The sequence below is a fragment of the Stenotrophomonas sp. Steno-C17 genome, assembly GCF_056393165.1.
In genome coordinates, this window is the sequence record NZ_JBWJPD010000023.1 from 1 (window position 1) to 57,671 (window position 57,671).

General features: G+C 67.2%; 44 protein-coding genes (1 of these 44 running past the window's edge). 16 read left to right on the forward strand and 28 right to left on the reverse strand.

What is annotated here, in order from left to right; all coding sequences use genetic code 11:
- The 14 genes from AC06FA_RS17470 to prmB form a co-directional block, all read right to left on the reverse strand.
- Positions 1 to 585, reverse strand: a 585-nt coding sequence (locus tag AC06FA_RS17470; protein ID WP_478069393.1) for a hypothetical protein, incomplete at its 3' end; no start/stop codon positions are given.
- A gap of 43 nt (positions 586 to 628) precedes the next feature.
- Positions 629 to 1,738, reverse strand: coding sequence for a toxic anion resistance protein (locus AC06FA_RS17475; RefSeq protein ID WP_478069394.1), 1,110 nt, complete (start codon positions 1,736 to 1,738; stop codon positions 629 to 631).
- Between the two features lie 44 nt (positions 1,739 to 1,782).
- The gene (locus tag AC06FA_RS17480) at positions 1,783 to 2,484 is read right to left on the reverse strand and encodes a hypothetical protein (RefSeq protein WP_478069395.1); all 702 of its coding nucleotides are present in this window, start codon (positions 2,482 to 2,484) and stop codon (positions 1,783 to 1,785) included.
- Entirely contained in the window at positions 2,481 to 7,853 is a 5,373-nt protein-coding gene (locus AC06FA_RS17485; protein ID WP_478069396.1) for a DNA repair ATPase, read from the reverse strand. The genes AC06FA_RS17480 and AC06FA_RS17485 overlap by 4 nt, the downstream gene beginning before the upstream one ends.
- A gap of 85 nt (positions 7,854 to 7,938) precedes the next feature.
- Positions 7,939 to 9,957 (reverse strand): flotillin family protein, encoded by a 2,019-nt coding sequence (locus AC06FA_RS17490; protein ID WP_478069397.1) that lies wholly within the window; start codon positions 9,955 to 9,957, stop codon positions 7,939 to 7,941.
- Positions 9,954 to 10,628 carry a hypothetical protein gene (locus AC06FA_RS17495; RefSeq protein WP_478069398.1) on the reverse strand — a complete coding sequence of 225 codons (675 nt, stop codon included), beginning with the start codon at positions 10,626 to 10,628 and terminating at the stop codon, positions 9,954 to 9,956. The genes AC06FA_RS17490 and AC06FA_RS17495 overlap by 4 nt, the downstream gene beginning before the upstream one ends.
- A 185-nt stretch (positions 10,629 to 10,813) precedes the next feature.
- Entirely contained in the window at positions 10,814 to 11,470 is a 657-nt protein-coding gene (locus tag AC06FA_RS17500) for a phosphoribosylanthranilate isomerase (protein WP_108750241.1), read from the reverse strand.
- Positions 11,467 to 12,237, reverse strand: a complete 771-nt coding sequence (gene truA / locus AC06FA_RS17505; RefSeq protein ID WP_478069399.1) for a tRNA pseudouridine(38-40) synthase TruA — start codon at positions 12,235 to 12,237, stop codon at positions 11,467 to 11,469. The genes AC06FA_RS17500 and truA overlap by 4 nt, the downstream gene beginning before the upstream one ends.
- Before the next feature lie 32 nt (positions 12,238 to 12,269).
- Positions 12,270 to 12,629, reverse strand: coding sequence for a VOC family protein (locus AC06FA_RS17510; protein WP_478069400.1), 360 nt, complete (start codon positions 12,627 to 12,629; stop codon positions 12,270 to 12,272).
- Between the two features lie 21 nt (positions 12,630 to 12,650).
- On the reverse strand, positions 12,651 to 14,591 hold the full coding sequence (locus AC06FA_RS17515; protein WP_478069401.1) for a motility hub landmark protein FimV: 1,941 nt from the start codon (positions 14,589 to 14,591) through the stop codon (positions 12,651 to 12,653).
- 206 nt (positions 14,592 to 14,797) lie between these two features.
- A complete protein-coding gene (locus tag AC06FA_RS17520; RefSeq protein ID WP_478069402.1) occupies positions 14,798 to 15,826 on the reverse strand; it encodes an aspartate-semialdehyde dehydrogenase in 1,029 nt (342 codons plus the stop codon).
- A 91-nt stretch (positions 15,827 to 15,917) separates the two neighbouring features.
- Complete coding sequence (locus AC06FA_RS17525) at positions 15,918 to 16,955, reverse strand: 2-hydroxyacid dehydrogenase (protein WP_478069403.1); 1,038 nt, start codon at positions 16,953 to 16,955, stop codon at positions 15,918 to 15,920.
- Positions 16,948 to 18,051 carry a chorismate synthase gene (gene aroC, locus AC06FA_RS17530; RefSeq protein ID WP_478069404.1) on the reverse strand — a complete coding sequence of 368 codons (1,104 nt, stop codon included), beginning with the start codon at positions 18,049 to 18,051 and terminating at the stop codon, positions 16,948 to 16,950. The genes AC06FA_RS17525 and aroC overlap by 8 nt, the downstream gene beginning before the upstream one ends.
- Positions 18,048 to 18,977: a 50S ribosomal protein L3 N(5)-glutamine methyltransferase gene (gene prmB / locus AC06FA_RS17535; RefSeq protein WP_108754847.1), complete on the reverse strand. Its 930-nt coding sequence runs from the start codon at positions 18,975 to 18,977 to the stop codon at positions 18,048 to 18,050. The genes aroC and prmB overlap by 4 nt, the downstream gene beginning before the upstream one ends.
- Positions 18,978 to 19,099: 122 nt before the next feature.
- Between prmB and AC06FA_RS17540 the strand changes: the two genes are divergently transcribed.
- Positions 19,100 to 19,750 carry an SCO family protein gene (locus AC06FA_RS17540; RefSeq protein ID WP_478069405.1) on the forward strand — a complete coding sequence of 217 codons (651 nt, stop codon included), beginning with the start codon at positions 19,100 to 19,102 and terminating at the stop codon, positions 19,748 to 19,750.
- A complete protein-coding gene (asd, locus tag AC06FA_RS17545) occupies positions 19,747 to 20,589 on the forward strand; it encodes an archaetidylserine decarboxylase (protein ID WP_478069406.1) in 843 nt (280 codons plus the stop codon). The genes AC06FA_RS17540 and asd overlap by 4 nt, the downstream gene beginning before the upstream one ends.
- Before the next feature lie 183 nt (positions 20,590 to 20,772).
- Here asd and AC06FA_RS17550 read toward each other — a convergent pair whose 3' ends face one another.
- Both AC06FA_RS17550 and AC06FA_RS17555 read right to left on the reverse strand, forming a co-directional pair.
- Positions 20,773 to 21,120: a ribonuclease E inhibitor RraB gene (locus tag AC06FA_RS17550; protein ID WP_478069407.1), complete on the reverse strand. Its 348-nt coding sequence runs from the start codon at positions 21,118 to 21,120 to the stop codon at positions 20,773 to 20,775.
- Positions 21,121 to 21,140: 20 nt separating this feature from the next.
- Positions 21,141 to 22,751 carry a transglycosylase SLT domain-containing protein gene (locus tag AC06FA_RS17555; protein ID WP_478069408.1) on the reverse strand — a complete coding sequence of 537 codons (1,611 nt, stop codon included), beginning with the start codon at positions 22,749 to 22,751 and terminating at the stop codon, positions 21,141 to 21,143.
- A 123-nt stretch (positions 22,752 to 22,874) separates the two neighbouring features.
- On the opposite strand from AC06FA_RS17555, the gene AC06FA_RS17560 reads away from it, so the two are divergent.
- A complete protein-coding gene (locus AC06FA_RS17560; RefSeq protein WP_478069409.1) occupies positions 22,875 to 24,380 on the forward strand; it encodes a helicase HerA-like domain-containing protein in 1,506 nt (501 codons plus the stop codon).
- A gap of 121 nt (positions 24,381 to 24,501) precedes the next feature.
- Complete coding sequence (greB, locus tag AC06FA_RS17565; RefSeq protein WP_478069410.1) at positions 24,502 to 25,008, forward strand: transcription elongation factor GreB; 507 nt, start codon at positions 24,502 to 24,504, stop codon at positions 25,006 to 25,008.
- A gap of 79 nt (positions 25,009 to 25,087) precedes the next feature.
- On the opposite strand, the gene AC06FA_RS17570 is transcribed toward greB, so the two are convergent.
- Positions 25,088 to 25,903, reverse strand: a complete 816-nt coding sequence (locus AC06FA_RS17570; protein ID WP_478069411.1) for a DUF3025 domain-containing protein — start codon at positions 25,901 to 25,903, stop codon at positions 25,088 to 25,090.
- Between the two features lie 8 nt (positions 25,904 to 25,911).
- Positions 25,912 to 27,273 (reverse strand): 30S ribosomal protein S12 methylthiotransferase RimO, encoded by a 1,362-nt coding sequence (gene rimO, locus AC06FA_RS17575; RefSeq protein WP_478069412.1) that lies wholly within the window; start codon positions 27,271 to 27,273, stop codon positions 25,912 to 25,914.
- A 204-nt stretch (positions 27,274 to 27,477) separates the two neighbouring features.
- On the opposite strand from rimO, the gene AC06FA_RS17580 reads away from it, so the two are divergent.
- Genes AC06FA_RS17580 through AC06FA_RS17590 form a run of 3 tightly spaced genes read left to right on the forward strand, consistent with a single transcriptional unit; the run spans position 27,478 to position 28,751 of the window.
- A complete protein-coding gene (locus AC06FA_RS17580) occupies positions 27,478 to 28,149 on the forward strand; it encodes a dienelactone hydrolase family protein (RefSeq protein WP_478069413.1) in 672 nt (223 codons plus the stop codon).
- On the forward strand, positions 28,146 to 28,568 hold the full coding sequence (locus tag AC06FA_RS17585) for an HIT domain-containing protein (RefSeq protein WP_478069414.1): 423 nt from the start codon (positions 28,146 to 28,148) through the stop codon (positions 28,566 to 28,568). The genes AC06FA_RS17580 and AC06FA_RS17585 overlap by 4 nt, the downstream gene beginning before the upstream one ends.
- Positions 28,569 to 28,583: 15 nt before the next feature.
- Positions 28,584 to 28,751, forward strand: coding sequence for a LiaI-LiaF-like domain-containing protein (locus tag AC06FA_RS17590; protein ID WP_005410498.1), 168 nt, complete (start codon positions 28,584 to 28,586; stop codon positions 28,749 to 28,751).
- A gap of 84 nt (positions 28,752 to 28,835) precedes the next feature.
- Here the strand turns inward: AC06FA_RS17590 and dcd are convergent, their stop codons facing one another.
- Together dcd and apbC are read right to left on the reverse strand one after the other, a co-directional pair.
- Positions 28,836 to 29,408 carry a dCTP deaminase gene (dcd, locus tag AC06FA_RS17595; RefSeq protein ID WP_312709238.1) on the reverse strand — a complete coding sequence of 191 codons (573 nt, stop codon included), beginning with the start codon at positions 29,406 to 29,408 and terminating at the stop codon, positions 28,836 to 28,838.
- Between the two features lie 77 nt (positions 29,409 to 29,485).
- Positions 29,486 to 30,340: an iron-sulfur cluster carrier protein ApbC gene (apbC, locus tag AC06FA_RS17600; RefSeq protein ID WP_164275773.1), complete on the reverse strand. Its 855-nt coding sequence runs from the start codon at positions 30,338 to 30,340 to the stop codon at positions 29,486 to 29,488.
- Between the two features lie 575 nt (positions 30,341 to 30,915).
- On the opposite strand from apbC, the gene AC06FA_RS17605 reads away from it, so the two are divergent.
- From AC06FA_RS17605 to AC06FA_RS17620, 4 genes are all read left to right on the forward strand, one after another.
- Positions 30,916 to 33,720, forward strand: a complete 2,805-nt coding sequence (locus tag AC06FA_RS17605; protein ID WP_478069415.1) for a TonB-dependent receptor domain-containing protein — start codon at positions 30,916 to 30,918, stop codon at positions 33,718 to 33,720.
- 411 nt (positions 33,721 to 34,131) lie between these two features.
- The gene (locus AC06FA_RS17610) at positions 34,132 to 37,143 is read left to right on the forward strand and encodes a TonB-dependent receptor domain-containing protein (protein WP_478069438.1); all 3,012 of its coding nucleotides are present in this window, start codon (positions 34,132 to 34,134) and stop codon (positions 37,141 to 37,143) included.
- 158 nt (positions 37,144 to 37,301) lie between these two features.
- On the forward strand, positions 37,302 to 39,449 hold the full coding sequence (locus tag AC06FA_RS17615) for a M13 family metallopeptidase (protein ID WP_478069416.1): 2,148 nt from the start codon (positions 37,302 to 37,304) through the stop codon (positions 39,447 to 39,449).
- 202 nt (positions 39,450 to 39,651) lie between these two features.
- Positions 39,652 to 41,658 (forward strand): M13 family metallopeptidase, encoded by a 2,007-nt coding sequence (locus tag AC06FA_RS17620; protein ID WP_478069417.1) that lies wholly within the window; start codon positions 39,652 to 39,654, stop codon positions 41,656 to 41,658.
- A 156-nt stretch (positions 41,659 to 41,814) separates the two neighbouring features.
- On the opposite strand, the gene AC06FA_RS17625 is transcribed toward AC06FA_RS17620, so the two are convergent.
- Complete coding sequence (locus tag AC06FA_RS17625) at positions 41,815 to 44,844, reverse strand: TonB-dependent receptor (protein WP_478069418.1); 3,030 nt, start codon at positions 44,842 to 44,844, stop codon at positions 41,815 to 41,817.
- Positions 44,845 to 45,162: 318 nt separating this feature from the next.
- The gene (locus AC06FA_RS17630) at positions 45,163 to 46,818 is read right to left on the reverse strand and encodes an SDR family oxidoreductase (protein ID WP_478069419.1); all 1,656 of its coding nucleotides are present in this window, start codon (positions 46,816 to 46,818) and stop codon (positions 45,163 to 45,165) included.
- Positions 46,819 to 46,943: 125 nt separating this feature from the next.
- Here AC06FA_RS17630 and AC06FA_RS17635 point away from each other — a divergent pair, with 125 nt between their 5' ends.
- Together AC06FA_RS17635 and AC06FA_RS17640 are read left to right on the forward strand one after the other, a co-directional pair.
- Entirely contained in the window at positions 46,944 to 47,426 is a 483-nt protein-coding gene (locus tag AC06FA_RS17635; protein WP_312709252.1) for a VOC family protein, read from the forward strand.
- On the forward strand, positions 47,423 to 49,009 hold the full coding sequence (locus tag AC06FA_RS17640) for a phytoene desaturase family protein (RefSeq protein ID WP_478069420.1): 1,587 nt from the start codon (positions 47,423 to 47,425) through the stop codon (positions 49,007 to 49,009). The genes AC06FA_RS17635 and AC06FA_RS17640 overlap by 4 nt, the downstream gene beginning before the upstream one ends.
- A gap of 149 nt (positions 49,010 to 49,158) precedes the next feature.
- Here the strand turns inward: AC06FA_RS17640 and AC06FA_RS17645 are convergent, their stop codons facing one another.
- From AC06FA_RS17645 to AC06FA_RS17670, 6 genes are all read right to left on the reverse strand, one after another.
- A complete protein-coding gene (locus AC06FA_RS17645) occupies positions 49,159 to 49,833 on the reverse strand; it encodes a rhomboid family intramembrane serine protease (protein ID WP_478069421.1) in 675 nt (224 codons plus the stop codon).
- 93 nt (positions 49,834 to 49,926) lie between these two features.
- The gene (locus tag AC06FA_RS17650; RefSeq protein ID WP_478069422.1) at positions 49,927 to 50,355 is read right to left on the reverse strand and encodes an MGMT family protein; all 429 of its coding nucleotides are present in this window, start codon (positions 50,353 to 50,355) and stop codon (positions 49,927 to 49,929) included.
- Positions 50,262 to 51,182, reverse strand: coding sequence for a DMT family transporter (locus AC06FA_RS17655; protein ID WP_478069423.1), 921 nt, complete (start codon positions 51,180 to 51,182; stop codon positions 50,262 to 50,264). Before AC06FA_RS17655 ends, AC06FA_RS17650 begins: the two co-directional genes overlap by 94 nt.
- Before the next feature lie 144 nt (positions 51,183 to 51,326).
- Positions 51,327 to 52,685 carry a glutathione-disulfide reductase gene (gene gorA / locus AC06FA_RS17660; RefSeq protein ID WP_478069424.1) on the reverse strand — a complete coding sequence of 453 codons (1,359 nt, stop codon included), beginning with the start codon at positions 52,683 to 52,685 and terminating at the stop codon, positions 51,327 to 51,329.
- A 108-nt stretch (positions 52,686 to 52,793) separates the two neighbouring features.
- Positions 52,794 to 54,038 (reverse strand): DUF418 domain-containing protein, encoded by a 1,245-nt coding sequence (locus tag AC06FA_RS17665; protein ID WP_478069425.1) that lies wholly within the window; start codon positions 54,036 to 54,038, stop codon positions 52,794 to 52,796.
- Positions 54,039 to 54,139: 101 nt separating this feature from the next.
- Entirely contained in the window at positions 54,140 to 54,622 is a 483-nt protein-coding gene (locus tag AC06FA_RS17670) for an FKBP-type peptidyl-prolyl cis-trans isomerase (protein ID WP_478069426.1), read from the reverse strand.
- A 111-nt stretch (positions 54,623 to 54,733) separates the two neighbouring features.
- Here AC06FA_RS17670 and AC06FA_RS17675 point away from each other — a divergent pair, with 111 nt between their 5' ends.
- From AC06FA_RS17675 to AC06FA_RS17685, 3 genes are all read left to right on the forward strand, one after another.
- Complete coding sequence (locus tag AC06FA_RS17675) at positions 54,734 to 55,273, forward strand: C40 family peptidase (protein ID WP_478069427.1); 540 nt, start codon at positions 54,734 to 54,736, stop codon at positions 55,271 to 55,273.
- A gap of 131 nt (positions 55,274 to 55,404) precedes the next feature.
- The gene (locus tag AC06FA_RS17680) at positions 55,405 to 56,175 is read left to right on the forward strand and encodes a C40 family peptidase (RefSeq protein WP_478069428.1); all 771 of its coding nucleotides are present in this window, start codon (positions 55,405 to 55,407) and stop codon (positions 56,173 to 56,175) included.
- 228 nt (positions 56,176 to 56,403) lie between these two features.
- Positions 56,404 to 57,671 carry the 5' portion of a sigma-54 interaction domain-containing protein gene (locus AC06FA_RS17685; protein WP_478069429.1) on the forward strand. It continues 85 nt past the right edge of the window, so 1,268 of the gene's 1,353 nt are visible here — the first part of the coding sequence; the start codon lies at positions 56,404 to 56,406; the stop codon falls past the right edge of the window.

A 57,671-nucleotide genomic window follows, 5' to 3' on the forward strand; every position in this document is an offset into this window, starting at 1 on the left:
CAGGCCGTTGGAGAACACGTCCAGGGCCTTGGCGCTGACCCACCCCTGTGCGCAGGAGGGCGATGCAGGCTGGCAGCTCTGCCTACGGTCGCGCTGCAGGTGCTGGATCGGCCGGTCGCCATAGGTGCTGCACAGCGGACTGCCTGCGCTGCAGGCCGCAACGGTGCTGGCCGGCACCGATGTCACGAAGTAGTACTGCGGGTTCTGCCCTGTGCGACCAATGGCCTGCACGCAGACCAGTTGGCCCTGCGCGAACCGTGCCGTCGCCACCGCCTTGCTGCCGGTACTGGGCACGCGATCGAGCGCGTCGGCGCCCTTGGCGTCGGCGACACCGGCAAAGAAGCCCTGCGCACCGCACCCGGGCGACAGCTCGACGTCATAGAAATCGCCACTGGCGATGTCACCGGCGGTACATCCCTTGCCGGCCCTGGCATCCGTGCACTGCACGCCGGTGGCCTGCACCAGCGCGGCAACGGGGTCCACCGCCGGCGATGCAGCCGAGGCCTGCAAGGACAGCAACGCGCCGGCCAGGGCAATGCAGAAACCGGCCGAACGACGCAGCGATGGCAGAGGTGCGAGGGTCATGATCAGTCCTTTGGGTTCGATGACGGCGGTGATCGCGCCCCGATCAGGGGGCGGTGGGAGCGGCCAGGCGCTGCTGCAGATCTTCGCGCAGGCGCGACAGTTCAACCTCGGCCTGCTGGCGCTGCTGCATGCCTTCGCGATGGATGCTGCGCACTTCTTCCACGGTGGCGATCAACTGGTCGTGCACGTGGCGCAGGGTGGCCACGTCGATTACCCCGCGCTGGTTGCTGCGCGCGGTATCGACCGAGGCCTGGCGCAGCAGGTCGGCATTGCGCCGCATCATTTCGTTGGTCGCATCGTCGATCGAGTTGGCCAGTTCCGCCGCGTTCTTCTGCTCGCCCAGCGACAGCTGGATGGCGAACTGGCGCTTCCACGAGGGAATGGTGATCTCGCGCACCGTGTTGAACTTTTCGATCAACTGCAATGCGTTGGCCTGGATCAGGCGGATCATCGGCAGCGACTGATCGGCGGCATGCTGCATCAGCAGCAGGTCGGACACGCGCTTTTCGATCAGACGGATCGCGTTGTCGATCTCGCTCTGGCGGATGCGCTGCTGCGGGTCGTCGCTGCCCTGCCCAGCCAGCTGCTCGGCCTGCAGTTCGGCCAGCCGCTGCTTGCCCGCCGCGGCATACAGGCCCAGCGCATGACGCTCCTCGCGCACGATGTCGTGCATGCGATCGAACTCGCCCACGCGCTTGTTCATCAGCGCCTGCTGCATGCCGACATCGCCCAGCAGCTGCTCGATCTGCGCATTGGTGTCACTGAACTTCTGCACCAGCTCGCCCTTGGAGGATCGCAGGCGGTCGATCAGGCCGCCGATGATCGGCACCTTCGAGCGCTGGGAGAAGCCGTCCAGTTTCAGGCTGCGTGCAATGCGCACGACCTCGCCCAGTTTCTCGCCGCTGGCGTCCAGATCGCGGTTGCGCACCTGGTCCAGCAGTTGGCTGGAAAACGCCGCGGTGCGGGTGGCGGCTTCACGCCCGAACACCTGCAGGTTGCCGGGGCGCAGGTCGTCCAGTTCCTGGCGGATCTGTGCGATGCGCGGCAGGTCGTCCGCCACCAGGCCAAGGGCCTGCAGGGTGCTGTCGTCGATCGTGGCGGGGACGGCAGTGCTCGGCACGAGGCCGCTGTTGCTGTGGCTGTCCTGGGTCATGGGGCAGTCTCCTTGCAGATGGTAATGCGGCAGCGGCGGCCGGCTCAGCGCAGTCTAGCCTGAGCGGCGGCCACTTCGTGGTCGATCTGTGCCTGCAGGTCGGCGGCCTGCGCGACCTGCGTGGTACGGGCCTGCGCATGGTCGGCCAACGCCGCCTGTCGCCAGGCCGGCAGCAGGGTGTCGTGGATATGGGCAAACCGCTGCAGCAGCCCCTGGTCCTGCGCGTTCAACAGCTGCCATTGCCGCGCGTCCATGGCGCGCAGCGCCGACAGGCGCTGCAGGTGATCCACCCGCGCGGCCAGGCCGGCCTGTGCGTGGCCGGGCAACGTGGCCAGCAACGGGCGCGCGGCATCGGCCCATTGCTGCAACGCCTCGGCCGCCGCTTCGGCGTGGGTGATGGCGGCTTCTCGTTGCTGCAGCTGCACGTGCAGCTGCTGCGCCTGCTCGCGCGCCTGCAGCACCAGCACCCCCAACTGCGACTGCAGTTGCTGCGCCTGCGCCTGGCGGGTGACGTCGCGGCCCAGCAGCCGGCCCCACCAGCTCTCCTGCTGGCGCAGCCGTGCCGGGTCGGCCGCCTGAACGGCCAGCGCGATGCGTGCCAGCGCCTGCACCAGGCCGTGTCCATCGCCGACGGCGGCGGCGGGCTCATCGGCCTGCAGCGCGCGCAACAGCGGCGCGCCATAGTCGGCCAGCGCAGTGGCATCGGCGCTGGCAGGCAACTGCGGCGTGGGCAGGTGCGGGGTCACGGCAGCGGCGGTGGCCGCGGCGTATCGTCGGCGCCGGTGTCCGGCGGCAGTGATTCGCCATAGAAGTGGCGCATCAGCGCTTCGTCCAGCGCGCGCTCTTCCGGCGTGGAAGCACGGCGCACGCGCGGCCGCCGACGCAGGTCGGCCACCGGCTCGGACTGCACCTGCTGCCGCGCCCAGCCGGCAAATGCCGCCAGGGTCTGCGACAACTGCAGCTGCTGTTCCTGCGACGCTGCCAGCACCTGCAGCAAGGGCGCCAGGCCAGCCTGCAGGTCTTCGGCCAGCGGGGCTGACTGCACCACGGTCGGCGCGCTGGTTGGCACTGCCGCGGGGCGCGCCTCGGCCAGGCGCTGCAGCGCGTCCAGCAGGGCCGGCCACGGTGCCGGCTCGGCCGGCGGCGCCGGGGCCTGCACGGGCGCCGGCGGCGGCAACTGCAGTGCGCTGGCAATGTCGGCCAACTGCGCCACCACGCGCCCACCGACGTCGCCTTCATCGGCGCCCATGGCCTTGTTGCGCAGGAAATCACGCTTGATCTGCGCCCAGCGCTGCGCCTGTGCGTCATCCAGCACGCCACGCAGTTCGCCCAGCTTCAACAGGTTCTCTTCGGCACCGGTGGTCAGCAGCTGCGCCTCGCCCAGGTAATGGTCGGAAATCAGCTGCTGCAGCTCTTCCTCGTTCATCACCGGCGAGATCTTCTCGGCCAGCTTGTTCATGTTGCGATAGCTGCCCTGCAGCCGGAACGGCGGCTCGGTGCGGTAGCGATCATCCTGCGCGGCACTGGCGATGTACTGCTGGTTGACCCGGTAGACCACGTCGCGCACCCGCAGCATGCGCTGCAGGGTGGCGGTGATCTCATTGACCTCGGCGCCGCTGTAGGCGTGGCTGAGACCGTTGGTGGACACGTCCTTGCCCATCGCGCGATCGACCAGCAGGTAGAGGTCGGCCATGTCCCGGGTCGCCAGCGGTGCCAGCACCGGATTGGAGGTAAGGCTGTTCTCGATGTAGCTGAGCGTGAACGCTGCCTCCATGCCGCCCAGCACGTCGCCCAGGTTGTAGATGTCGGCGCGGTTGGCCAGCATGTCCGGAATCTTGAACACCTCGCCGGACTCGGTATACGGGTTGCCGGCCATCACCACGCAGAACTTCTTGCCGCGCATGTCATAGGTGCGGGTCCTGCCGCGCCACACGCCCTCGATGCGGCGCGTGCCATCGCACAACGAAATGAATTTCTGCAGGAACTCCGGATGGGTGTGCTGGATGTCATCGACATACAGCATGGTGTTGTTGCCCATCTCCAGCGCCAGGTTCAGCTTCTCCAGTTCCTGCCGCGAGGTGGCATCGGGCGCCTGCTGCGGATCGAGCGAGCGCACTTCATGGCCCAGCGCCGGTCCGTTGATCTTCATGAAAACCAGGCCCAGGCGATGCGCCACGTATTCCATCAGCGTGGTCTTGCCGTAACCTGGCGGCGAAATCATCATCAGCAGGCCCATCAGGTCGCTGCGCTTGTTTTCGCCCACCGTGCCCATCTGCTTGGCCAGGTTGTCACCGATCACGCCGAGATAGACGTCGTTGATCAACTTGTTGCGCACGAACGAGGACAGCGGTCGCGGTTTGAATTCGGACAGGCGCAGGGTGTCGCGTTCGCGGGTGATGATGCCCTGGCGCACGCTCTGGTAGGCATGGAAGGACGGCACGAAGCGCTGCAGGTGGTGCTGCAGGCGCGATTGGAAATCGTCCAGCGTCAGCACCAGGGTGCCGCCGTGGATGCGCGGATGCTCGCCCAGCAGCCCCTTCACTTCCGCGCGCAGGACGGCCTCGCTGGCTCGCGTGCGCAGTTGCCGCTGCACCAGCAGCAATGCCGCAGCCTCGTCCACGTAACCGGCGTGCGCGGCCTGCGCCGGCAGGCCCGCCAATGCACGCAGCCACTGCCCGGCGAGCGCCCAGCGCGTGGCCAGCGGGTCCTGGCTGCGCTGCAGTGCGCGCTCGAACGCCTCGCGCTGTCCGGCCTGTTCCAACTGCTGGGACAACGCGTCCAGCAGGGCCTGCGCGTGGCGGCTGATGCTGAACACCGGCTCGCCATTGCGCAGTTCATCGGCCAGGTAGGACGCGGCGTCGGCGGCCATGTCGGCGTCGAACGGAAGGCCGTGTGCCTGTGCGTGGTCATGCAGGGACTGCGCCATTTCCGCGCGCAGCGCCTGCCGCCCTTCGTCCGAACCGAACAGGCGGGCAATGGTGTCTGCGCCGGCCTGGCGGCTGGGCCACTGCGCCACGGCATCCTGCCGCTGCTGCGCGGCCCAGAACAACAGGGCCAGCGCGCGCACGCGCGGCGCATGCCGCAGCGGACCGGCGGCCTGCTGCAGCGGCAGCAGCGCGCGCAGGATCAGTGCGGCGTCATGGTCATGGATGCCGCGCTCGTAGCCCTCGCGGTAGCGCGGCGCGGCGAACGCACGCACGCGCTGGTCCAGCGCATCCGGTTCGGCGGCATCGTGCAGCAGCTGCGGCAGATCCAGGCCGTCGTGCCCCGCTTCGGCGGCGCGCAGCAGGCAGCCGGCCAGGTACTCACCGCGATAGATGGCTTCGGATTCCGAGTCCAAGGTGACCGGCCAGAATGGCTTCAGCGCGTCCAGTTCCGGGTCGTGCAGGGTTTCCAGGAAATCGGTGCCGGTCAGATGGATGGCCAGCGTATCGCCGCGCGGCAGCAGGGTCAGGTCAAGCGCCTGGGTGTTCACGCTGAAGCGATGGCGCGGGCCCAGCCGCACGACATTGCCGCCGGCTTCGTACAGGTCGCTGCGATCCCGCAACTGGCGCACCGCCTGGTCGCGCACGCCCTTCAGGCGGGCCTCGATGTCGTCGGCCTTCACGTTGTCGCGCAGCGCGCGCAGGCGCTCGGCCAGTTCGCGCAGCTTGAGGATCAGCGGATCGCCGGCGAAGAAGGCGTTCAGTTCGTCGGCGCTGGCGAAGCGTTCGGTGCGCTTGGCCAGGCCGTCGAGGATGCGATTGGCCGCGTCGAGCACCGAGCGCGCCTTGCGCTGGCGGTCATCCAGCAGCGCTTGCTTGTGCGTGTCGAAGGCCTCAACCAGCTCTTCGCGCTTGCTCAGGATGTCGCCGAGGAACTGCTCATGCTCGCCGAACTGGCTTTCCAGTTCTTCCAGCTGCACCAGCAGGCGCGACAGCTGGTCATCGGCCTTTTCCGGATCGCTGGCCATGGCCAACGCGCTGGTGATCGACTGCGAGAACAGCGCGAACTGCGCGGCAAACTGCGCCACTGATTCGGCGCTGCCCAGGGTCTTCCTGCGCTGTTCGGCGCGGGCGCGGGCCTGGTTCAAGCGGCCATACAGGGTGGAAATGGCTTCCACCACGCGCGTGCGCGCGGTGGCGTCGTCCACCTTCAGCCCGGCCATCAGCTGCGACAGCATGTCCAGGTCGGCGGCCATGTCGCGCAGCCCCTGCAGCTGCTCGTCCAGCTGGCGCGCACTGGCGGCCTGCTGGGCGGCGTCGTCCAGCGCCTGCAGGCGCGCAGCCAGCGGTGCCAGCGCCGCGTCGCCGGCCAGGAAGCTGCCGGTGGCCGCGCCGACCCGCTCGTGCGCCTGCACCAGCTCGGCGCCCATGGCCTCGATGCGGTCGGTGTCGATGTAGCGCAGTTCGCGCAGGGTCAACAGGCGACCACGCAGCGCGGTGATCGCGTTCAACGCCTCGACGAAGGCCTGCACTTCGTTCCAGTTTTCCGGCTGCAGCCGGCCCAGCAGTGCCTTGTACGCGGCCTCCGCTTCGGCCATGGCCTGCGCCGACTGCTGGCGGATCGACTGCACTTTCTCGTATTCGTCCAGCACCGATTCGCCGGTGGCGCTGATCTGCCGCAGCAGCGCTTCGGCGCCGTCGCAGGCCTCGTCGCCCAGCCAGTGGTGGGCGTCGAACAGCCTGCGGGTGTCGGCCACCAGGCGCTGGTAGCGCTGCACCGACACGTCCTGGCCGTCGATCTCGCGCGCCAGGTTGAACAGGTTGGAGATGCCGCGCACCAGTTCGGCATTGCCGATGCGGCCCATGAAGGTGTTGCCCGGCGGCCGGCTGGCGGCGAACTCGTCACTGCTGAACGGCGTCTGCCAGACCTGCATCGGATGGATGCGGGTGGGTTCGGTGCCTTCGGCATGGAACAGCACCATGCGCCCATCCTGCATGAACGCGTAGCCATGGCCGAACACCGGGTTCTGCAGCACGCGCTGGATGGTGTTGTACACGAACAGGGCCGAACGGCCGCCTTCGCGCTCATAGAAGATGTACAGCACGTCTTCGCCGTTGGGCGAGCGGATGCTGCGCTTGAACTGCATGCCGGCCATCGAGGCGTCGAACGCCTTGTGCTCACCGCCCTGCAGGTAATAGCCGCCAGGGAAGATCACGCCGTGGTCTTCGGGCAGCTGCACGCAGGCCTGCACGATGGCATCGTTGCGTACGATCGCACCGGTGAGCGTGTTGTAGATCAGCCCGCGCCACAGCGTTTCGCGGTACGGCAGGACTTTCAGCAGCAGCAGCGAACCGACCCGGGCAAACTCGAACTGCGCATCGTCCAGTGACTGGGTGCTGTCTTCCACCGGCTCGCTGTAGATGCCCTGCCCGGTCTCGGTATTGTTTTCCACCTTGATGGTCAGGTCGCCACCGGTGGTTTCCACGAACAGCGTGTCGAGGATGTTCAGGTGCGAGTGGCGGCCATTCACGGCCAGGTCGCGGGTGGCCTTGGTCCACTCGAAATCGAACGGCGGCGGCAGGGCGATGTCCCGCTCTCCACGCGCGTCCAGGTAGGTCAGCTCGCCCTCGCTGGACAGCGCCCAGCGGAACACGCGCACATCGCTGCTGCGTTCACCGATCTGGAACGAAGCCAGCAGCTTGTCACCCACCACGATCAGCTGCAGCAGCCGCGCGTGCTTGTAGTAGGCGTACAGCTCGTTGAAGTCATGCACGAAGCCGGGCTGGTCGAGGAAGCTGCCTTTCAGCTCCAGCGTGGCCACGTCGTAGCCATCGGGCCCCTGCACCAGGCGATACAGGCCGAACACATCCTCGATGCGGGTCTGGGTCTTCAGCCCGATGAACACGTTGTAGCCGAACAGCAGGCGATCGGGGCCGACCTGCACGATGTCACGGCCGACGCAGTTGTTCTCGCTGCGGATGCGGAAGCGACCAACCACCTCAAGGCGGCTGTCGCCGAACTCGGCCAGGCGCTGCTGGTTCAGTGTTTCGGCCAGCGTCTGCAGGCGCTGGCCCTGTTCGACCAGGCGACGGCGCAGGACTTCGTAGGCACCGCCCTGGGCGACGGCCTGGTCGACGGTGTCGGCCACCGCCGCGGTGGCGCTGTCGGCGGTTGAATTCGTTTCAGACATCAGCAGGCTTCCCGCTCACGGATGGACGGCCGCTGCGGCGGCCGTCGTGGACGTGCGGTGGCCATGACGGCCACCGCGCGGTGCATCAACGGGCGCTGTCGACCACGGTGGCCGACACGCTCGGCACCGCGTCGGCGTCCTCGGCAATCTGCCGCGGTGCCGGCTCGGCCACGGCCACGCCCAGGTAGCGCTGCATCAGTTCCTGCACGATCGGGCTCTTGCCGGCAAAGCCTTCGATCGACTTGCCCAGCGAAACGGCCTTGACCAGGTTCTCGAACATGCCGCCGTCGCCGCCGACCAGATCGATGTCGGCGTTGCGCAGCGCGCTGGCGATGACGTTGGCGTTCTCGCGCGATACTTCCTTGCCCGCCTCGATCGAGGCCAGCGACTGCTTCAGGCTGTTGTCCAGCATCATGCGGAACTCTTCGTGGCCACGCGCCTGGTCGCTGAGCGAGGCAATGGCTTCGAACTTGCGCACCAGGCCTTCGGCCTCGGCCAGCAGCTTCTTCTGCACCACGCCGGCCTCGGCATTGCCCAGCGATTCGGTGGCGGTGGCACGGGCCAGGCCCATCTTCTCCTCGCCCTGCGCCTGTGCCTGCAGCGTCTCGGCCAGCACGCGCGCCTCGTTGCTGCCCTGCTTCAGGGTGGCATCGGCCTTGGCCTCGATCACGCGGGCCTCGGCAATGCCGACCTTCTCGATGGCCAGCGCCGAGGCTTCGCGCACCTGTGCTTCGGCCAGGCCGGGTGCGGCCTGTTCGGCGCGGAATGCATCGGCCAACAGGCGCTTGGCTTCGGCCTGCTTGCCAGCGGCTTCGTGCTCGGCCTGGGCCAGGGTGGTCAGCTCCACTGCGCGGTGCTTGGAGGCGGTTTCGCGTGCCTGCGCTTCCTTCACTTCGCGCACCAGCGCTTCCTGCGCCTTGGCTTCGGCCTCCAGGATCAGCACCTGCTTCTGGCGGTCGGCTTCGGACACTTCGCGCACTTCCTTGATGCGCTCCTCTTCCTGGGCCACGGTCTTGTCGATGGAGATGCGTTCGCGGGTGATGTTGGCCACGTCCATCTTGCCCTGCTCGACCACCTTGTCACGCTCCACGCCCTGCAGCTGCACTTCGCGGTCGGTGGTGACCTGTTCCAGCTGGCGGGCGCGTTCCACGCGCTCGGCCTCGATGGCCACGGCACGCTGGCGGTTCTGTTCGGCCACTTCCACTTCGCGCAGGCGGTTCTGGTCGCGGATCTCGATCAGCTGCTGCGCTTCGATGCGTGCGTTCTCGGACAGCTGGCGCTGTTCTTCCTGCACCTTGGCGGTCTCGGCTTCCTCGCGCGCACGGATGGTTTCGATTTCGCGCTTCTGCCGGGCTTCGGCCTCGGCCTGCTGGCGTTCCAGGGCCAGCAGCGCCTCGCGGGCTTCCACGTTCTTCTTGGTAATGGCGAGCTTTTCGTTCTGTTCCAGCTCGTTGGTCACCACGTTCTGCGCAGCGGTCAGCTCGGTGATCTTGCGGATGCCCTGCGCATCGAGGATGTTGAACTGGTCCAGCAGCGCCTTCGGCGTCTGTTCCAGGTAATCGATGGCCACGTCTTCCAGCACATAGCCGTTCAGGTCGTTGCCGATCACCGCGATGATCTCGTCGCGGAATTCCTGGCGCTTCTCGAACAGTTCGGTGAAGTCGAACTTCTTGCCGACCGTCTTCAGCGCCTCGGAGAACTTGGCATTGAACAGTTCGTCCACCGCGTGTTTGTCGGAGGCACGGTCGGCACCGATGGCCTTGGCCACGCGCAGCACGTCGGCCTGGGTTTCGTTCACCCGCAGGTAGAAGGCCACGGCGATGTCGGCGCGCATGTTGTCGCGGCAGATCAGGCCCTCCTTGCCGCGGCGGTCGATCTGCAGGGTGATCAGGCTGATGCGCATCAGCTCGGCGCGGTAGAGCACCGGAATGATGAGCGCGCCGGTGAAGTGCACCTTGGGCGTGGAGCTCATGTCGTTGACGATCAGGGCCACGCCCTGGTCAACCTTGCGGTAGAACGCCTTGAACAGGCCTGCCAGGCCGAGCAGGCCCACCACGGCGGTGATCAGGATGATCAGGAACGGGGCCGCGCCACTGAAACTCATGGGTGATTCTCCTTGTTGCCCGGAAGCAGGTTGTCCTGGAAATCGAGGGCGACCGCATCGGCGCGGACTACCCGGTAGTAGTGCTGCTCGGCCACGTGCTCGACCAGCACGATGCGCTCGCCACGCTGCAGTTCGATGTCGCTGCGCACCTGCAGGACCAGCCCCGCCCCGCCGTCGTCGACGGTGGCATGGCCACTGCGCGCATCCACTTTCGGCGAGGCGACCACGCCAAGCCGGCCCAGCAGCGATGCCTGCGGCACCGGCTGCAGGCGCAGCAGGAAGCGGCGGATCGGGCGCAGCAGCAGGGCGGTGAGTGGCACGCCTGGCAGCGGCGCCAGCAGGGCCACGCCGGTGCCGATGGTCCAGCGCAGCAGGTCCGGCAACGGCAGCAGCAGATAGAGGTGGACGAAATAGGTCAGTACCCAGCCGAACAAGGCAAGCAGGGTGACCACCACCATGACCGGCACCCCGCCCAGGCCGAAGCGCTGCAGCAGGGCGGACAGGCCATGCAGATCGGTGCCGCCGTCGAGCGCGCCATCGGCGCCGAGATCGCCGAACCCGTCATCGACCAGGCCAAAGGCGGCAAGCCCCCAATACACCAGCGCCACCGACAGCACCACGCTGTACGGCAGGGTCGGGTAACCGAACACTACGGTCAGGAACTCCTGCATCGCTTGCCTTCCAGGGCTGTGGGCGCGATACGCCCGTTCGGACACCGCCGGTGGCGGCCCCGTCGATCCCCGCCACGGCCCTCATGGCCGCAGCGTTCCCTTTTATCCTATGTGAAGAGGACGTGCAGGGACAAATGTGAAGACCTCGGGCGGCGGCCGTTGCGGCCGCGCCCCGGCTGGCGGGATCAGTCCAACACCGTGCAGTCGGCGCTGCGGACTTCTTCCACGAAGGTCCGCATCTTGTAGCCGTCTTTGATGCCCGGCTCGACTTCGATGCCGCTGGATACGTCAACGCCCCATGGCAGGGTGGCCAGCACGGCCTCTTTCACGTTGTCTGGGGTCAGCCCCCCGGCCAGCAGGAAGGGCCGGTGCAGGCCGGTAGGAATGCGCGCCCAGTCGAACGCCACGCCGGTGCCGCCGCCGCCGCCCGGCGCATGGCTGTCGAACAGGAAGCCCGCCGCACTGGGGTAACGCAGTTGCAGCGTGCGTGCGTTGACCTCCTCACGGCCGCCCATGGCGATGGCCTTCAGATACGGCATGTTGAAGCTGCGGCAGAAGCTTTCGTCTTCCTCGCCATGGAACTGCAGCAGGGTCGGTCGCACCGTGCGCAGGACCTCGCGTACCTCTTCCTTGCTGTTGTTGCGGAACAGCGCCACCACATCAACCATCGGCGCGATCGCCTGGCGCATCGCCCGGGCCTCGGCGGGGGCCACGCGGCGGCTGCTTTCACGGGCGAAGATGAACCCCACCGCATCGACGCCCAGTTCACCGGCCAGGCGCACGTCGCCGGCGCGGGTCATGCCACAGAACTTGATGCGGGTGCGGTAGTACGAGCGGCTCATAGAGTGACCTCGGCGGGCAGGTGCCAGTTGTCGGGGTACAGTGGCCCCAGGAACACCAGTCCCTGCGGGGGAGCGGTGGGCCCGGCCACGGTGCGGTCGCGTCCGGCCAGCAGTTCGGCGATCCATTCCACGGGTTTTTCGCCGCTGCCGACCAGGATCAGCGAACCGACGATATTGCGAACCATGTGATGAAGGAATGCATTGCCCTGCACCGCCACCTCGATCACCTCGCCCTGGCGGCTGACCTGCAGCGACTGCAGCTCACGCCGCGCATGCAGGGCCTGACACTGCACCGAGCGGAACGCACTGAAGTCGTTCTCGCCCAGCAGGGCCTGTCCGGCCTGGTGCATCAGCCCGGCATCCAGCGCACGGCGCTCCCAACTCAGCGTCTGCCGGTCCAGGGCCGGGCGCACTTCGCGGTTCAGCAGCCGGTAGCGATAGCGCCGGGCCCGGGCCGAGAAGCGGGCGTGGAAATCGTCGGCCACCGGCACGCACCAGCGCACGGCGATCGAGCGCGGCAGGCGGGTAGTGGTGCCCAGCATCCAGGCGCGAGGGTCGCGCACGACCTCGGTATCAAAATGGACCACCTGGCACTGGCCGTGCACGCCGGCGTCGGTACGCCCGGCACAGACCACCTGCAGCGGCGCGTCGGCGACCGATGACAGGGCCTGTTCCAGGCTGGCCTGCACGCTGGGACCACCTTCGCCCAGGTTCTGCCAGCCCCTGAAATCGCTGCCGTCATATTCGACGCCAAGCGCGTAACGCATGTGCTACCTCGATCTTGCCTTGGGGGTGGCGGTCAGGCCGGGTCTCGCTCGGACCAGACCGCCAGTTCGTTGCCGCCCGGTTCGATGAACTGGAAGCGGCTGCCGCCGGGGAAGGAAAACACCTCGCGCACGATGCGGCCGCCGGCCTGCTGTACCGCGCTCTGCACCGGCAGCAGCTGGTCGGCATAGAGCACCAGCAGCGGCGCACCGGTGCTGGCCTGCTGCGGTGTTGCGCGGAAGAAGCCGCCCTGCAGGCGGCCATCGTCGAAGGCGGTGTAATCGCTGCCGTAATCGACGAACGACCAGCCGAACACCGTCTCGAAGAACGCACGGCTGGCGGCGGGATCGCTGGAAGCGAATTCAACGTAGTCGATGCGGTGTTCGCGGCTCATGGCAGGTTCCGTCACGTGGATTCAGTCCAATCGGGCCAGCAGTTCACGCGCCTGCGTCTGGCAATGCAGGTCGCCCTGCTCGGCCACTTCCTGCAGCAGGGTGCGCGCGGTCTGCGCGTCGCCCAGATCCAGATAGGCGATGGCCAGTTCCAGCCGCTCCTGGCCGGGGCGTGGCACCCAGTCGTGCGCTTCGGACGGCTGCGGTTCGGGCAGTTCACCCTCGGTCTGGTGCGCGTCTGCCGCCTGCGCATCGTCATGTGCTTCGGCCGGAAGATCGAACACGCCACGGAACTGCGGCTGCTGTTCGGCGTGCAGCGCGTAGTCGGGCACACCCACGGCCTCTGTTGCCGATGCGTCCGCAACCACCGGCGCGGGCTCGGCTTCCGGTTCCGGCGCCTCCCACTGCGGCGGCAGGTCCACGTCGGCCGGCACCTCGTCTTCGGGCGCGCCAGCAGGCGCGATGACCTCGAATGCCTGGGCGCGCGGCGGGTCGGTGTCGGCCGTGGTGGCCCACTCCGGCATCGCCGGTTCCTGACGGCCTTCGCCCGGCGCAGTGGATGCCCACGCTGACTGCTCGGCCAGGGTATCGAGCGCGGCACCGGCAGGCACGGCTGCGGCCAAGGCCGTGGCGTCACCTTCGTCACGCAGCGGCGGCAGGGGCGAGGGCTTGCGCCGGCGCATCAACCACGCGGCACCGGCCACGATCAGCAGCAACGGCAGGCCCAGCCAGTACCAGGGCGTGCCGGCACTGGCGGCCTCCGGCGGCTGCACCAGGCGCTGCTGGGCGGCGGCCAGATCGTTGTCCTTCAGCGCGATCAGCGACTGCTGCTGGTCTTTCAGCTTTTCCAGTTCGGCCACGCGCTGCTTCAGCTCGCCGATCTCTGCATCGCGGGTGGCGATGTCTTCCTTGGCCTGGCGCAGTTGTTCATTGCCGAGCATGTCACCCTCGCTGCCGGCCGCAGTGCCGGTGGTTGTGCCCGCATGCGCGGCGTCGGCCGCCAGCGCAGGAGCGATCTCAAGACGTGCGCCAGTGGCGGCTGCCGGTGCGGCCGACGCCGTGGTGGCGACCGCTGCGGGCGCACCGGCCGGCTGCGGCACGGTGCGTGCCTGCCGCCATTGCGCCGCATGTTCGCGCAGCATCGCTGCCGCTTCGGCGGCATCGACCGCAGCCAGCGTGGCCTGGTCCGGCACGCGCAGCACCGCGCCCTGCTTGAGCAGGTTGGCGTTGCCGCGGATGAAGGCCTCGGGGTTGGCGCGCAGCAACGCGATCATGGCGCGGTCGCGGCTGACCTGGTTGCCCCGCGCGACGGCGTCGGCAATCTGCGAGAGGGTCTGGCCGTGCTGCACGGTCACGCTGCCTGCGGCGACCACCGGTGCAGGGGCAGGCGCGCGTGGTGGGGTCGGGCGTGCGGCGCCGGTCGACGGCTTGGCGGGCGCGGTGGGGGCCGCCACGGCCGCGACCGGTGCGGCGGTGTCACGCGTGATCGTGTCCGGCAGCATGCCTGCCGGCGCCACGATTTCCGGCTCGGCCACGGCCAAGGCGCTGGACGGCGCATCCACCAGCGCCGAGTACTCGCGCACCAGCCGGCCCTGGCCCCAGTCGGCCTCGATCAGGAAACTCAGCGACGGGGTCTCGACCGGGGTCTGCGAGGTCACCCGCACCACCGCCCTGCCCTGCGCGTTGGTGGTCAGTTCGAACTGCAGCTCGCTGACCAGCCCGGTTGGCCGCTGCAGGCCCACCCGTTCGAAGGTGACCGGCGACGCCAGGGCCACCCGCAGGTTTTCCAGTTCGGAGGGGTCGGCCGATACCACCGGGATCTCGGCCAGCAGGGGCTGGCCCGGGCGCGACAGTACGCGGATGTCGCCCAGCCCCAGGGCCATGGCCGAACTGCTGGCCAGGGCCAGCAGCGCCGCGGAAAGATAGGTGAGCGGGCGTCGTGCGCCCTTGGCCCGTTTGTTCATGGGCGACACTATAAAGCGTGCGGACCAAGGTCCGCACCCACCGGGTGAGGCAGTCCGTGCGGACCAAGGTCCGCACCCACCACATACGGCGGGCCGCGCCTGCCGGGTGGGGCGATGCCCCGTAGAGTCGAGCTTGCTCGACTGCCTTCGAAGCAGTCGAGCAAGAAGAAGCAGTCGAGCGTGGCTCGACTCTACAGAAGCAGGAGTCAGCGCTGTTCGGCGGCGACCAGTTCGGCCAGCTGCACGGCGTTCAGGGCAGCGCCCTTGCGCACGTTGTCCGACACGATCCACAGGTTCAGACCCCGCGGGTGCGACAGGTCTTCACGGATGCGGCCGACGTACACCGCATCGGTGCCCGACGCATGGGTGACCGGGGTCGGGTACCCGCCCGCTTCATGGCGATCCACCACTTCCACGCCTGGCGACTGTTCCAGCAGCGCGCGCGCTTCGGCCACGGTGACCTTGTCGCGGGTTTCGATCGCCACCGATTCGGAGTGGCCGTAGAACACCGGCACGCGCACCGCGGTCGGGTTCACCAGGATGCTCTGGTCGCCGAGGATCTTGCGGGTCTCCCAGACCAGCTTCATTTCTTCCTTGGTGAAGCCGTTGTCCTGGAAATCGTCGATGTGCGGAATCAGGTTGAAGGCGATCTGCACCGGGAAACGCTGCGGGTCGATCTCCTGGAAGCTGAGCAGCTGGCCGGTCTGCTTGCCCAGCTCTTCCATCGCCGAACGACCACCGCCGGACACCGACTGGTAGGTGGACACGTTGATGCGCTCGATGCCGTACTTGCGGTGCAACGGCGCCAGCGCCACCAGCATCTGCATGGTCGAGCAGTTCGGGTTGGCGATGATGCCGCGCGGACGGTTGCCGACCTGATCGGGGTTGACCTCGGACACCACCAGCGGCACGTCGTCGTCGTAACGGAAGGCCGAGGAGTTATCGATCACCACCGCACCGGCGGCGGCGAACTTCGGTGCGTATTCCTTGGACACGCTGCCGCCGGCCGAGAACAGGGCGATTTCAACGCCGCTGGGATCGAAGGTGGCCAGGTCCTGGATCTTGATCTTCTGGCCTTCGTACTCGACCTCGCCACCGGCCGAGCGCTCGGAGGCGAGCAGGCTCAGGGTGCCGACGGGGAAGCCGCGCTCGGCCAGGATGGACAGCATGGTCTCGCCGACTGCACCGGTGGCGCCGACGATGGCGACGTGGAAGCTGCGTTGTGCATTGCTCATGGGGGAACTCTCACGAAAAACGGGAAGGGGAAAACTCACGCACGACAGCTGGGTTCGGGGAACCTCCTCGGACGGGGCGCGTGGAGGTTCCCTATCGTTTACCGCTTTTTTTACCCAGCACGGCACGCGCGGCCAGGGCCGCGTCGGCGTTGATCGCGCTCGGCATGGCAGTCGGGCTGCCCGACAGGCCCAGGCCCGCCAGCAGGTTGTCCACCGCCAGCTGCACCATCGCCGTGCGCGTGCCCAGCGAGGCGCTGCCGATATGCGGGGTCAGCACCACGTTGCGCAGCGCCAGCAGTTCCGGGCGCACCTTCGGCTCGCCTTCGTAGACATCCAGGCCGGCGGCGGCCAGACGGCCGTTGGCCAAGGCATCGACCAGGGCCAGTTCATCGACGATGCCGCCGCGGGCGATGTTCACCAGCGTGGCCGACGGCTTCATCCTGGCCAGCGCGGCCGCGTCGATGATGTGGTGCGAGGCCGGGGTGTACGGCAGCACGGTGACCAGGTGGTCGGACTGCGCCAGCAGCGTGTCCAGATCGACGTAGGTCGCGCCCAGTGCAGCTTCGGTGTCGGCCGGCAGGCGCGAACGGTTGTGGTACAGCACCTTCATGCCGAACCCGTGCGCGCCGCGCCGGGCAATGCCCTGGCCAATACGGCCCATGCCGAGGATGCCCAGCGTGCTGCCATGGATATCGGCGCCGAGCATGGTCTGGAACGACCACTGCCCCCACTTGCCCTCGCGCAGCCAGCGCTCGGATTCGGTGATGCGACGCGCGGTGGCCATCAGCAGGGCAAAGCCCATGTCGGCGGTGGTTTCGGTCAGCACATCGGGGGTATTGCTGGCCAGGATGCCGGCCGCGCTGAGCGCGTCCACGTCCAGGTTGTTGTAGCCCACGCCGACGTTGGCGATCACCTGCAACTGCGCGGCATCGGCCAGCTGGGCCGCGCCGATGCGCTCGTTGAGGGTGATGATGGCGCCGTCGACCGAGGCCAGTTGCTCGGCGATCTGCTGCGGCGACCAGGCGGTGACGGTTTCGGTGGCGAGCAGCCGCACGTGATCGCGCAGCGGCGCGATGGCCGCGTCGATCAGCGGCTGGCTCACCCATACCGTCGGCCGCGTATCAGCCATCGATCTGCCCGGGAATGCGCGGGGTAATGGTGCCGACGTCGCCACACTGGGCGCGGTGGCGCAGTGCCTGGTCCATCAGCACCAGGGCCATCATGGCCTCGGCGATGGGGGTGGCGCGGATACCGACGCAGGGGTCGTGGCGGCCGGTGGTGACCACTTCCACCACATTGCCGTCGGTATCCAGCGACGGACCCGGCAGGCGCAGGCTGGAGGTAGGCTTCAGCACGATGGAGGCGACCACCGGCTGGCCGGTGGAAATGCCGCCGAGGATGCCGCCGGCATGGTTGCTGGCAAAGCCCTGCGGGGTCAGCAGGTCACGGTGTTCGGTGCCCTTCTGCGCGGCGCTGGCGAAGCCGTCGCCGATCTCCACGCCCTTGACCGCGTTGATGCTCATCAGCGCGGCGGCCAGGTCGCCATCAAGCTTGCCGTAGATGGGTTCGCCCCAGCCCGGCGGCACGTTGTCGGCCACCACGTCCACGCGCGCACCGACCGAATCACCGGACTTGCGCAGCGCGTCCATGTACGCCTCCAGCTGCGGCACCTGTTCGGCGTGCGGCCAGAAGAACGGGTTGTCCTCCACCGCCGACCAGTCGAAACCGGCCGGACGGATATCGCCCAGCTGCGACAGGTAGCCGCGCACGGTTACCCCGAAGCGCTCGGCCAGCCACTTCTTGGCGACCACGCCGGCAGCCACGCGCATGGTGGTTTCCCGCGCCGAGGAGCGCCCGCCACCGCGCGGATCGCGGATGCCGTACTTGTGCCAGTAGCTGTAATCGGCATGGCCCGGCCGGAACTGCTGGCCGATGTTGGCGTAATCCTTGCTGCGCTGGTCGGTGTTGCGGATCAGCAGCGCGATGGGGGTGCCGGTGGTCAGGCCCTGGTACACGCCGGACAGGATCTCGACCTCGTCTGCCTCGCGCCGCGCCGAGGTATGCCGGCTCTTGCCGGTGGCGCGGCGCTGCAGGTCGTGGGCGAATTCGGCCGCATCCAGCGCCAACCCCGGCGGACAGCCATCGATCACGCAGCCGATGGCCGGCCCGTGCGATTCGCCGAACGTGGTGACGGTGAACAGCTTGCCGAACGAATTGGAGCTCACGGGCGCTGCGCCGCCAGTTCGGTGATGCGGGCGCTGTGGGCGATCAGTTCGCGGCATTCGACCGCGAAGATGCCCATCTGGCCGACCTTGAATTCGATCCAGGCGAAGTCGACTTCCGGCAGCAGCTTGATCAGGTGCTGTTCGGACTCGCCCACTTCGCAGATCAGCAGGCCGTCTTCGCTCAGGTGCAGCGGGGCGTCGCGCAGGATCTTCAGCACCAGGTCCAGGCCGTCATCGCCCGCGCGCAGGCCCATTTCCGGCTCGTAGGAGTATTCCTGCGGCAGGGCATCGGTCTCGTCGTTGGTGACGTAGGGCGGATTGGTGACGATCAGGTCGTAGTGGCGACCGGTCAGACCGTTGAACAGGTCCGACTTCAGCAGCGTGACGTTGTGCGCCTGCAGGCGCTCCTTGTTCTCTTCGGCCAGCGACAGCGCGTCGTCGCTCAGGTCCACGCCGTCCACTTCCCAGTTCGGGTAGTAGTGGCCCATGGCGATGGCAATGCAGCCCGAGCCGGTGCACAGGTCCAGCGCGCGGCTGACGTCGCGGCCGGCCAGCCACGGCTCGAAGCCGCACTCGATCAGCTCGGCGATGGGCGAGCGCGGCACCAGGGCGCGCTTGTCACTCTTGAAGCTGAGCCCGGCAAACCAGGCCTCGCCGGTCAGGTAGGCGGCTGGGATGCGTTCGTCGATGCGGCGCTGGAACAGTTCCAGCACGCGCAGCTTCTCTTCCTGCAGCAGGCGCGCCTGGCCGTAGGCCGGGCCCAGGTCATGCGGCAGGTGCAGGCTGTGCAGCACCAGCTGGGTGGCTTCGTCCAGGGCGTTGTCGTAGCTGTGCCCGAAGGTCAGGCCCGCGGCGTTGAAACGGCTGGTGCCGTAGCGGATCAGGTCGATGATCGTGTGGAGTTCGGCGGCCGTTTCAGCGGTCATGGCGGTACTGCGGGCAAAGTGGCCAATGATTATAGGGCTTGCAGCCTGCGCCGGCATCCGTTGCGACGGAAACGATCCGGCCACAGCCGGTATGATGGGGCCCACTTCGCGCGGGGGCCCCCATGTTCAATCGCAACGTCGGCATCATCCTGCTGATCGCCCTGGCCGCGGGCCTGGGCCTGCTGGCTGCCCAGCAGGTCTTCGCGCCGAAGCCGGCGGCCCACCAGCCGGCCACCGAGGCGATCACCCTGTACCCGCAGGCGCGCGCCCTGCCCGACTTCAACCTGGCCCAGTCCGACGGCACCCGCCTGATTCCCGGCGAGCTGAAGGGGCACTGGACGCTGGTGTTCCTGGGCTTCACCTTCTGCCCGGACGTGTGCCCGACCACCCTGGCCGAGCTGGCCGGTGCGCAGAACCAGTGGGAAAGCCTGCCGGATACGCTGCGCCCACGCGTGTTGTTCGTGTCGGTCGACCCGGACCGCGACAACGCCACCCGCCTGGGCGAATACGTGCACGGCTTCCACAAGGACACCCTGGCCGCCAGCGCCGACATTCCCTCGCTGGAGCGCTTTGCCACCTCGCTGGGCTTCGTGTTCCAGAAGGTGCCCGGCAAGCATTTCGACGAGAATCCCGAGGATTACACCGTCGAGCATTCGGCCAGCCTGGCCGTGCTTGACCCGCAGGGCCGCCTTGCCGGCCTGGTGCGGCCCCCGTTCAACGCGCCGGCCATTGCCCGCGACCTGCAGAAGCTGACCGAGAAATCCGCCCCATGAGCCTGACCACCGCCCTGACGTACGCCCTGCCCCACCGCCTGCTGTCTTCGATGGCGCGCTCGCTGGCGTACTCGGACGATCCGCGCGTATCGCGCTGGTTGATCGACACGGTCACCCGCAAGTTCGACGTCAACCTGGACGAAGCGGCCAACCCCGACCCGCGCAGCTACGCCACGTTCAACCAGTTCTTCACCCGTGCACTGAAGCCGGGCGCACGCGTGGCCGATGCCGATCCGCGCCGCCTGGTGATGCCCGCCGACGGCCGCATCAGCCAGCTGGGGAAGATCGAGGCCGGCCGCATTTTCCAGGCCAAGGGCCAGTCGTTCACCGCCGCCGAACTGCTGGGCAGCGCTGAGGACGCCAAGCCGTACAACGATGGCCTGTTCGCCACGGTGTACCTGTCGCCGCGCGACTACCACCGCGTGCACATGCCCTGGACCGGCACCCTGCGCGAAACCGTGCACGTACCGGGCCGTCTGTTCAGCGTGGGCCCGGCGGCAGTGAACGGCGTGCCGCGCCTGTTTGCACGCAACGAGCGCCTGGTCTGCCATTTCGACACCAGCTTCGGACCAATGGTGAGCGTGATGGTGGGTGCGCTGCTGGTGTCGGGCGTGGAAACGGTCTGGAGTGGCGAAGAGATTCCCGCTTACGGCGACCGCATCACCCGCAAGGACTACCGTGGCCAGGGCATCGTGCTGGAGCGCTTCGCCGAGATGGCGCGGTTCAACTACGGCTCGACGGTGATCGTGCTGCTGCCGCCCGGCGTGGCCGAATTCGCCCCGCAGCTGGGCGCGGAAAGCCCGGTGCAGCTGGGCCAGGCGCTGGCAACGCTGCGCTGAGGCCGAAGGGCGCCGAGGCGTCGGCGCCACCGGGGATGCCCGGAATGCCGGGGATGCCGGGGGTGTTCGGAATGGCCGGGATGCTCGGAACGCCCCCGTAGAGTCGAGCTTGCTCGACTGACGTGCGCAGAGCAGTCGAGCAAGCTCGACTCTACGGGGTGAAGCAGTCGAGCAAGCTCGACGCTACTGCAGGGTCGGGGCCGGGCCGACGTCCACGCCGTCGTAGTCTTCAACGCCCAGCTGGCTGGCCAGTGCCGCCAGTTCCTGGTTGCGCAGGTCCAGCGAGGCTTCGTCGTGGACCTCGATACGCTCCACGTGCAGCACGTGGAAGGGCGCATCGCCCTCTTCCGGCTCCTGTTCGAACTGGTCCACCACGGTGTAGCCCTGCTCCTGCAGGCTGGCAGCCAGCGCCTGCAGGCGCTCGGGGGTGGAATGCACGAAATAGTAGCCCCACAGCAGGGGCACGCTGAGATCCCAGTCGGTGTTCTCACGCAGGTTGTCGAACAGGTCGCGGGTGGCTTGCAGGTCCATGCGGTGGGGTCTCCGGGCAGTTACTTGTCGCAGCCCTGCAGCTTCAGGGTCTGGCCCTGGCGCAGGCTGTAGGAAGGGGCCTTCAGGCCATTGGCGCGGGCCAGCACCGGCACGTCGCACTGGAACTTTGCGGCGATGCGGCCCAGGGTCTCGCCCTTGCCGACCTTGTAGCTACGTGCCGGCTTGGCGCGCGGCGCCGGCGCCGGACGCGGTGCGGCCACCGGCGCGCTCGGGGTCGTGGCCACCGGGCTGGCCGCGTTCGGATCGGCCACCGGCACCAGACCGCCCACCGCGACGCTGCCGGTGTAGGTGGTCGCGCTCGGGCGCACGATGGCCGCGTTCAGATCGGCGGTGATGAGCGTACGCGCCAGATCCGCGCGCGGGCCACTGACACAGTTGCGCTGGTACAGGCTGGCAATGCGCGTGGTGGCGTTGATGAGGGTGCCGGCCGGAATCCAGCCATCGGCCTCGTAGCGCGGGTTGAGGTTGCGCAGCGCGCGCATGTAGCCATCGCGGGTGCCGTGGCTGCCCAGGCAGATGGTCAGTTCGTAGATGGTGGTCGACCGGGCCAGCCGCACCGTGGCCGGCTGCGCGTTGATCTTCGGGAACTCCACGCCGTACTGCTGCGGGTGCAGGTAGATCCACGCCGCGGCGATCACCATCGGCACGTAATCCTTGGTTTCCCCGGGGAACTGGTTGTACACACGGTCCACCCAGAAGCTCTGCCCCGGGTTCTCGCGGGCCACGCGGGCGGCGCGGCCTTCGCCGCCGTTGTAGCCGGCCAGCGACAGCTCCACGCTGTTGTTCAGTTCGCGCATGCGCTCGTTGATGTACGTCGCGCTGGCTTCGGCCGCACTGCGCGCATCGAAACGGGTATCGAAGCCGGTACCATCCGGGCCCAGGCCGAAGCGGCGGCCGGTGGCCGGCATGAACTGCATCAGCCCGGCCGCACCGGCGCGCGAGGACGCATGCACGCGGCCATTGGATTCCTTGGCCATGATGCCGAACAGCAGGGCCTCGGGCAGGCCGCGCTTTTCCCATTCCGGCCACATCACCGCACGCAGGTTCTGGTAGTTCTCGTAGGTGGTCATCAGCGCCGGGCGCATGTCGGTCAGCCAACGGCGGATACCGGCCTGCACCGCCGGGTTGTACTCGACCATGTTGTCGAACGCGTGGCGCTTGTCGTTCAGCAGCGCGGCGGCGCGCGCCGCCTCGGGCACATCGGCGGCCAGCGGGCCCACATGGTCCGGGTCGGCCTCCAGGCGGTCGCCGGCATCGGCGGTGGCGTCATCGTCGCTGGCGGCATCGGCATCACGCTTCAGCAGGCGCTTGTAGGTGGCCAGCATGCTGCCCATCTGGCAGCCCTTCTGCTTCACGCATTCGCTGATGACATCTTCCATGTCCTCCAGCGCAGCGTCGGCCTCGTTGCTGCCCTTGGGATCAGCATTGGCCACCAACAGCAGGGCGTCGCCATAGCGCTTCTCGGCCGCGGCCATGCGCTGCTGCAGCGCGTCCACCTTCACCTTGTCCCGCGCCGAAACGCGCTGCGCATGGGCGTCGGGCGCCAGGGAAACCAGGCCAACCAGGGCCAGCAGCGGCCAGGTGCGGGAAATCAGGACAGGAACGGGCATTGGTGGCACTGTGTGCGAAACAGGCAGGCAGAGTAGCGGTGCCGCCAAGGTCCGGGCAACCCGGCCGGCGACCGGCCGCCGCCGCCGGTTAACATTGACCGCATTCACCACAAGGGCTGGACCATGGATCCGATTCTGCTCGGCAAAGGCATGACCGACGATGTGGCCGTTACCCTGCTGCCGAAACTGGGCAACCGCCATGGCCTGGTGGCCGGCGCCACCGGCACCGGCAAGACCGTGACCCTGATGACCCTGGCCGAGGGATTTTCGCGGCTGGGGGTGCCGGTGTTCCTGGCCGATGTGAAGGGCGATGTCTCCGGCCTGGCGGTGCCCGGCACGGGCAGCGAAAGCCTGCAGCAGCGTGCGGCGCAGATCGGCGTGGCCAACTATGCGCCCGAAGGCAGCCCCACCGTGTTCTGGGACCTGTACGGCAAGCTGGGCCACCCGGTGCGTACCACCGTCAGTGAAATGGGCCCGACCCTGCTGGCGCGCATCCTGGAATTGAACGACACCCAGTCCGGCGTGCTGGACATCGTGTTCAAGCTGGCCGACGACCGCGGGTTGCTGCTGCTGGACATGGACGACCTGCGCGCCCTGCTGGCCCTGGTGGCCGAAGAGCGCAAGGACATTTCCACCGAATACGGCCTGGTCAGCGCGCAGTCGATCGCGGCCATCCAGCGTTCGCTGCTGCGCCTGGCCCAGGACGGTGGCGAGGGCTTCTTCGGCGAACCGGCCCTGGAACTGGCCGACATCATGCGGGTCAACCATGACGGCCGCGGCGTGGTCGGCATCCTGGCCGCCGACCAGCTGGTGCTCAAACCGAAGCTGTATTCCACCTTCCTGCTGTGGCTGCTGTCCGAGCTGTTCGAGCAGTTGCCCGAAGTGGGCGACCTGGACAAGCCGAAACTGGTGTTCATCTTCGATGAGGCCCACCTGCTGTTCGACGATGCCCCCACCTCGCTGGTGCAGCGCATCGAACAGGTGGTCCGGCTGATCCGTTCCAAGGGCGTGGGCGTGTACTTCTGCTCGCAGTTCCCCGACGACGTGCCGGCCAACATCCTCGGCCAGCTGGGCAACCGGGTGCAGCACGCGCTGCGCGCGTTCACCCCGCGCGACCAGAAGGCGGTGAAGACCGCCGCCGAAACCTTCGTGCCGAACCCGAAGCTGGACGTGGCCAAGGCGCTGGGCCAGCTCGGCACCGGCGAGGCGCTGGTGTCCACCCTGCAGGACAAGGGCGTGCCGATGCCGGTGCAGCAGACGATGATCGCCCCGCCGCGCTGCCGGATGGGGCCGGTGACCGAGGCCGAACGCGCGCAGGTGCGTGCCGGCAGCCCGGTGGGCACCCGCTATGACACCGCAGTGAACCGCGAATCGGCCGCCGAACGGCTGGCCCAGCGCGCGCAGAAAGCGGTGGAGAAGGCCGAGGCTCCGGCCGCGCGCAGCCGCGAGCAGGACGAGGCGCAGGAAGGCGGCTTCGGCCAGGCCATCAAGGATGCGATCTTCGGCACCAAGCGCCGCCAGGGCATGATTGAAACCATGGCCAAACAGACCACCCGCACCGTCGGCACCAAGCTGGGCAACCAGATCGTGCGCGGGCTGCTGGGCGGCATCTTCGGCGGCAAGCGCTGACGCGCCGCCGCTGCCGGGGTCAGAGCCCTTCCTGCGGAAGGGGTCTGACCCCGGGCTCGGATCCCTCCCGCCAGGGAGGGCTCCGACCCCATTCCTTACTCCTGAAAAGAATCCGTACTGCATGTCCCGTTGGCGTCCGCCCGCAGAAAAAAGCACTGCCCTGATCACCGCCGCCGGCCATGCCCGGCTGAAAGCCGAACTGGATGAGCTGTGGCGCGTGCGCCGCCCCGAGGTGGTGAAGGCGCTGGCCGCCGCCGCGGCCGAGGGTGATCGTTCCGAGAACGCTGAATACACCTACCGCAAGAAGCAGCTGGGCGAGATCGATCGCCGGGTGCGCTACCTGACCAAGCGCCTGGACGCGCTGCGCGTGGTGGACACCACCCCGACCGACCCGCAGGCGGTGTTCTTCGGCGCCTGGGTGGAACTGGAGAACGTGGACAGCGGGCAGACCAGCCGCTATCGCATCGTCGGCCCGGACGAGACCGATGCCGGGCTGGGCTGGATCAGCATTGATTCGCCGCTGGCGCGGGCGTTGCTGAAGAAGCGCATCGACGACGAGTTTTCGGTGGAGCTGCCCGGCGGGCAGTTCACGTTTGCGGTGATCGGCGTGGAATACCCGCCGTCGTAGAGTCGACTGTCAGTCGACTGCCGCGCGCAGCGCGGGGTTTTCGTGGGCTGCAGGAAGATCAGTCGACTTACAGTCGACTCTACCCGGCGATGTGCAGCGCCGGCGGGTACTGCCGGCCTTCGCGCAACGGGCGGAAGTACGCGGCGTCGGCGTAGAAGGCCGCATCCTGCACCTCGTGCCAGCCGGGAATGCCGGCCAGCGGCAGCGGTCGCAGCTGCAGTGGATCGGTCAGCACCCTGCCCTGCGCGATGGCCTGCGCCACCGCTTCGATGCACGCGGCGTCTTCATCGCCACGCACCACCACGCACTTGCCCACCAGCCGCCGTCCTGGCAACAGCGCCTGCTCCATCAGCGCGTGGCCAAACACGGTCGCCACCGCGATAGCGCCCGCCTTCCAGGGTCCGGGCGCGAACAGTGCCGACCAGTCATGCGCATCCCACGCAGCAAGCAGCGCGCGGTCGCGCACCCGCACGATCACGCCGGTTTCATCGAACTGGGTCAGTGCGGCCTGCGCACGGTTGCGCTGGCCGGGCCCCATCGCTGCGATGTGCCGGCATTGCTGGCCATTGAGCGCACGCTTCAGCGGCAGCTGGCTGGCCCATACCAGCGCATTGAACAGGTCATGCCAGTTGTCGGCACGGGTCGCGAGGCGGCCCTGAGCGATGCGGGTTTCGTAGTGCAGGCCATCGGCCAGCAGCGCGGCGTCCTGCGCCACCAGCCGCAGGCCCGGCACAGCCAGGCGCGCATCCAGCGCGGATACGCTGGGCCAGCCGGGCGTGGCCAGCAGGTCACCGAAGCCGGCCACACCGGCAAACAGGGGATGGTCGAAGACCGATGCCGCCACCGCCGCACGCGGCGGCGGCACGAAGCGTCGATGGCCGGCGTCGGCGGCCATCGCTGTTGTCACAGAACCTTGAGGTCGAACGCTGGGCGCGTGCTCGGCGGCAGCGCATCGCCGTACAGATCGTGGTCGTCGCTTTCGGTGATTTCCACGTTGACGAATTCACCCACGCGCAGCGCCACCTGGTCGGCGTTCTGGATATGCACCAGGCCGTCGATTTCCGGCGCGTCGGCGCGCGAACGGGCCACGGCGATATCGCCCTCGATGGCATCGACCAGGCACTGCTGCACGGTACCGATCTTCGCTTCCAGGCGCGCGGCGGAAATCTGCGCCTGCTTTTCCATGAAGCGCGCCAGGCGCTCCTGCTTCACTTCTTCCGGCACCGGGTCCGGCAGCGCATTGGCGGTCGCGCCTTCGACGGGCGAATAGGCGAACGCGCCGACGCGGTCCAGCTGCGCCTCGTCCAGGAACGACAGCAGCTCTTCGAACTCGGCCTCGGTCTCGCCGGGGAAACCGACGATGAAGGTCGAACGCACGGTGATGTCCGGGGCAATGCGGCGCCAGTTCTGCACGCGCTCCAGGGTCTTTTCCACCGCACCGGGGCGCTTCATCAGGCGCAGGATGCGCGGGCTGGCGTGCTGGAACGGAATATCCAGGTACGGCAGGATGCGGTTTTCCGCCATCAGCGGCACCACCTCGTCCACGTGCGGGTACGGGTAGACGTAGTGCATGCGCACCCACGCATCAAGCTCGGACAGGCCTTCGCACAGCGCCTTCAGGCGGGTCTGGTAGGCCTTGTCGCGCCACATCTTTTCGGCGTACTTCACGTCCACGCCGTAGGCCGAGGTGTCCTGCGAAACCACCAGCAGTTCCTTCACCCCGCCACGCACCAGCCGCTCGGCTTCGCGCAGCACGTCATCCACCGGGCGCGAGACCAGCTTGCCGCGCATCGAGGGGATGATGCAGAAGCTGCAATGGTGGTTGCAGCCTTCGGAAATCTTCAGATAGGCGTAATGGCGCGGGGTCAGCTTGATGCCGTAGTCGGGCACCAGATCCACGAACGGGTCGTGCTTGGGCGGCAGCGCTTCGTGCACCGCTTCCATCACGCTCTGGTAGTCCTGCGGGCCGGACACCGCCAGCACGTTCGGGTACGCCTCGCGGATCTGTTCCGGGCGCTTGCCCAGGCAGCCGGTGACGATCACCTTGCCGTTCTGGTTCATCGCCTCGCCAATGGCATCCAGCGATTCGGTCACCGCCGAGTCGATGAAGCCGCAGGTGTTGACCACCACCACGTCGGCCGAATCGTAGGACGGAACGATGTCGTAGCCCTCCGAGCGGAGCTGGGTCAGGATGCGCTCGGAATCGACAAGGGCCTTCGGGCAGCCAAGGCTGACGAAGCCGACTTTGGGGTTCAGCTGGGACATGGAAATCGCGGGACTCTGGGGGCCTGGGCCCCTGCCGGCATGGCAGGGGGACCTGGGGGCCGGGGCCTGAAAGGGCGCCAGTATACCGGGGTTGGCGCCTGCGCCTGAATGATCAGCCGCCTGATCGGGCACAGCCGCTGACGCGCCGCTAACCCGGCCAGCACCGACAATGCTGGCCTGTCCCCTGCAACGAGGTTCCCGACGATGTCCGAATGGATCACCCTGGATACGCACCACGGCCCGGTTCGCGCCTGGCAGGCCCTGCCCGAGGGCAAGCCGCGCGCCGGCCTGGTGGTGGTGCAGGAGATTTTCGGCGCCAACCCGCACATCCGCAGCGTGGCCGAGCGCTTCGCCGCCGAGGGCTATGCGGTGCTGGCGCCGTCGTTCTTCGATCTGGTCGATGGCGCCGAGGCCGACACCGATGCCATGCCCTACACCGCCGAAGGCGTGAAGGACGGGCTGGAACGGGTGAATACGCTGGGCATGGAAAAGGCCCTGGAAGTGGTACGCGCCGCCGCTACCCGGCTGGCCCCGTACGGCAAGGTCGGCACGGTCGGCTACTGCTGGGGTGGCAGCGTGGCCCTGCTGGCGGCCATGCGCCTGGGCCTGCCCTCGGTGAGCTACTACGGCGGCCGCAACGTGCACTACCTGGACGAAACGCCCAAGGCCCCGGTGATCTTCCACTTCGGCGCGCAGGACAAGAGCATTCCGCCGGAGGCGGTGCAGGCCCATCGCGAAAAGCTGCCGCAGATGCCCACTTACGTCTATCCGGCCGACCATGCCTTCAACCGGGACGTCGGACATGCGTATGATCCAGACAGCGCCGCCCTGGCGCTGCAACGCACCCTGGACTTCTTCACGGAGCATCTTGGATGAGCGAATTCGAACTGGATACACGCCTGGCCACCGACAGCGTGCTGGTCGCCGAAGGCCCGTTGTCGCAAGTGCGGCTGATGAACGATGAACGCTTCCCCTGGCTGGTGCTGGTACCGCGCCTGGCCGGGGTGACCGAATGGATCGAGCTGGACGGCGAGCAGCAGGACAAGCTGCGCACCGAACTCAACCGCGCGTGCAAGGCCCTGAAGGGCTCGGACGGGGTGGAGAAGATCAACATCGGCGCGCTGGGCAACATCGTGCGCCAGCTGCATTTCCACGTGATCGGCCGCCACGACGGGGATCCGGCCTGGCCCGGCCCGGTCTGGGGCAGCGGCCCGGCCCATCGCTACGAGCCGGCGGCGCTGCAGCAGCATGTCGCCTACTGGAAGGAACGGCTAGGATATCCAGCCCACTCCTGAGACAGTGCCGACCCGATGCGATTCAACCTCGTCGCCGCCATCCTGCTGATCCTGATCGGTCTGTTCATGCTTGCCAGCAACCTGGGCTGGACGCATCTGAACCTGTCCAAGTTGTTGCTGACCTGGTGGCCGGTGGCGCTGGTGGGCGTGGGCATCGCCATGCTGTTCGGGCGCGGCAAATAAGGTAGCGCCGGGCCATGCCCGGCGAGCGCACCACGCGGCCCATACGAAAACGCCGGGCATGGCCCGGCGCTACCGATTCGTTGCTCAGGTTCGCGGCAGGGTCACGCCGGTCTGGCCCTGGTACTTGCCACCGCGATCCTTGTAGGACGTCTCACAGACGTCATCGGCGGCGGACTGGAAGAACAGCATCTGCGCCACGCCTTCGTTGGCATAGATGCGCGCCGGCAGCGGCGTGGTGTTGCTGAATTCCAGGGTCACGTGGCCTTCCCATTCCGGCTCCAGCGGGGTCACGTTGACGATGATGCCGCAGCGCGCGTAGGTGCTCTTGCCCAGGCACACCACCAGGGTGTCGCGCGGGATGCGGAAATACTCGACCGTGCGCGCCAGCGCGAAGCTGTTGGGCGGAATGATGCACTCATCGCCGACGATATCCACGAAGCTGCCCGGGTCGAAACGCTTGGGGTCGACGATGGTGGAGTTGATGTTGGTGAACACCTTGAACTCGCGCGAGCAGCGCACGTCGTAGCCATAGCTGGAAGTGCCGTAGCTGACGATGCGCTCGCCGTTGGCCTGCTTCACCTGCCCGGCCTCGAAGGGCTCGATCATGCCGTGCTGTTCGGACATGCGGCGGATCCAACGGTCACTCTTGATGCTCATGCTTTGTCCTGGGAACGAGGGGGCGCGGGGATTCTATCAGGGGGCCGGGCGCGCCCGGTGGGGCGCCGCCGCGGCGGTCACAGCAGCGAGGACAGGATCGGGATCGAGCCACGCGGGCGCTTGCCCACTTCCTCGATCAGCCGCTGCGCAGCCTGGCGGTAGGCCTGGGCCGTGGCCGAATCCGGCTGTGCGGCGGTGATCGGCGTACCGGCATCGCCCTGCTCGCGGATGTCGATCTGCAGCGGCAGCGAACCCAGCAGCGGCACGCCGTACTGCGCGGCCATGCGCTCGCCGCCGCCTTCGCCGAACAGGTGCTCCACATGCCCGCAGTTGCTGCAGGTATGCACGGCCATGTTCTCGACCACGCCCAGCACCGGCACCTCCACCTTCTCGAACATCTTCAGCGCCTTCTTCGCATCCAGCGTGGCGATGTCCTGCGGCGTGGTGACGATCACCGCGCCGGCCAGCGGAATCTTCTGCACCAGGGTCAGCTGGATGTCGCCGGTACCCGGCGGCAGGTCGATCAGCAGGTAGTCCAGATCGTCCCAGAGGGTGTCTTCGAACAGCTGGGTAAGCGCGGCGGTGGCGCGCGGGGCGCGCATGATCAGCGGGGTCTCGTCCTCGACCAGATAACCGATGGACATGGTGTCCACGCCGAACGCACGCATCGGCTCGATGCTCTTGTTGTCCGGGCTTTCCGGGCGACCGGACAGGCCCAGCATGGCCGGCACGCTGGGGCCGTAGATATCGGCATCGAGCACGCCCACCCGCGCGCCCAACTGCTGCAGGGCCACGGCCAGGTTCACCGAGGTGGTGGACTTGCCGACACCACCCTTGCCCGAGCCCACCGCGATCACGTTGCGCACGCGCGCATGCGGGGTCAGGCCCTTCTGGACCTGGCTGGCGTGGGGACGGCGGGTCGAACTGTTCACTGCGGGCTCCGAAGAGATCTGATTCAAGAGCCCGCCATCATACAAGCTGGGCGAAAACGGACCGGTTTCCCCTGCCCCGCCGGCCGGGGCAGGACGCGTGCGCAAAGCGCGCCGCCCTGCCACAGACCACCCGCTGCGTTCAAGGCTTGACATCGCACCACCGCACTTTGCGACCAGCGCTGGCGTCCCTGCACGGAGGGTCGCCGTCTGCCCTTCAGGGCGCGAGCTGGCACCGCATTACCGGGCTGGACCGAGATGCCATCGACCGTTCAATCCCAGTTGTAAAACACGCTCTGGAGCGCTTCTGCGCGCCATCACAAACCATTGAATCAATTGACTTTTTAGAGCTTCGAAACATGAATTGGCGCATCGCAACAAATTGACACATTTCCAGACAAAAGCGTTAGCCATTGATTTGTAAAACGTTTTCATCGAACCCCTGACGGAGCCTTGTGACAACCCCGTGTTGAAGACGTTAAAGCCGTGTTACGGTCCAAATGAATGGAAAGCAACTGAACGCAACTTAAAGCCGTCATGGATGACACCGCCTTGATCTGTTTCGATGGGGATCCTTCATGCACAGCCACCGCAATGCGTTTTCGCGTCACCCACTGACTCTCGCCCTGATCGGCACCCTGCTGGCCAGCGGCGCCGCCGCGGCCCAGGACGGCGCCACCACCCAGCTGGACCGCGTGACGGTCACCGGCTCGCTGATTCCGCAGACCGAGATCGAGAACCACACGCCGGTCCTCACGGTCACCGCCGAAGACATCCAGACCCGCGGCTTCACCAGCGTGGCCGATGTGCTGCAGCAGTCCTCGCTGTCCACCGGCGGCCTGCAGGGCGGCCAGACCTCGGCATCGTTCACCCAGGGCGCTGAAGCGGCCGGCATGTTCGGCCTCAGCCCGGGCTACACCAAGTACCTGATCAACGGCCGCCCGATGCTCTCGTATCCGGCGCTGTACAACGGCAGCGATACGTTCAACAACATCAGCGGCATTCCGATCGACATCGTCGAACGCATCGAGATCCTGCCGGGCGGCCAGTCCTCACTGTACGGTTCGGACGCCATTGCCGGCGTGGTCAACATCATCCTGAAGGAACGCATGGACGGCGGCACGGTGAGCGTGCGCGGCGGGGCCTACAGCGAAGGCGGTGGCAACAGCTTCCGCTTCAGCGCGGCGCGCGGCTTCAATTCCAAGGATGACCGCTTCAACGCGCTGGTCAACGTGCAGTACGAAAAGACCAGCCCGATCTGGGGCTACCAGCGTGACCTGACCAAGGTCAACAACCCCGACGGCTACAGCCCGCAGTACGTGTCCAACGATTTCCTGGTGCTGCTGCCGGCCAACAACAACCGCTACGCGATGATGGACCCGGACCTGTGCGCCGACGTGGCCGGCCAGTTCGGTGGCACCACCGTGCTCGGCAGCCGCCCCACCGGCCAGGCCTGCGGCTCGGCCTATGGCACCGGCTACAAGACCATCAAGAACGGCAAGGAAAGCGGGCAGATCTACAGCTCGGCCACCTTCGACGTGACCGACAACTTCCAGCTGTTCGGCGATGCGCTGTACAGCCTGGAGGAAGTGAAGTACGCCACCGGCTCGAACTACACCTGGTGGGGCACCTCGTCCGGCTGGGGTCGCTTCTACGACCAGGACAGCGGCCAGTACATGAACCTGCAGCGCGTGTTCGCGCCGGAGGACATCGGCGGCGCCGGCTACCGCGACATCATGAACACCGACCGCAACAAGGCCTACCAGGTCACCCTGGGCGGCCGTGGCACGGTGGGCAACTGGGATTACAGCGCCAGCTTCACCCGCGGCGAGTACAAGCTGACCGAACGCAACTTCGTGCGTTGGGCCGACCCGATCAACGACTACTTCGAAGACCGCGTGCTGGGCCCGGTGCTGGGCACCACCAGCACCGGCTACAACATCTACAGCCCGGACTGGGATGCGTTCTACTCGCCGCTGCCGTCGGGCGATTTCCAGAGCTTCACCGGCTACACCTACAGCCAGAGCCGCACCTGGCAGAACCTGCTGCGCGCGCAGGTCACCAATGGCTCGCTGTTCGCGCTGCCCGGCGGTGATGCCGGCTTCGCGGTGGTGGTGGAAGGCGGCAGCGAGGGCTGGGATTACACCCCCGATGCCCGCCTGGTCGATGGCAGCGTGTGGGGCACCACCGCAGTGTCCGGCGCCGGCCACCGCAGCAGCTACGCGGTGACCAGCGAACTGCGCATGCCGCTGCTCGACTCGCTGACCGTGACCGGCTCGGGCCGCTATGACGCCTTCAAGATCGGTGGCAACACCATCGACAAGGCCACCTACAGCGTGGGCCTGGAGTTCCGCCCGATCGAAAGCCTGCTGTTCCGCGGCAAGTACGGCACCGCCTTCCGCGCGCCGACCCTGTCCGACGCCTTCCAGGGTGAAAGCGGCTACTACGCCAACGGTTCCACCGACTACTACCGCTGCGGCCAGCTGGGCTACGACCCGGCCAACACCACCGGCTGCCCGTACGACAGCGTGTCGGTGTTCGGCACCCAGTCCGGCAACCCGGACCTGGAACCGATCACCGCCGACGTCTGGAACGCGGGCGTGGTCTGGGCACCGATCAACAACCTGTCGGTGTCGCTGGACTACTACAACTGGAAGATCGAGAACGAGGTCAACACGCTCAGCTCCGACCAGCTGCTGCTGGCCGAGTACTACTGCCGCAACGGCCAGACCAACAACACCTCGGCCAGCTGCCAGAACGTGAACGACTGGATCACCCGCGATGCCTCCGGCGTGCTGGATGAAATCTACACGCCGAAGATGAACGTCGCGCGGCAGAACCTGCAGGCACTGACGGCCAGCTTCAAGTACGTGCAGGACATCGGCCGCTTCGGCTCGCTGCAGTTCTCGGGCAACTACACCAACATGCTCAAGCGCGAACTGCAGCCGCAGCCGGGCGATGAGTACCTGGACCTGCTGCGCGACCCGTACGCGATGTGGATCTACGACTCCTACGCCAAGGTGCGCGCCGATGGCTCGATCGCCTGGGCCAAGGACAAGTGGACCACCACCCTGTATGCCAACTACATCGGCAAGACGCCGAACTACATGGCCTACCTGGGCAACGGCTACGACTACGTGCACAGCTCGGGCTACAAGGCGGGCAAGTGGGGTTCGTACACCACCTACAACCTGAGCGTGAACTACCGCGCGATGGACAACCTGACCCTGTCGCTGATGGTCAACAACGTGTTCAACAAGCTGCCTGACAACCAGCGCTACAGCTACGCCGGGACCAGCGGCCAGCCGTACAACAACTACCTGTACAGCGCCTACGGGCGTGCGATCTACGTGCAGGCCAAGTACGACTTCGGCGCGAAGTAAGCCCCACCCACAACGCGTTGACTGGAGACCCCGCTTCGGCGGGGTCTTTTTTTTGTCCGTAGGCCGCGCCCCCTCCCCCCTGCTGGCGACGACCTGCGCACTGCATCGTAAAGAGCCCTATTCACCATTCACTCAGACTGACAAATGTTGCAAAGGAAACTGAGACTAAGGCGCTGTATTTGTTGCAGTTTTATGTATCGAAGCGACTGATTTGGCAAAGTGTTGTGACACAACCGTACATTTCTTGTTAAGACCGTGTTAGGTTCCGGTGACGTCAGGATGACGCATGAACATTTGCAGAACGTCGGCAGGGAAGTCCGGCGTTTCACACTTCTTAGGGGGATTCACTTGATGACGCACCATCGCTTGCCCGGTCGCCACCCGCTGACCAATGCACTGCTGGCCGGCCTGATGTTCGCCGCTGCCGCACCCGTCCTGGCACAGGAAGCCGCCCCGGGTGCCAACCCGGTCGATCTGGATCGCATCAGCGTGACCGGCTCGCGTATCGCGCGCACCGGCTTCGTCACCCCCTCGCCGGTGACCGCCATCACCGCCGAGGAAATCCGCACCACCGGCGCGCTGAACATCGGCGACCTGATGAACAAGATGCCGCAGTTGACCCCGAGCTACTCGCTGGGCAACTCCACGCGCTTCATCGGTACCGCCGGCCTGGGCCTGATGGACCTGCGTGGCATGGGCCCGTCGCGCACCCTGGTGCTGGTCAACGGCCGTCGCCACGTCGGCGCCAGCCCGGGTTCGACCTCGGTTGACGTCAACACCATTCCGGTGGAATGGATCGAGCGCGTGGAAGTCATCACCGGTGGCGCCTCGGCGGTCTACGGCGCCGACGCCGTGGCCGGCGTGGTCAACTTCATCATGAAGAAGTCCTTCGACGGCTACGAATTCCGTGGCCAGACCGGCAAGGCCGAAGAAGGCAGCTTCGACCGCCACTTCGCCAGCTTCTCGGCCGGCAAGCCGTTCGCTGACGGCCGCGGCAACGCGGCGATCGCGATGGAATACAGCAGCCAGGGCCGCTTCGGCCGTGGTGACCGCGAAATCGGCCGCCGCTACCAGGTGTCGGTGCCGAACCCGAACTTCGATGCCAGCCAGCCGCCGAGCGAGCGCAACCCGCAGACGGTCCTGGCCAGCCCGGGTGGTAACCACTCCACCTCCTACGGCGGCACCATGGACCTGGGCCAGATCACCATCTCGCCCACCGGCACCCGCTCGATCGCCTTCAACCGCAACAGCCGCTACCTGTTCAACGATGACGGCACCTTCCGCCGCAACCGTTACGACGGCACCATCGTCAGCACCAGCAGCTGCGTGGACTGCGATTTCGCCGATCTGAACGCCGTGGCCGACCTGCAGCCGTCGTTCGACCGCTTCAGCTTCAACACCATCGTCAACTTCGATCTGAACGACGATCACCGCTTCTTCTTCGAAGGCAAGTACACCAAGACCGAGTCGGAGTTCTACGGCCAGCCGGCCTTCGACACCGGCCTGCGCATCCGTCGTGACAACGCCTACATCTCCAACGAACTGGGCGCCGTGCTCGATGCGCGCACCGTGCGCGTGCAGAACCGCGATGGCACCAGCACCGTGCGTGCCGTGTCGCGCGACCCGAACGCTGCTGAAAGCAACCTGGTCATGAACCGCTTCAACGTCGACGCCGGCCGTCGCGGTGAGCAGATCGAGCGCCAGACCAGCCGCGTGGTGTTCGGCCTGGAAGGCAACCTGGGCGAAGACTGGACGTATGAGACCTCGGCCAACTTCGGCCAGACCACCATCGACCGCATCAACGTCAACAACCGCATCAACGAGCGTTGGCATGCGGGCATGGACGTGACCCGCGATGCCAATGGCAACCTCGCCTGCCGCGCAACGCTGGACCCGAACGCGATCAACCCGAACACCGGGCAGCGCTACAACCAGGCCCTGATTGCCGGCTGCGTGCCGTTCAGCGTGTTCGGCAACGGCGCCATCTCGCAGGAAGCGGCTGATTGGTTCAACACCCGTTCGTCGAACCAGTCCAAGCTGAAGCAGCAGGTGTTCAGCGCCTCGGTGGCCAACAACTCGCTGTTCTCGCTGCCGGCCGGTGACGTCGGCTTCGCCGGCGGCGTCGAGTACCGCAAGGAACAGAGCCAGGAAAACACCGACGCTCTGTCCGCGCTGGGCCTGACCTTCCTCAACGCCATCCCCAGCCGTGGTGGTGAGTACAGCGTGCGCGAAGTGTTCGCTGAAACCTCCATCCCGCTGCTGGCGGACATCCCGCTGATCCGTCGTCTGAACCTGGACCTGGCCGGCCGCTGGTCGGACTACTCCTCGGTGGGCGATACCAAGACCTGGAACGTGGGTCTGGACTGGGAAGTGCTGACCTCGCTGCGTATCCGTGGTACCTACGCCAGCGCCGTGCGCGCACCGAGCATCGGTGAGCTGTACAACCCGCAGTCGCAGAACTTCGCCGCCATCTCCGATCCCTGCAACACGCTGTCGACCAACGCCAACCGTCCGGCGACCGCCAAGGACCCGGCCCTGCGTGCCGCCAACTGCGCCGCGCTGGGCATTCCGAACAACTGGGTGGACACCTACAGCGCGAACCGCCCGGGCGTGAGCGGTGGTAATCCGAACCTGAAGCCGGAAGAAGCCAAGACCCTGTCGGTGGGCTTCGTGTGGCAGCCGGAATTCCTGCCGGGCTTCGGCATGTCGATGGACTACTGGCGCATCACCCTGACCGACGCGATCGGTTCGGTCAGTGCGCAGACCCTGGCCACCCGCTGCGTGGATTCGCCGGGGGGCGTGCAGAACAACCCGTTCTGCGACGCCATCAAGCGCGCACCGGTCGGCGGCTACACCTCGCCCACCGGCACCCCGTTCCCGGAATACAGCATCTACAACTGGACCGCTATTTCCGAGAACCTGGCCAAGTCGCGTCGCGTCGGCGTCGATCTGGAAATGGACTACCGCTTCGATCTGCTGGGCGGCTTCACCACCCTGCGCCTGGTCGGTACCCGTCTGATCCAGTCGCGTGAATGGGCCTTCCAGTCGTTCCCGGACGAGTTCACCGAGTACGTGACCTACTACACCGATCCGCGCTGGCGCGGTCAGTTCAGCACCACCTACAAGCGTGGTGACTGGCGTGCGTCGTGGGACATGACCTACGTTGACGGCAACCTGCGCGTGACCCCGGACAGCTACAACGCCAACCCGGGTTCGCAGAGCCCGATCCGCAACCCGTCGTACCTGTACCACAACATGCAGGTTGGCTATAAGTTCCCGGGCTCGGGCATCGACGTCTACGTGGGCGTGGACAACGTGTTCGACAAGGATCCGCCGGTCAACTACTTCGGTGCTGACGCCGGTGCTGCCCTGTACGACAGCATTGGCCGCTACATGTACATGGGCGTGACCTACAAGTTCTGATCACGCTTCAGGCAATACCCGGAAAGGGCGGCGCAAGCCGCCCTTTCCTTTTCCGTATCTGGCGGTCCGGCCAACGGCCAGGGGGTTTGCAATCGGCCATGACCTTCGACACCCTTGCAGGCCGGGCCGCAGGCGTATTGTTCGGCCCACGGCCGTGCATGCGGCCTTTCCCTGACTCACTCGGCCTGGAGGCCATTCAAGTGACCCGTACCCCCAAGATCGTGCTGCTGACCCTGGCCGTTTCGGCCGCGCTGGTCGGCTGCGGCAAGACTGATACCCCGGCAAAGGACGCCACCGCCTCCACGCCGGCCACCACCGACGCCGCCACCGCCTACAAGCTGGACGAGAGCAAGCTGCCGGCCTACAACGCCTTCCAGCCCGGTGACCTGGACGCCAGCAAGGACGCCTGCACCGCCTTCGGCGATTACGTGAACAGCAAGTGGCTGGCCGCCAACGAGATTCCGGGCGACCGCACCAGCTGGGGCGCTTTCACCATCCTGGACGAGCGTTCGGTTGCGGTGCAGCACCAGCTGGTCGAGCAGGTGGCCCAGGTGAAGAACCCGGACCATATTGAAAAGGTGGTTGGTGACCTGTGGGCCACCGGCATGGACGAAGCCAAGATCAACGCCCAGGGCATCGAGCCGCTGAAGGCCGACCTGGCCGCCATTGACGGCCTGCAGGACAAGGCCGCCATCGCCGATTACCTGCGCAGCAGCGCCGCCAAGGGCGAGAATGTGCTGTTCGGCTTCGGCGCCGAAGCCGACTTCAAGAATTCGGCCATGAACATGGCCTACGCCAGCCAGGGCGGCCTGGGCCTGCCCGACACCACCTACTACACCGACGCCAAGAACGCCGACAAGCTGAAGGCCTACCAGGCCCACGTGGCCAAGGTGCTGGAGCTGTCCGGCGTCGCCGCGGCCGATGCCGCCAAGCAGGCCGAGGACGTGGTCAAGTTCGAGACCCGCCTGGCCAAGGCCTCCAAGTCGAGCGAAGAACTGTCGCGCGATGTCTCCCTGTTCTACCACCCGGTCACCCTGGCCGAGGCCGATGCGCTGACCCCGAACTTCAGCTGGACCGAGTTCTTCAAGTCGCAGAACGTCGCCGCTCCGGAGAAGTTCTCGCTGGCCATCCCGACCTTCCACCAGGAAGTGAGCAAGGCCCTGGCCGATACCGATCCGTCGATCTGGCGCGCCTACCTGCGCTTCCACACCGTCGATGGCGCTTCGCCGTACCTGTCCGAAGCCTTCGTGCAGGAAAGCTACAACTTCTACGGCAAGACCCTGAACGGCCAGAAGGAACAGAAGCCGCGCTGGAAGCGCGTGCTGGGCACCATTGAAAGCGACGCCGGCGAAGCCTTCGGCCAGCTGTACGTGAAGGTGGCCTTCTCGCCGGAAGCCAAGGCGAAGATGGAAGACCTGGTGAAGAACCTGGCCGCTTCGTTGAAGGACCGCATCCAGGGCCTGTCCTGGATGAGCGATGAAACCAAGGCCAAGGCCATCGCCAAGTGGGAAACCTTCACCCCGAAGATCGGTTACCCGGACAAGTGGCGCGACTGGTCGGGCCTGCAGACCAACCGTGACAGCTACCTGGGCAACGTGCGCGCGGCCACCGCGTTCAACTACCAGTACAACCTGTCCAAGATCGGCAAGCCGGTGGACAAGACCGAATGGGGCATGACCCCGCAGACGGTCAATGCCTACTACAACCCGCTGCAGAACGAGATCGTGTTCCCGGCCGCCATCCTGCAGCCGCCGTTCTTCGATCCGAAGGCCGACGACGCGCTGAACTACGGCGGCATCGGCGCAGTGATCGGCCACGAAATGACCCACGGTTACGACGACCAGGGCAGCCGCTTCGGGCCGACCGGCAACTTCGAGAACTGGTGGACCGAAGGCGATTCGAAGAACTTCGCGGGCCTGACCGGCAAGCTGGTCAAGCAGTTCGACCAGTACAAGGTGGACGGCCAGGCGGTGAACGGCAAGCTGACCCTGGGCGAGAACATCGCCGACCTGGGCGGCCTGGCCACGGCCTACGACGCACTGCAGAAGGCCAGCGCCGGCAAGGAAGACCCGAAGGTGGACGGCTTCAGCCGCGACCAGCGCTTCTTCTTCAACTGGGCCACCGTGTGGCGCACCAAGTACACCCCGGAAAACGCCAAGGTCCGCCTGGCCACCGACCCGCACGCCCCGGCGCAGTTCCGCGCCATGGGTGCGCCGTCGAACCTGCCGACCTTCGCCGCGGCGTTCCAGTGCAAGGCCGGTTCGCCGATGGCCCGCAGCGGCGACCAGCAGGTGGTGATCTGGTAAGCCACGGCTGAGGCTGCGCTAGACCTGCAAAGGCCCGGGATTTCCCGGGCCTTTGTTTTTCCGGGGGGCGGATCCCTCGCGCGCAGCGCGAGGGCTCTGCCCCCATGCAGGTAAACGTGGCACCGCGTGACGTGTGCATGCCGTGCCGATGCACGGCTTGCTATAGTTCGCCCGCCCTCAATCCATCACGGATTCGTTCTACATGCCCAACTTCCGTCCGCTTGCCGTCGCCCTGGGCATCAGCCTGGCGACCCTGGTCCCGACCCACGATGCTTTCGCCGCCAAGAAGAAGGCCGCGCGCGCGCCTGCCGTGAGCGCCCAGTGCAGCGATTTCTACGATGCCACCAACGCTGGCTGGCTGAAGGCCAACCCGGCACCGCAGAGCGGCGCCGCCACGGCCCTGGGCCAGCTGGTGGACCGCAGCCGCCAGCAGCAGCGTGAACTGCTGGAAGCCTCGATGAAGGCGCCGCAGGGCAACGTGCAGAAGCTGCTGGGCGACTTCTGGGCCAGCGGCCTGGACGAAGCCGCCGTGGAAGCGGACGGCTCGAACCCGATCGCCCCGCTGCTGACCCGCATCAATGCCATCAAGAAGGCCAAGGATGTACCGGCATCGATCGCCGCGCTGCACCAGGTCGGTATCCCGGTGGCCTTCAACTTCGGCCCGGACGTGGACCTGAAGGCGCTGGACCGCCACATCGGCTACTTCATGCAGGGCGGCATGGGTCTGCCTGATCCGGCCTTCTACACCCGCACCGACGCCGACACCGTGGCCCTGATGGGCCGGTACCGCAACTACGTGAAGCAGATCCTGGCGCTGACCGGCACCCCGGCCGCCAAGCTCGATTCAGAAGCGCAGTCGGTGATCGCGCTGGAAACCGAACTGGCGCGCAACGCGCAGTCGCTGGCCGGCATCAACAACCCGTTCAACAACTACGCGCCGATCTCCACCAAGGACCTGAACAGCCGCTACCGCAACCTGCAGCTGGATGCGTTCCTGAAGGCGCAGGGCGTGAACGACGACCTGGTTTCGCTGGCCGACCCGCAGCTGTTCAAGCAGCTCGACGGCATGGTGACCAAGCTCAAGCCGGACCAGTGGAAGGCCTACCTGCGCTGGCGCGTGGGTGACTCGATGGCCCCGTACCTGTCCAAGGCCTACCGCGATGCGGAATTCGAGTTCCGCGGCCGCGTGCTGCGCGGTGAAACCCTGCCGCCGCAGCGCTGGGAAAGCGTGCTGGACGCCATCAACGTGGCCGCCGGCCCGATGGTCGGCCGCGAGTATGCCGCGCGTTACCTGTCGGCCGAAGACCGCCGCCAGGCGGCGTGGATCGTCGACAAGGTGCGCGAAGTGCAGATCGAGGCGGTGAAGAACAGCACCTGGATGAGCGCCGAGGCCAAGACCGAAGCGCAGGCCAAGCTGGCCGCGCTGAAGATCGAGATCGGTACCCCGCTGCGCGACCTGGACTACAGCGTGCAGCCGATGGGCCGTGGCTCGTTCGGCGGCAACATGCTGATCGCCTCGACCTGGCGCCACCGCGAGGAAATGAAGCGCATCGGCAAGGGCAACGCCGACCGCCGCTGGGATGTGCTGCCGCAGCAGCCGTCGCTGGCCTACGACCTGGCCCAGAACCGCCTGATCGTCACCGCCGCCATCCTGCAGGGCCCGGTGTTCAACGCCAAGGCCGACGCCGCCGACAAGTTCGGCAGCTTCGGCGGCCTGGTCGGCCACGAGCTGAACCGCGCCATCGACGCCAAGGGCGCGCTGGTGGATGCCAAGGGTGAACTGCGCAGCTGGTGGACGCCGGCCGACAAGACCGCCTGGACCCTGCTGGGCAACCGCGTGGCCGCGCAGTACGGCGCCTACGAATTCCCCGGCGTGAAGGGTGCCAAGGTCAACGGCACGCTGACCCAGGAAGAGAACCTGGCCGACATCGCCGGCCTGGAACTGGCCTGGGCCGCGTACACCGCACAGGAACCGAAGGCCAAGCCGGCCCAGCAGCAGGGCTTCTTCCGCGCGTGGGCCGCGCTGTGGCCGCAGCAGCTGTCGCCGAACGAAGCGGCGCGCCGCCTGACCGCCGACATCCGTGCACCGGGCCGCTGGCGTACCAACGGCCCGCTGTCGAACCTGCCGGCGTTCGGCGCGACCTTCAGCTGCAAGGCCGGCCAGCCGATGCAGCGCACCGACGCCGAACAGATCAAGGTCTGGCGTTGAGTGCAGCGGTGATGCAGTAACGGAAAAGGCGCCTTCGGGCGCCTTTTTCCTGCCTGGGAATGACGCGCCCCCGCGCGCTGGCAGAAAAAGAGCCCCGCCCGCAGGACGGGGCCAAACGAACCGTTGCCAGAAGAGAGAGAGCCTCGAGCGAACCGGTCAGAAATCGTAGGAGGCCGTCAGCCGGACCGTGCGTGGCGCGCTGAAGTAGCTGCCCATGCCATAGGTGTTGGAAACCGTGCCCGGCCCCGTCTGGTAGGTGGCAGTGGACTGCAGCGGCCGCCGCTGGTTGAGTACGTTGAAGACGTTCAAGCCGAAGCCAAGCCGGTTATCAGCAAACCCGGGGCGGTACATCACGCCCAGGTCCAGCCGCGTGGTCCAAGGCTGTCGGCCCGCATCGCCAGGCCGCGATGGCTGGCCGTTGCAGTAGTGGTAGGCAGAGCCGTAGCCGGGCACCGGATCGCTCTGGTCGCTGCCGTAGTAGCCAAGGCAGTTTTTCGGCATGCCCGACATCACCCGCAAGGTGGCCGATGCGGTCCATTCGTCATTGATCTGGTAGGCACCGAAGGCCTTCAGCTGGTGCCGGCGATCATTGGCCAGATAGCCACCGGCGTACTCCATCAAGGCCGCCGCATCCCAGTCCTGGGTTTTGGAAACGTCATCCTGGCCGATGTCCGACCTGACCTGCCCTTCGGTATTGCCGAAGCTGCGCGACCAGGTGTAATCCAGGCGACCGTACCAGCGGTCTGCCATGGGATGCTCGATGAACAGATCGAGCGCCACGTACTGCCGTTTCGCCCTCTTCCCACCGTAGCCCCAATCGGCCCCTCCCATGCTGACCGGCGTGTAGCCAGACCCATCCTTGTGCCGCACCTGGAAGGTGTTGGTCCGGCCCGGATTGAAGATCACGCAGCCGGGCAGATCGTAGGCGTCGGGGTCCAGGCCCATGCCGGTCAGGCGTTCCACGAAGCGGTCGGAATCGCAGGTGTCATCGATGGCCGACTGCAGGCGCCGGTAGGCCAGCTTGGCACCACTGTTCCACTGGCTTCCCAAGGTCTTTTCAAAGCCCAGGATCAATTCGTCCTGGTACTGCGAACGCAGATCGGAGGGGGCAACCGAGCGCGGGTCAGGCGCCTGGCCATACTCGTTGTTGGCCGACACCGGTCCGTCACCCAGGGGTGTCAAACCGGTCGGGTTGCCGTTGGCGTCGATACCGGTATAGGTAAAGTACTCACGCGTGTAGGTCGATGCTGAGGCACCGCGGATGGCCACGCTGTTGGGCAGCGCCAGGTAGTAGCGACCGAGGTTGGCGAACACCTTCAGCGATGCATCGCCGAAGACATCCCAGCTGGCACCCAGTCGCGGTGCCCACTGGTCGCCACTTTCCACATACGCAGCACCGTCGCTGTTGTAGTTGGTGAAGCGATCATTGCGCAGGCCCAACGTCAGCAGCCAGTTGGGACTGACCTGCCAGCGATCTTCCAGATGGTAGGCCTTCTGCTTCACCGACATGCTGGTGGTGGTGGAGAAGATGTACTTCTGCACGTAGTAGCCATCGCCGCCGGGCGGCGCGATGCCAAAGCCAGGGCTGGGCGACGCATCGGGCGTTCCGCGCGAGTAGATCCAGGCATGGCCGGGGCCCGTCATCGACTGCCCCTCGTTGTTCGCCCGATAGGTCATGTTGTCGATGCCGGCGGTCAGTTCGTGGTTGCCGACGCGGTACTGCAGGTCCATTCGCAGGCCCTGCGTGGTGCTGCCGGCATCGCGGGCCTTGCTGTACAGATCCGGCTGATCGTTGCGCACCGGCGTCCCCCCATTGAGCGACGGATCCTGATTGCCGGCGCCGCTGACGTACGGGTTGCCTGAATCCAACGGATTGAACTCGACGTTGCCGGTCCGCGTGCGGCCCCAGACGGTGCTGAAGGTCAGCGCATCCGTGAGGTAGCCGGTGTACTTGAAGATATCGGCGGCGGTGGTCGTCTTGCGGGTATTGGGAAACGTGCCGGTACGATCGCCTTCGGCCAGCGTTTCGTAGTCGAAGGCCACGTGGTAGCCACTGCTGCGGTCGGTGTCCTGGAACCGGGTGTATTCCAGCGTATTGCTGTCAGTGATGTTCCAATCGACCTTGCCGTAGAACTTCGGCGTGTCGTCGCGGTAGTGGTTGCGCACCTGCAACGCGGCGGCCTCGCTGGCGGTCGCAACGCCTTCGCGGCGGTTGGCTTCCGCCGCCAGATGCACGAACAGCCGGTCCTCGATCAGCGGGCCGCTGACATACCCGCTGTAGGTGGTGCGGGTTCCCTTGTCGTCGCGCCGATAGCGGTACAGGGTGCCGGCTCTGCTCTCGTTCTCGTAGGCATAACCGTCCGGCAGCGCCATGTCCGGGTAATTGACCGATGCGGGTGCCTCCGCCAGCCCTGCCGGTGTCCAGGTGACCTGCGCGCCGAACCGCCACTGGTGGGTGCCGCGCTTGCCGAGCTGGTTGATCACCCCGCCGGTGGAACGGCCGTAGGCGGCCCCGTAACCACCGGTGAAGGTTTCCTGCTGATCGATGGAGCCGTAGGGCAGGCTGACACCGCCCAGGTAGTTGAGGGGGTTGGTGACGTTGAATCCGTTGAGGTAGTAGGCGTTCTCGGTGACGCTGGCACCGCCGAAGGACAGCACGGAACGGGAGCCATTGGAGAATGCGCCGCTGCCGGCGACTACGCCCGGGGCCAGCAGCGCGATGGCTTCCGCACTGCGCCCCAGCGGCAGCACATCCAGCTGTTCGGAGGTGATGACCGATTTGGAGACGGTGTGGGTCACATCGATCTTCGGCAGGTTGGCCGCAGAGACATTGACCGTATCCAACGTGGTGGCCGCACCATGGGTGGCGAAGCTCACCTCGGTGCCGCTGCCCACGCGCAGCTGGACGTCGTTCTGCTGCTCGATGATGCGACCATCGCGCTGCAGGCTGATGCTGTACCGGCCAACCGGCAACGCGCCGAACGTGTAGCGCCCCTGCGTGTCGATGGTCGCGGTACGCTTCAGGCCGCTATCGCTCTGCGCGACGACGGTCGCGCCTTCAGAACCGGCTGCGCTGCCGAAAAGCGTGCCCGTGGTGCTCTGTGCAGCGACGCTGCCGACGATGGAAAACAACACTGCTGAAAGCGCGCTGCGCTTCAGCACACGATGTGCGGATGCAAATGCCATGAACTTCTCTCCCGTGATGAAACTGACGGGAGTTATAGGCATGCGCGTGCGATGCGAGACAGTGCTGGAACCGACGGTGAACCGGATGAACAACGCTGCAAGGCACCTGCAGACGTCGGCCAGATGTCAGCCGATGTGGCTCAACAACAAGGGATTCCAGCGGTGCCGGCGGGCATCGGCAGGGATGCCCTCCGCGCCCCGCTGCAGGCGAAACACGTCATGACAAAGAGGCTTGAGCCTGGCGGTCATTGTCCGAAGCGACAGCGCGCCGTTCCAGTTCCGACACACCCACTGCACATCCGCATGCCATGGCAATGCTCATGCCGCCTCCAGCGTGCCGCGGTAATGCACGATGCGGCCCACCCCTGGCGCGCCGATCTCCACGTCGAATACGAAACGTCCCTCCGCCTCGTACTCGAAACTCTGGTCACCGGGCAGAAGTGCGCGCGGCAGCGGAATGCCCAGCAGCGACCAGCGGCGTGGCACCAGCTGCAGCCGCCCGCCGTCCACCACCAGCGCCAAGGCAACCGCCACAGCACCGAAGCGCTCGACCAGCAATGCCTCGTCACGCCCCTTGCCTTCGGTCTGCAGCGAAGAGAATCGCTGCCCATTGAAGGTGCGCGTCCAACGTTCGCCGCCCGCTTCGGGGCTGAACTGCACGGTCACCGGCACGCTCTCACCCGCTGCGGGGAAACCGAAGATCCTGCCCAGCACACGCGACAACACGCCGCGCCCGCGCTGTACCTGCGCCTGCCCGACCCAGCGCTGCGCCGCGCCCGGTGCGTGCAGCACCTGCAAGGCGGCAGGCAGTCGCGCATACGCATCGCCCAGCACGCGCTGGTACAGGCTGGCACCGGGCATGTCGCGACGGAAACCGGTGTGGATGGTGCGGCCGGCAAACAGCTGATCGTAGTCGGCCAGTTCCAGCGCGTGCGTTGCCGGGCGAGCGCCCGGCGCCGGCCGCTCGCCGGCCAGTTGCTTGCGGATCACCGCTTCGATCGCCATCGACGGAATGTAGGGGCCGTCATCGGCTTCGGCCAGCAGGTGCCAGCTCTGTTCCACCGGCACCCCGTTGCGGGTGCCCTGCGCACGCACGATCATGCCGCCGCGGTGCTCGCCGAACTTCATCAGGTTCAGCACGGTGTAGAACAGGCGCGAACACGGTTCCAATGACGGCAGCTTGAAGCGCCAGCGCGCCTTGGCCAGCAGGTTCAGCACACGATGCAGCACCTCCGGCACCGGCCCGGCACCCATCCAGATATCGGTCATGGTCGGATGCTCGGGGGGCAGCACCTGCAGGTCCGGCACATCCACCAGCGAGAAATGCAGGTTGCGCAGCGGCAGGCGCCCCGGCACTGCGACGGTGAAACGACGGCTTTCGGCCAGACCGATGCCATGGCCATCGCGGCCCTGCCGACGCAGCTTCACCGGCGAACCGGCATAGCCGACCACCGCGCGCATCACGTTCAGGCCGATGCCTGCGAACGGCGACGGCGCGATACCGCCTTCCACCCGGGTGATGTCCATGCGCGTGGCCATCTGCCGCAGCACTGCGGCGGTCAGCACCGGGAAACTGCTGACCCCGGACAGCACGTACACACCGGCCGCGCGGGCCTGTGCATCGTAGGCGGACACGCCGAACACGAAGTCGGCGGCGTCGGCGAAATCCAGGTAATCGATGCCTGCGCCGATGCAGGCTTCCACCGCGCTGTAGCGGTGCTCACCGTAATCCTGGAAGGGCCCGGACGCATCCACCACCAGATCCGGACGCTCGGCCTGCAGCACCGGGGCCAGCTGCCTGCGGTCCACCTGCAGCGGGCGTACCCGCGGCTGGCCCTGGTAGGCCGCGCAGAACGCCTGTGCCGCCGCCAGGTTGCGACCCGCGATCAACAGTTCCAGGTGCGGCAGATCCGCCAGCAACCGCACCAACCGCCCACCGAACACACCGTAACCACCCAGAACCAGGATCTTCACGCGCCTTCCCTGTCGTGTCGTTGCGCCATGGTAGCGCGTCGCCCTGCGCTCCTGCAGCGCAGCACGATCCGGTGTTAACGGGCCGCGTGCTATGGCTGCGCCATCGACCGCTGCGGAGCCCGACCATGGCCCACAAGAACACCATCTGCGTGTGGTACGACAAGGACGCCCTGGCGGCGGCCACCTTCTATGCCCAGACCTTTGCCGACAGCGCGGTGACCGCGGTGCACGCTGCGCCCAGCGACTACCCCGACGGCCGCGAGGGCGATGTGCTGATGGTGGAGTTCACCGTGTACGGCATTCCCTGCGTGGGCCTCAATGGCGGCCCGGCGTTCAAGCACAGCGAAGCGTTCTCGTTCCAGATCCAGACCGAGGACCAGGCCGAGACCGACCGGCTATGGAACGCCATCGTCAACAATGGCGGCCAGGAAAGCGAATGTGGCTGGTGCAAGGACCGCTGGGGCGTGTCGTGGCAGATCAGCCCACGCGTGCTGATCGACGCGGTCACCAGCAGCGACAAGGCGCTGGCGCGGCGTGCGTTCAATGCCATGATGCCGATGAAGAAGATCGACATCGCTACCATCGAAGCGGCCATCGCGCAGGCATGAACCACTGGGACGCGATCATCGTCGGTGGCGGCCACAACGGCCTGGTGTGCGCCGCCTACCTGGCCCGCGCCGGGCACAAGGTGCTGGTGCTGGAACGACGCGCGGTGCTGGGCGGGGCCGCCGTCACCGAAGAATTCCACCCGGGCTTCCGCAACTCGGTGGCCTCGTACACGGTATCGCTGCTGCAGCCGAAGGTGATCGACGACCTGCAGTTGCACCAGCACGGGCTGCGCATCATTGCGCGGCCGGTGAACAACTTCCTGCCGCTGGCCGATGGCCGCTATCTGCTGGCCGCACCGGGCCGCACCCAGGCCGAGGTGGCGAAATTTTCCGAGCGCGATGCGCAGGCCCTGCCCGCCTACGAGGCGCGCCTGGAAATCTTCGCCGACGTGCTGCGTGCGTGGGCGCTGCGCGCGCCGCCCGACCTGGGCGCGGCGGCCGGCTGGCGTGCGTTGCCGGCGCTGTGGCAGATGGGCCGGCTGGGCCGCGAGCTGGCCGCCTTGGACCCGTCACTGCGGCAGGAGCTGCTGGACCTGTTCACGCTGTCGGCCGCCGAGTACCTGGACCGCTGGTTCGAAAGCGAGCCGATCAAGGCGCTGTTCGGCTTCGACGGCATCGTCGGCAACTATGCCAGCCCGTACACGCCGGGCAGCGCCTACGTGCTGCTGCACCACGTGTTCGGCCAGTGCAACGGGGTGAAGGGCGCCTGGGGCCACGCCATCGGTGGCATGGGCGCGATCAGCCAGGCCATTGCCGCAGCCGCACGCGACGCCGGCGCCGAACTGCGCGTCGCTGCCGGTGTGCAGCGACTGCAGGTCGAGCAGGGCCGCGTGGTCGGCGTGGTGCTGGCCGACGGCAGCAGCGAGCGCGCGCACGCGGTGATCGCCAACGTCAACCCGAAGCTGCTGTACGAACAGTTGCTGGAACCACAGCAGGTACCGCCGGCCACTCGCGAACGCATGGCGCACTGGCGCTGTGGTTCGGGAACGTTCCGCATGAACGTAGCGCTGTCTGCGCTGCCCGACTTCCGTGCCCTGCCCGGCCCCGGCCCCCACCTGAGCGCGGGCATCATCCTGGCCCCCAGCCTGGATTACATGGATCGCGCGTGGCTGGATGCCCGCCGCGACGGCTGGTCGCGCGCGCCCATCGTGGAGATGCTGATTCCCAGCACCCTGGATGATTCACTGGCGCCGCCGGGGCAGCACGTGGCCAGCCTGTTCTGCCAGCACGTGGCGCCCGTGCTGCCGGACGGCATGCACTGGGATGATCACCGTGACAGCGTGGCCGATCTGATGATCGCCACCGTCGATCGCCATGCACCGGGGTTCGCGGCCAGCGTGCTGGGCCGGCAGGTGCTGTCACCGCTGGATCTGGAGCGCACGTTCGGGCTGATCGGCGGCGACATCTTCCATGGCGCGCTCAGCGCCAACCAGTTGTTTTCAGCACGACCGATGGTGGGCCAGGCCGGCTATCGCGGCGCCCTGCCCGGGCTGTACCTGTGTGGATCGGGCACCCATCCCGGCGGCGGCGTGACCGGCGCGCCGGGGCACAATGCCGCCCAGGTGGTGATGCAGGATCTATGAGGTGTGCCGCATTGGTAGGTGCCAACCTTGGTTGGCACGCCTTGGCATGTGCCAACCAAGGTTGGCACCTACCCGCGTCAAATGATCCGGTTCAATGTGTGCCGACCAACGGTCGGCACCCACCCGCGTGAAGTGAGGCGCGGCGCGCCTTACTTCACGCTGCGCAGATGGTTCGGGCGCTTCGGCGGGCCGGGCGGGCGGCGCTTGTTGAACGGGGGCTGGCCGCGCCAGTAGCGGATCAGCAGCCAGCCGAACAGCATGCCGCCCAGGTGCGCGAAGTGGGCCACGCCCGGCTGCCAGCCGGTCATGCCCAGCACCAGCTCACCCACGCCGAACAGGATCACGAAGGTCCGTGCCTTCATCGGAATGGGCGGGAACAGCAGCATCACCCGCTGGTTCGGGAACAGCATGCCGTAGGCCAACAGCAGGCCGAACACACCGCCGGATGCGCCCAGCACCGGTGCCGGGTTCTCCAGCGCCGCGCCGACCAGCAGCTGGCACAGGCCGGCACCGACCACGCACACCAGGTAATAGATCAGGAACCGCTTCTCACCCCAGGTCTGTTCCAGCGGCGCGCCGAACATGAAGACGGCCAGCATGTTGAAGAACAGGTGGCCGAAGCTGCCATGCAGGAAACCGTAGGTCAGCAGCTGCCAGGGCTGGAAATTGCCACCGGGCGAAAACGCATCGAAGCCCTGCTGCAGCGGTTGCAGCATGAACGGGGCAAAGGTCTGCATGCCAAGCAGGAACGGCTGCTGCAGCAGGAACAAGATCGCATTGGCGATCAGCAGGGCCTTGGTAACGGTGGGCAGTCGCGGGAACATGGGATGACCGGGATGGAACAAGCTCCATCATAGCCGCTGCACGGTGTGCGTTTGGCGACGGCAGCGCGGTACCGGTTCAGCCGGCGGCTGCGCTCACCCCGGGCCCCACAGCGCCGCGTCCAGGGCGGCGGCCGGGTCGACCGCTGGCATGCGCACGCGGCCGTTGGTGACCACCACGCCTTCCGCACGCAGCCGCTGCGCCTGTTCGCGCCAGCCCGCCGAGCCTTCTGCCATGGCGATGCGACCATCCGAACGCAGCACGCGGTGCCAGGGCAGGCTGGGATCGTCGTTCTGGCCAAGCACGCGTGCGGTCAGGCGGGCGCGACCGGGCAGCCCGGCACGCATCGCCACCTGGCCGTAACCCAGCACCTGGCCGGGCGGTATCGCGTGGATCACCTGCAGGATGCGGGCGCGCGCCTGCTCCGGGGTCAGCGCCGCAGGCGCGTCACCAGCAGCACGCCCAGCAGGACCAGCACGGTGCCGGCGATCTGCGCCGGCCCCATCGGTTCGTCGAGCAGCCATAGGCTCATCACGATGGTGGAAACAGGGCCCAGCATACCCACCTGCGCGGCCAGCGAGGACCCCACGCGCTGCACGGCCAGCATGATCGCCAGCACCGGCAGCACCGTGCACACGGTGGCATTGACCAGCGACAGCCACTGCACCGGTGCCGGTGCCTGCCACAGCAGCGGCAGCGGATGGGTCACCGCGAAATGCAGCAGCACCAGCACGCTGGCCACGCAGCTGGCATAGGCGGTCAGCCGCACCGCGCCCACGCGCGCCACCACCTGGCCGCTGCCGAACAGGTACAGCGCATAGCTGAGCGCACTGCCCAGCACCAGCAGGCTGCCGATGATGATCTGCCCGCCCTCGCGCTGCAGGTCATGGCCGAAGGCCAGCAGCACGCCCAGGTAACTGAGCAGCAGCGCCGCGATCTGCCAGCGCCCCGGCCGCTGCCGTGCCAGCAGCACGTTGATCAGCAGCACCAGGGTCGGGTTCAAGTACAGGATCAGCCGCTCCAGGGTCACGCTGATGTACTGCAGGCCCTGGAAATCGAGCAGGCTGGACAGGTAGTAGCCGGTGAACCCCAGCCACAGCACGCGCGCACGGTCGGCCCACGACAGGGGCTCAGCGCGCCGTGCGCACCACAGTGCCATCAGCGCGAACAACGGCAGCGCCATCATCATGCGCAGGGCCAGCAGGGTGGTCGCATCCACGCCATGGCGCAGGCCCAGCTTGACGATGATCGCCTTGCCCGACGCCGCCACGGCGCCGATCGCGGCCAGCCCGATGCCGCCCAGGGCAATGCGGGGCGAGGCAGTGGCAATGCGCGAAGACGGGCTGGACATGGGAACGGCAGCAGGCCGCGCGGGGCGGCCAGGGGGGAATCGTGGGGTCCCTATTGTCGCACGGGGGCGCGCGGGCCGTAGAGTCGAGCTTGCTCGACTGATGCACCGCGTGCAGTCGAGCAAGCTCGACTCTACCCCGCCGGGTTACCGCATCAGCACCACTTCTTCCGACGAGGTGGGATGGATCGCCACGGTGGCGTCGAACTGCGCCTTGGTCGCGCCCATCTTCACTGCCACGGCGAAGCCCTGCAGGATCTCATCGGCCGCTTCACCCAGCAGATGAATGCCGACCACGCGTTCTTCCGGGCCAGCACACACCATCTTGAACAGACTGCGCTGGGTGCCGTTGGCCAGCGCCTGCAGCATCGGCCGGAACCGGCTGTGGTAGACCGTCACCTGATCGAAGCATTCGCGTGCCTGCTGTTCGCTCAGGCCCACCGCGCCCAGCGGCGGATGCGAGAACACTACGCTGGGCACGGTTTCGTAATCCATCCTCGATTCCGGCTTGCCGCCGAACAGACGGTCCATCAGGCGCCGCGAGGCCGCCACCGCGACCGGGGTCAGGCCGACCTTGCCGGCGATATCGCCCACCGCGTGCACGCTCGGCACGGCGGTGGTCTGCCATTCGTCAACCTCCACCTGGCGGTGCTCGCCGATGCCGATGCCCAGCGCTTCCAGGCCCAGTTCTGCACTGTTGCCGCGTCGGCCGGTGGCGAAGAACACCGCATCGAACGCGCATTCCAGCGGCCCCTGCGCGCCAACGACGCGCACATGCCCGCCTTCGCGCTGCAGCGCCTTCAGGTCGAACCCGAAGCAGATGCGCACGCCTTGCTGACGCAGGTTCTCGGCCAGTTGTTCGGTCAGCTCGTGGTCGAACCGGTCAAGCAGGCGCTGCCCGCGCACCAGCAGACTGACCCGGCTGCCCAGTGCCTGCAGCAGGCCGGCCAGTTCCACGGCAATGTAGCCACCACCGACGATCGCCACCTCGGCCGGGGCGGCGCGCAGATCGAAGAAGTCATCCGACACCAGGCCCAGTTCTGCACCCGGCACGTCGGGCCGCTGCGGGTGCGCACCGGTGGCGATCAGGATGTGCTGGGCGCTGTAGCGCACGCCATCGGCGCAGGCCACCGTATGCGCATCCAGCAGGTGCCCCCGCGCCGGAATGCGCACCACGCCGGTCTCGTCCAGGCGCGCGTGGTAGCTCTTGTGGATGTTGGTGATGTAGGCCTGGCGGTGGATCACCAGTTCCTTCCAGGACAGCGCAGGACGCGCCGGCACGTCGAACCCCATCGCGTGCGCCAGGCCGATGCGTTCGGCCAGGTCGGCCGCCAGCCACATCGCCTTCTTCGGCACGCAGCCGATGTTGACGCAGGTGCCGCCCAGCTCGCCCGGTTCCAGCAGGGCCACGCGCTTGCCGTACTGCGCAGCGCGGATCGCACCGGCCAGGCCGGCCGAGCCGCCACCAAGCACGATCAGGTCATAGTCGAAGGGCGCAGTGCTCATGGGAATCGCTCGCAGATAAGGGAAACAACAACGTCAGGGGCGCGTCGCGCGCCAGCGGCGAGCATGCCACGGGCGGCAGGCAGCACAGCGTGAGTGATGGCGCGCCGATCAGCCCGGTGCGCTGGCGCGGCGCATGGCCGGCCATTGCCGGTAGGTGACGGCCCGCCACACCCATTCCATCGGCCCGAAGCGGAAATGCCGCAGCCACGCGTGACTGATCGCCACCTGTGCGGCAAACAGCCCCAGCGCCAGCAGCAGCTGCCAGGCGCGTGGCACCTGCTCGAACGCGCCCAGCCCATAGTGATAGAACAGCAGCGTGCACAGCAGCGACTGCAGCAGATAGTGGCTTAACGCCATGCGCCCCACCGGCGCCAGGCCGGCCAGGGTGGCGCGCCAGCGCACCCCCCATGCCAGGTAACCCAGGCACATCGGTACCGCACCGATCGCCACCATCGCCATGGCGGCGGTGGTCACCAGGTCGTACTCACCCGGCGGCAGGTACGGCTTCCAGTGCGTACCCAGCAGGGTCAGCAGCAGGCCCAGCGGCAAGGCGACCCAGCGCAGCAGCGCGTACATGCGCGGGAAACGTTCCGGCGCTGCCAGCGCCCCGCTGCGGGCGAACCAGCTGCCCAGCAGGAACATGCCCAGCACCTGCGGCCCGGAAATGAGCATGCCCCCCAGCGCCACGCCGAAATCGTGCAGGCGTTGGCCATTGGCCTGCAGCCAGCTGCCCTGCCCGTACACCAGCCGTTGCTGGTCGATGCTCTGCTGGGCGTCGGCCAACATGCGCTGCAGATCCTCCGGCGTGGCCATCGACACCATGGCCCCCACCAGCAGCATCAGCAGCACCCCGCCCAGGTAGACCATGGCGCCCATCCACGGCAGCCAGCTGCGCGGGGCTTCGCGGCAGGCCAGCAACGGCAGCGACGCCAGCGCGTACAGCACCAGGATGTCACCGGACCAGACCAGCAGTGCATGGCACAGTCCGATCAGCAGCAGCCCGGCGCTGCGGCGCAGGTAGAACGGGGTGAAGTCGCGACCGGCCGCCTCGGCACGCTGCGCCATGACCGCGAAGCCAGCACCGAACAGCAGCGAGAACAGGGTGAAGAACTTGCCCTGCACGAACACGTAGACGAATGCGTCGGCCCAGTAGTCGATGCCCTGCCAGTGCGTGTCAATGCCGGTGAAGGCCAGTTCCAGCGGGCCCGCGAAGGCCTCGATGTTCATCAGCAGGATGCCCAGCAGGGCGACCCCGCGCAGCACGTCCAGCACGGCGATGCGTTCGCCGGAAGCAACCGGCTGCAGGGAAGGAAGTGCGGCGTTCACGGAACATCCGGTGGACAGGTCCGTCATTATGCCGCCGCCGGGCGCCGTGCGGCGTTGCCCGTCGCGGGCGGCAGAAACACAACGGCCCGCCGAAGCGGGCCGTTGCTGGCATCAGGCTGTCGCAGCGATCAGTGCTGGTGGCCGCCGTCGCCGTGCACGTGGCCGTGCTCGATCTCTTCCTTGCCGGCTTCGCGCACTTCGACGATTTCCACGTCGAAATGCAGGTCCTTGCCGGCCATCGGGTGGTTCAGGTCAACGTCGACCACGCTCATGCCGACCTTCTGCACGGTCACTGCGCGCGGGCCGAAGTTGGTCTGCAGCACCACCTGCTGGCCCGGGGCCAGCTTGGCATTGCCGAAATGCTTCTTCGGCACGCGCTGGGACAGGCCCTCGCGGCGTTCGCCGTAGGCGTCGGCCGCGGTCACGTCGACGCTGAAGGTCGCGCCGGCTTCCTGGTCCATCATGGCTTTTTCCAGGCCCGGGATGATGTTGCCGTGGCCGATCAGGATCGCCAGCGGCTCGCCGCGGTCCTTGGACGACTCGATCGGCGCCTGGCCGACTTCGGAAACGGTGTAGTGGAAGCGGACAACGCGGTCTTTTTCGATCTTCATGCGCAACTCTGTCTGGATCTGCCGGAGGCAGGCGGGTTGGGGCGGGTTGTCGCCCGGCGGGGACGCCGCCATCATGACGGCCAATCCAAGGTGGCGCATTATCCGGAGATCATGCACATCACGCCAGTTTCGTCCGGCCCGCGCCGGCTCTTCGCGCCCGCCCTGCTGCTGGCTCTGCCCCTGTTGCTGACCGCCTGTGGCGGCGGCAAGGCCACCCGCCCTGCCCCGCCGCCGCCCTCGGCGCACTGGCCGGCGACCACGCCGGACAACCCCGAGGCCGCCAATTCCGTGCTGATGCGCGCGATCAGTCTGGTCGGCACCCCCTACCGTTACGGCGGCAACACCCCCGATTCGGGTTTCGACTGCAGTGGCCTGGTGACCTATGTGTACCGGGAAATGGTGGACCTGAAGCTGCCGCGCACCTCGCGCGACCTGGCCGCGGTGCAGGGCCCGAAGATCGACCCGGCGCGCCTGGCCACCGGCGATCTGGTGTTCTTCGGCAGCCGCGGCAGTGTCACCCACGTGGGCATCTATGTCGGCGAAGGCCGCTTCGTGCACGCGCCCAGCACCGGCGGCACGGTCCGCCTGGATTCGCTCAGCGGCCCTTACTGGAAAGACCACTACACAGGAGCGAAACGCGTCCTTCGCTAAACTGAACAGGCGATATGTTCAAATCTGTGACGGGCATCACATTGAAAATAACGTTTTTATAACGGAATTTTTAACTTATCGCGGCTTTTACAGGGCATGATGCCCCATCGTTTTTTTTCTGTGACCGACGCGTGACGACTGACGACCTGCAGGGCCAAGGCCAGACCGCCGTTCCTTCACATCGTGTCCGCCCGCTGCTGCTGGGCCTGGCACTCTGCCTCTCCAGCCTTCCGGCCTGGGCGCAGACCGCTCCGAATCGTTCCGATGCACCGGCTGCCGCTGCAGTTGAAGCGACCGCCAAGCCGGCCGCCAAGGCCGAACCGGCCGCCCAGCGCAGCCGCGCCGATGCCGCCGCCAGCGCCACCCTGGCCGCCCTGCTGCCGCATCTGGCCGCCAACGACACCATTCCGCTGATGGACCGCTCGGCGATGGTCGCCGGCGACCTCAGCCGCCTGCTTGCCAACTACGACACCAGCGCCGCCGCCACCGGCAGCGCGGTCGGCAGCGAAGCCGACAACGGCAAGGTGCAGTCGCTGCTGCGCCGTGCCATGACCCTGCTGGGCACCCCGTACCGTTGGGGTGGCAGCAATCCGGACAGCGGCTTCGACTGCAGCGGCCTGGTGGGCTATGTGTTCCGTTCGGCGCTGGGCATCGAACTGCCGCGCGTCTCGCGTGAAATGGCCCACGACAACAACGCCCAGCTGATCAACGACCGTGCCTCGCTGGCCGCCGGTGACCTGGTGTTCTTCGGCCGCAAGGGCCGGGTCGACCACGTCGGTATCTACGTGGGCGAAGGTCGCTTCCTGCACGCCCCGAGCACCGGCAAGGACGTGCGCGTGGATACCCTGCTCAGTGGCTACTGGGGCAACAAGTTCATGCAGGCCCGCCGGGTCGATCTCTGACCGCTGCGCGCCGCGCCACCGTGTTACCGAAAGCCGCTGCCCTGCAGCGGCTTTTTCGTTGGGCCGGGCTGGCCGCTGGGCGCTGCCCCGTGCGTTGGAGGTTGATGTCACGGTCCATTGGGCCGCGGCTGGCCGCCAACCCGCGGCCTACGTAGTCCGGCGTGGGGCGGCACGCCGGGGTACCCCGCCAGACCCCGCCCGCGCCGTCTGCATGCCGGGGGGAAAGGGATGGCAGCAAGCCTGGAAGTTCCATCACGCTGCGTGATCTGGTTCGGCCAGCCACAGGCGTCAGAGCGCGGCGCGCTTGCCGCCGCCGGTTGGCAGCTGCGCTGTGTCGCCCCCGGCCCGACCATGGCGGTGGGCCTGCGCGGTCGCGATCACCTGGTCGCGGTCATCGACCTGCGCCACCTCGACCTGGACGCCCTGCGCGTGCTGCTGCCGTGGATGGAGCAGCACCGCCACCTGCCATGGCTGGCGGTACTGCCCGCCGGAGTCGACAACCCTCCCCCCGCCTGGACCGATGTACTGCTGGCCTGCCAGAACCAGTTCACCCTGCCACTGGAACTACCCGCCCTGGTTTCGACCATGCAGCGCCAGGCAGACGAAGACACCTCCGACCCGGCGCGGGTCTGCGATGGCGGCGGCTTGCCGGCCCTGATCGGTGACAGCCCACGCGTGCTGGCGGTACGCGCGGCGCTGCACAAGTTCGCCCCGGTGGACCTGCCGGTGCTGGTCACCGGCGAAACCGGCACCGGCAAGGAGCTGGCCGCACAGGCCCTGCATGCGCTGTCCGGCCGCGCCGGCAAGCCGTTCCTGGCAGTGAACTGCGGCGCCATCCCCGCCAACCTGGTGCAGTCGGAACTGTTCGGCCATGAACGCGGCGCGTTCACCGGCGCCGCGCAGCGCCGCATCGGCCTGTTTGAATCGGCCCATGGCGGCACCGTGTTCCTGGATGAAGTGGGCGATCTGCCCGGCGATGCGCAGACCAGCCTGCTGCGCGTGCTGCAGGAAGGCACGCTGGAACGCGTTGGCAGCAACCAGCCGCTGCGCGTGGATGTACGCGTGCTGGCCGCCACCCATGTCGAACTGGAACAGGCCGTGGCCCAGGGCCGTTTCCGCCGCGACCTGTATTACCGGCTGAACGTGCTGCGCCTGCCGATGCCGCCGTTGCGCGAGCGCGGCAGCGACGTGCTGCTGCTGGCCGACCATTTCCTGCGCGGCTTCCGCCAGCGCCATCCCGGCCGCGCACGCGGTTTCGACACCGGCGCCCGACAGGCCATGCGCGGTTTCGGCTGGCCCGGCAACGTGCGCGAGCTGTTGAACCGCGTGCAGCGCGCGGCGATCGTGGCCGAGGGCGAACTGATCACGGCAGCGGATCTGGAACTTGCCGACGCCGATGCCCCTGAACCCCGTGCCCTGCTGCAGGATGCCCGTGGCCAGGTGGAACGCGACCTGCTGCTGCAGGCGCTGCGCCAGCACGGCTACAACGTCTCGGC

Coding starts and splice junctions, on each gene's coding strand:
- AC06FA_RS17475 (WP_478069394.1), bottom strand. CDS start 1,738: ATGACCCAGGACAGCCACAGCAACAGCGGCCTCGTGCCGAGCACTGCC.
- AC06FA_RS17485 (WP_478069396.1), bottom strand. CDS start 7,853: ATGTCTGAAACGAATTCAACCGCCGACAGCGCCACCGCGGCGGTGGCC.
- AC06FA_RS17490 (WP_478069397.1), bottom strand. CDS start 9,957: ATGAGTTTCAGTGGCGCGGCCCCGTTCCTGATCATCCTGATCACCGCC.
- AC06FA_RS17495 (WP_478069398.1), bottom strand. CDS start 10,628: ATGCAGGAGTTCCTGACCGTAGTGTTCGGTTACCCGACCCTGCCGTAC.
- AC06FA_RS17500 (WP_108750241.1), bottom strand. CDS start 11,470: ATGAGCCGCTCGTACTACCGCACCCGCATCAAGTTCTGTGGCATGACC.
- truA (WP_478069399.1), bottom strand. CDS start 12,237: ATGCGTTACGCGCTTGGCGTCGAATATGACGGCAGCGATTTCAGGGGC.
- AC06FA_RS17510 (WP_478069400.1), bottom strand. CDS start 12,629: ATGAGCCGCGAACACCGCATCGACTACGTTGAATTCGCTTCCAGCGAT.
- AC06FA_RS17515 (WP_478069401.1), bottom strand. CDS start 14,591: ATGAACAAACGGGCCAAGGGCGCACGACGCCCGCTCACCTATCTTTCC.
- AC06FA_RS17520 (WP_478069402.1), bottom strand. CDS start 15,826: ATGAGCAATGCACAACGCAGCTTCCACGTCGCCATCGTCGGCGCCACC.
- AC06FA_RS17525 (WP_478069403.1), bottom strand. CDS start 16,955: ATGGCTGATACGCGGCCGACGGTATGGGTGAGCCAGCCGCTGATCGAC.
- prmB (WP_108754847.1), bottom strand. CDS start 18,977: ATGACCGCTGAAACGGCCGCCGAACTCCACACGATCATCGACCTGATC.
- AC06FA_RS17540 (WP_478069405.1), top strand. CDS start 19,100: ATGTTCAATCGCAACGTCGGCATCATCCTGCTGATCGCCCTGGCCGCG.
- asd (WP_478069406.1), top strand. CDS start 19,747: ATGAGCCTGACCACCGCCCTGACGTACGCCCTGCCCCACCGCCTGCTG.
- AC06FA_RS17550 (WP_478069407.1), bottom strand. CDS start 21,120: ATGGACCTGCAAGCCACCCGCGACCTGTTCGACAACCTGCGTGAGAAC.
- AC06FA_RS17555 (WP_478069408.1), bottom strand. CDS start 22,751: ATGCCCGTTCCTGTCCTGATTTCCCGCACCTGGCCGCTGCTGGCCCTG.
- AC06FA_RS17560 (WP_478069409.1), top strand. CDS start 22,875: ATGGATCCGATTCTGCTCGGCAAAGGCATGACCGACGATGTGGCCGTT.
- greB (WP_478069410.1), top strand. CDS start 24,502: ATGTCCCGTTGGCGTCCGCCCGCAGAAAAAAGCACTGCCCTGATCACC.
- AC06FA_RS17570 (WP_478069411.1), bottom strand. CDS start 25,903: ATGGCCGCCGACGCCGGCCATCGACGCTTCGTGCCGCCGCCGCGTGCG.
- rimO (WP_478069412.1), bottom strand. CDS start 27,273: ATGTCCCAGCTGAACCCCAAAGTCGGCTTCGTCAGCCTTGGCTGCCCG.
- AC06FA_RS17580 (WP_478069413.1), top strand. CDS start 27,478: ATGTCCGAATGGATCACCCTGGATACGCACCACGGCCCGGTTCGCGCC.
- AC06FA_RS17585 (WP_478069414.1), top strand. CDS start 28,146: ATGAGCGAATTCGAACTGGATACACGCCTGGCCACCGACAGCGTGCTG.
- AC06FA_RS17590 (WP_005410498.1), top strand. CDS start 28,584: ATGCGATTCAACCTCGTCGCCGCCATCCTGCTGATCCTGATCGGTCTG.
- dcd (WP_312709238.1), bottom strand. CDS start 29,408: ATGAGCATCAAGAGTGACCGTTGGATCCGCCGCATGTCCGAACAGCAC.
- AC06FA_RS17605 (WP_478069415.1), top strand. CDS start 30,916: ATGCACAGCCACCGCAATGCGTTTTCGCGTCACCCACTGACTCTCGCC.
- AC06FA_RS17610 (WP_478069438.1), top strand. CDS start 34,132: ATGTTCGCCGCTGCCGCACCCGTCCTGGCACAGGAAGCCGCCCCGGGT.
- AC06FA_RS17615 (WP_478069416.1), top strand. CDS start 37,302: ATGCGGCCTTTCCCTGACTCACTCGGCCTGGAGGCCATTCAAGTGACC.
- AC06FA_RS17620 (WP_478069417.1), top strand. CDS start 39,652: ATGCCCAACTTCCGTCCGCTTGCCGTCGCCCTGGGCATCAGCCTGGCG.
- AC06FA_RS17625 (WP_478069418.1), bottom strand. CDS start 44,844: ATGGCATTTGCATCCGCACATCGTGTGCTGAAGCGCAGCGCGCTTTCA.
- AC06FA_RS17635 (WP_312709252.1), top strand. CDS start 46,944: ATGGCCCACAAGAACACCATCTGCGTGTGGTACGACAAGGACGCCCTG.
- AC06FA_RS17640 (WP_478069420.1), top strand. CDS start 47,423: ATGAACCACTGGGACGCGATCATCGTCGGTGGCGGCCACAACGGCCTG.
- AC06FA_RS17645 (WP_478069421.1), bottom strand. CDS start 49,833: ATGTTCCCGCGACTGCCCACCGTTACCAAGGCCCTGCTGATCGCCAAT.
- AC06FA_RS17650 (WP_478069422.1), bottom strand. CDS start 50,355: ATGGCTGCTCGACGAACCGATGGGGCCGGCGCAGATCGCCGGCACCGT.
- AC06FA_RS17655 (WP_478069423.1), bottom strand. CDS start 51,182: ATGTCCAGCCCGTCTTCGCGCATTGCCACTGCCTCGCCCCGCATTGCC.
- gorA (WP_478069424.1), bottom strand. CDS start 52,685: ATGAGCACTGCGCCCTTCGACTATGACCTGATCGTGCTTGGTGGCGGC.
- AC06FA_RS17665 (WP_478069425.1), bottom strand. CDS start 54,038: ATGACGGACCTGTCCACCGGATGTTCCGTGAACGCCGCACTTCCTTCC.
- AC06FA_RS17670 (WP_478069426.1), bottom strand. CDS start 54,622: ATGAAGATCGAAAAAGACCGCGTTGTCCGCTTCCACTACACCGTTTCC.
- AC06FA_RS17675 (WP_478069427.1), top strand. CDS start 54,734: ATGCACATCACGCCAGTTTCGTCCGGCCCGCGCCGGCTCTTCGCGCCC.